Source organism: Marinomonas sp. MED121, from assembly GCF_000153025.1.
Classification (GTDB): Bacteria; Pseudomonadota; Gammaproteobacteria; order Pseudomonadales; family Marinomonadaceae; genus Marinomonas.
Genome location: NZ_CH672430.1, coordinates 765463 through 810833, shown reverse-complemented (window position 1 = coordinate 810833; position 45371 = coordinate 765463). Strand labels below are relative to the sequence as shown.

Below are 45371 nucleotides of genomic sequence, written 5' to 3'. Positions count from 1 at the left end.
AAAACAGATCTAGCTGAACTTGGCTTTCGTATGCCAGCAGAATGGGAAGAACATGATGCTTGTTGGATGATGTGGCCAAGCCGTAATGAAGTCTGGCTCAACATGGAAAAAACAAAACAGCACTATGCTGATGTGGCTAACGCAATCAGCCAATTTGAAAAGGTAAACCTGTTAGTTAACGCCAAAGATATAGGCCAAGCAAGTCAATTATTGGAGGACAAGGTTAACCTGATTGAAACCGAACTTAATGACTCTTGGGCACGGGATGCTTGTCCTAATTTCTTGATTAATGATCAGGGAGAGCTTGCTGGAAGCGTTTGGCGTTTTAATGCTTGGGGTGAAAAGTATCATCCTTATCAGCTAGATGATGAGGTGGGGGAAAAGGTTTTAAAAATCGCACAAGTTCAAAGTTTTGTATCAGACCTGGTAGCAGAAGGTGGTGCTGTGACAACGGATGGAGAAGGCACACTTATTACCACTGCATCATGTTTGCTTAATACAAACCGGAACCCTGGTTGGACTAAGCAAGATGTCGAAAATGAACTATGCCGTACCTTAGGTGCAAGCAAGGTTATCTGGTTACCAGGAAACTGTGATGAAAATGAAACGGATGGCCATGTGGACGGTATTGCCCAGTTTATCAAACCTGGAGTGGTGTTAATGGAAACCTCTTTTAATACTGAACACCCTTGGTATCAGATCATGAAAGATAATTTGGCAGCGCTTGAGGGGCAAACCGATGCGAAAGGTCGAAAAATAGAGATCTGTTTTATTGAAGATGGATTTGATGCGACACCTTTAAATGATAATTACTGTACCTCTTACATTAATAGCTACTTCGCGAACGGGGCTGTGATCATGCCTAAATATGGTATTGCGGCGGATGAAAGGGCGAAAAAAGTTTATCAGAGGCTTTTCCCTGAGCGTGAGATTGTTCAGTTAGATATTTCTCATATTGCCGTCGGCGGCGGTGGGATTCACTGCATTACTCAACAGCAGCCAAAAGCCAAATAATAAGTACGCCTTTAACAATAACAATAGTAGGTAACTAGCATGAAAATTAATCGATTCTTAATGAGCTCATTCATTCCTTTGGTGTGCCTCTCCACACCCAGTTATGGGCAAGATGAAGTCAATAAAAGTGTGAATTTTTATAATTGGAATGACTATATCACGGAAGAAGCATTAGAGAGTTTTACTCAAAAAACAGGTGTAAAAATACAATATGACCTATTTGACTCTGTCGATACGGTTGAAACCAAGCTGTTAACAGGTGCCAGTGGTTATGATGTGGTGATGTCAGATGCATCAAGGCGTTTAAAACGTCAGATTAAAGCGGGCGCTTTTCAGAAGTTAGATAAATCTAAGCTAACAAACTATCAAAATATTGATCCGCAAATACTGGGTTGGATTGAAAACTTCGACAATGGCAACCTGTATGCCTTGCCTTACATGTGGGGAACCACAGGGCTTGGTTATAATGTAAATGAGGTTAATCAGCGCTTACCTCATGCGGTAAAAGACGGTTGGGGATTATTGCTAAATCCAGATAATGTTTCTAAATTGGCTGATTGTGGTGTCATGCTTTTAGATGATGTTGAAGAGCTTTATGTGGCGACCTTACTCTACTTAGGTAAGGATATAAACGAAGCGAGTTCTGCTAATTTGAAGCTTGTTGAAAGTCACCTCAAAAAGATCAGGCCCTATATTCGATCCTTCAGTAATTCCATGTATATGACAAACTTGGCAAGTGGTGAGTCATGTTTAGCTGTTGGCTATAACGGCAGTATTTTTATGGTCCAAGATACAGCGGATCAAGCGGGTAATGGCATTAAGCTAAATTATGTCATTCCAAAAGAAGGTGCGACCTTATGGTTTGATGCCATGGGCATTCCCGTCGATGCACCTAATCCAGATAACGCACATTTATTGTTAGATCATTTAATGGAAGGTGAGATTATGGCCGGCATTAGTAACCTTGTGAGGTTTGCTAATGGCTACTCTGCCTCTGTGTCATATCTAGAATCTTCACTGGTCGAGAACCCTGGAATTTATCCTCCAGAGTCAATCAAAAACCGATTGGTTCCTTTGCCGAACTTTACTCCTTCATTTGAGAAAAAACTGCGTCGCATGTGGAATCGCATCAAAGCAGGCACGTAAAAAATTTAATCACACCCCTTTGTTCACACCCTGATCCTTTGTGCTCTTGATGAGCGCAAAGGGGTGTGTCTTAAAAACTAATTTATTAAGGAAAAAGCATGAGAAATATTAAAGTCGCTGCGACTCAAATGGTCTGTACATGGGATACCGCTAACAATATTCAGCGAGCTGAAGAGCAAGTCAGAAAGGCTCATCAACAAGGGGCTCAAATCATTTTATTGCAGGAATTATTTGAAACCCCTTATTTTTGCCAAGAAGTAGATGCTAAGCACTTTAAGCTCGCTAAACCACTTAATGGCAATAAATTTATTGAACACTTTCAAGGGTTAGCAAGAGAGCTTGAAGTGGCGCTACCCATCTCATTTTTTGAGATTGATGGTAATAACTATTTTAACTCTATTGTGGTGCTAGATGCGGATGGCGCCATTGTGAGCCATTATCGTAAAGTACATATTCCTGATGCTGTGGGTTATTACGAAAAATATTATTTTAGCCCAGGTGATACAGGCTTTCAGGTTGCAAAAACACGTTATGCCGATATCGGTGTGGCGATTTGTTGGGATCAATGGTTCCCTGAGTCCGCACGTTCTATGGTGTTAAAAGGGGCGGAAATGCTTTTTTATCCCACGGCGATAGGAAGCGAACCCAGTGATGCAAATCTAGATAGTCGAGAGCATTGGCAGCAAGTGATGCAAGGGCACGCCGCTGCAAACATGGTGCCCGTGATTGCTTCTAATCGAATCGGAGAAGAAACGACTTCTGATTCTAGTATGACCTTTTATGGGTCTTCCTTTATTGCTGACTATACAGGGAAAAAGATAGAGGAAGCGGATCAAACATCCGAAGCGGTTATCTGTGCTAGCTTTGATCTTGATGAAGCCCAAGAGTATCGACGTACTTGGGGGATATTTAGAGATAGACGTCCAAGCCAATATACCGCGATTAACCGTTTGTCGGCGGTGGGCGTTTAATTAACCCTAACGATTAGCTTACAAAATGGGCGCAGCTTTTCTAGCCTTTAGCTGCGCTATCAAAAATCGAATGCTGAGTATTTTTATCACTAAAATTTACTGGGATATACTTAATTGAATACTTAATTAGCTTTGATGTTCATCATAAGAAATACGAAGGAAGATACGATGAAACCAATTTTTTCTCCCGCTTTAGTAACTGGCTTGGCGATAAGTGCAAGCACTTTTGCGTTTGGGCAAGCGGATATGATTCTTACCAATGGCATTATTTATGGTCACGATAAGGCGGATGCAATTGTCGTGGCAAATGGTGAGATTCTCTATATAGGTAATCAAGCTGATGCTCTTGATTACCAGTCATCAGCAACTGAGCTTGTGGATTTGCAAGCAGCATTTGTGATGCCGGGCTTTATCGATAATCACAATCATGTGTTTGAAGCCGCGTCTGAAGCGGGTGGTAGTTGTGAGTTAAGCATGGATGGTAGCTTGAAAGAGCAAGTTCGTTACTTAAAAGCTTGTCGTCGAAATGCCAAGCCGAATGAATGGTTAACGGGTTATGGGTTTTCTATTGATGCCTTGTTATTAGAAAGAGGGCCTTATACGCCGTTAGAAGTGATAGATAAAATTTTCCCTGATCAGCCTGTCGTATTAATGGAGCAAACGTCTCATTCTATGTGGGTTAACTCAGTTGCATTAAAGCAAGCTGGCATTACTAAATACTCACCAGAGCCTCAAGGGGGGAAAATTCTAAAGGATGAAGAAACAGGGGAGCTGAATGGCATTCTGATGGATAACGCTGGTGATATTGTGATGGAAATGGCTTGGAATAGCTTAAGTAATCAGTTTGATCAAAGTTATGATGGCTTGATGGTCGGTCTTGAAGAGGCTGCAGCCCATGGTATTACTACGATTGGCGATGGTCGTTTATATTGGAAACGGGGTTGGTATGAAGTGTGGCAAGAAGCACAGAAAGAGGGAGATTTAACCGCTCGTGTGTCTTTAAGGCCTTGGATTTACCCTACTGACCCAATGGCGGAGCAGTTAACTTATCTATCGACTATTCAATCTCGACAAGAGAAGGATCTGTTATTGGTCGATCAGGTGAAGATGTACAGTGATGGTATTTTTATCAATGGTACAGCGAAAATGCTAACACCTTATTTCGACACTTATATTCCTGATGAGCCCCGTGGCATTAACTATATACCGCCTCAAAAAATGAAAGCTTGGTTGAGTGAGCTAGATAAAATTGGCTTTAGTGCGCATATTCATGCGATTGGTGATGGTGCCGTACAGGAGTCGATTAATGCAATTGAGGCCATGCGAGATCTTGGTTCTAGCAAACCTTATACCTTAACCCATGTGGAGCTGGTGGATAAAAAGGATGTACCTCGCTTTGAAGAGCTAGATATAACCGCTGATTTTCAGGTGGGTTCGGATTATGTGGCTTATCATGATCATCAATGGGCAGAAGCTTTCTTAGGGGCAAAGCGCACGAAAGCCTTGATGAATTTAAGGGCCATTTATGACACCAAAGCTAATGTCACCTTAAGTAGTGATTGGAACGTGCACGATATTAATCCCTTAGTTGGTATCGCGAACAGTGTCATCATGGGGAAAACTGGCCTACCTGATGTTGAAAGTGCCATTGATGCCTACACCATTAATGCGGCTTACAGCCTAGGTCTGCAAGAGGTGACTGGCTCTATTGAGGTGGGAAAATCCGCAGACTTTGCCATTTTAGAAAAAGATATAACCCAAATGCGGGTTAACAAGATAGCTGACACTGAAATTCTGATGACAATGCTACAAGGTAAGTTTGTCTTTGGTTCTGATAATTAATCGTTTAAGGCTGTACTCAGTTTTGCATAAATTGAGTGCAGCCTTTCGCTTAAGCGAAATCTTAAATGAAACTTGAAAGAAAGTTAAAAAGCTCAGGAGATTGATTATAAATGGAAAAACCTAAGTTCTATTTACCTAAATTCTATTTAGAAGTAGCGATTAAACAAGGTATTTTACTGGGGCTGGTCGCCCCTATTTTGTTTTTAAATACCTTTGAGAGTATGGCTGAAATGGATAAATCGAATCAGTCATCTATTTTGACTGTGATAGGTTTGTTAATGGCAGCAGGTATTATTGGTGTTTTTGAAGCAACCTACCAAAAGACTAAGTTAGCTCATACCATTCAGCGTTATTTTGTTCATATCACTAAGTTTCTTTTATTTGTCGGTGTCACCGAACTTATGGTGCTTGCCATAGCGGCAATCGGAACCACTTTTTCCTTCTGGGATGATCCTCTTATTTGGGCGCTTTTGCCTATCTATCTTGCTTTGTATGTTTACGACTGGTGGGACGCTTTGGCGAGTGACTGATAACATTGTTTGATTTATCAGGACAAAACTCATAGGTAGGGCTTGATCTTTTAATCGGAGGTTAAAGGCAAAAAAAAGAGACTGGACTTATGATAGCCAGTCTCTTTTCAGGGTTTTGGTAACTCTCTTTTTTCGAGCCTATGTCAATCAGCTCTAGTGCGGGGAGGCAGAGAATTAACCAAATTGGTTCATGGTGTTGTCTTTACCAGACGCTTTCAGCGCGGCATCACCAGAGAAGTACTCTTTGTGATCATCACCCATGTTTGAGCCAGCCATTGCTTGGTGTTTCACACAAGCGATACCTTGGCGGATTTCTTGACGCTGTACACCTTTCACATAACCTAGCATGCCTTGTTCACCGAAGTATTCTTTCGCAAGATTGTCAGTAGACAATGCAGCTGTGTGGTAAGTCGGCAAGGTGATTAGGTGGTGGAAGATACCCGCTTCACGCGCTGCATCAGCTTGGAAAGTACGGATACGTTCATCTGCTTCTGCTGCTAGATCAGTTGCATCGTATTCAACAGACATTAGGTTGGCACGATCGTAAGCAGATACGTCTTTACCTGCTTCTGTCCAAGCATCAAATGTTTGCTGACGGAAGTTTAGTGTCCAGTTGAAAGATGGCGAGTTGTTGTAAACAAGCTTCGCATTTGGCACAACTTCACGAATACGGTTAACCATGTTAGCAATCTGCTGTACGTGTGGTTTCTCGGTTTCGATCCAAAGTAGATCAGCACCATTTTGTAGAGAAGTAATACAGTCTAGTACTACGCGGTCTTCGCCAGAACCTTTTTTGAACTGGAACAAGTTACTAGGAAGACGCTTAGGACGAACTAGCTTGCCTTTTTGGTTAAGCAGTACATCACCATTTTTCATGTTGCTTGCATCAACTTCTTCCACATCTAGGAAGCTGTTGTATTGATCACCTAGGTCACCTTCAGCCGCTGTTACTGCGATCTGCTTAGTTAGGCCTGCACCCAAAGAGTCAGTACGTGCAACGATGACACCGTCTTCAATACCTAGTTCTAGGAAAGCGTAACGAACCGCACGAATTTTCGCTAAGAAGTCTTCATGTGGCACAGTTACTTTACCGTCTTGGTGACCACATTGTTTTTCGTCAGATACTTGGTTTTCGATCTGGATGCAGCAAGCACCCGCTTCGATCATTTGTTTTGCAAGTAAGTAAGTCGCTTCTTCGTTACCAAAACCTGCATCGATATCAGCAATGATAGGCACGATATGAGTTTGGTAGTTGTCGATTTCCGCTTGTACTTTATCTTCTGCAGCATTATCGCCAGCATCACGAGCGGCATCCAAGCTACGGAATAATTCACCTAGTTCACGAGCGTCTGCTTGACGAAGGAAGGTGTATAGCTCTTCGATCAAACCAGATACAGAGGTTTTCTCGTGCATAGATTGGTCAGGAAGTGGACCAAACTCAGAGCGAAGTGCAGCAACCATCCAGCCTGAAAGGTAAAGGTAGCGGCGATCAGTGCTATTAAAATGCTTTTTAATAGAGATCATTTTTTGTTGGCCGATAAAACCGTGCCAGCAACCTAGAGACTGAGTGTACTGTGAAGAGTCGCCATCATAACGCTCCATATCTGCACGCATAATTTTTGCAGTATAACGGGCAATGTCTAGGCCAGTTTTAAATTGGTTTTGAGCACGCATGCGAGCGGCAAACTCAGGGTTAATAGCATTCCATGGCGCACCTTGAGATGCGATTAGGCTAGCGGTAGTGTCGATATCGCTTTTATAGTTTGACATGTTTCTTCCTCACTGGTGACAGATGCACTACTTAGTTAGCACTGCTTTTTAAAATTTTGTTTTTGTGATGATGCTTAATAAGGACTTAAGGACTCAGTTTCTTTTTAAGCTTTTCATCTGGTCAGTAACATTTGCTTGTTTTGGCGCTTGCTTGACCATGTGAAACAGCATAGAGAATTTAACGTGAATTAGTCTAATCTATATTCTGCATTGTTATCATTTAGAATATGAATGTGCTTTTTGAATAAAATAGGAGCATATTTATATCCAGTTATATTCAATGTAAAACCTGCCAAATAGGCGTGATATGTAGCTTTAGTACATTTTTATGGGTTTTATCTAGGTTTGATCCTATTTTATGAAAATAAATTACAGTTTTGCCTAGTGAAAAAAGTGAATATAGTTAGTCAGTGATAATTGAAATATCCATTTTTTGTATGAATGATCTTATTATTTGTATGAATGTGAGGAATAAGTGTTAACGACTCGTAACATATGTTTCATAAAATGAAATTCTGATACAATCAACTCATGCTAAATGAGCAAACTAGTAAGACAAAAAGTTAAAGATTAGGAAGGGGTTTATGACTGCAAGAATTCAAGAAGGTGGCTTACAAATTGCCGAAAACCTTTGGCAACTAGTGAACGATAAAATCATACCTGGTACAGGTGTTGAAACGAAGCAATTTTGGGCTAGCTTCGAAGCCATTCTGACTGATCTGGCACCAAAAAACAAAGATCTGTTAGCGAAGCGTGAAAGCTTACAAGCACAAATTGATGCTTGGCATAAAGAACGTGCGGGTCAAACCCATGATGCAGTCGCCTATAAAGCCTTTTTACAAGACATTGGCTACCTGCTTCCTGAAGGGCCTGACTTCAAAATTACCACAGCTAATGTTGATGTTGAGATTGCTGAACAAGCAGGACCTCAATTAGTTGTACCTGTTAAAAATGCGCGTTTTGCCCTTAATGCTGCAAACGGTCGCTGGGGCAGCTTATATGATGCTCTTTATGGTACAGATGCGATTTCTGACGAAGGTGGTGCAGAAAAAGGTAAAGGTTATAACCCTGCTCGTGGTAACAAGGTCATTGCTTTTGCTCGTAATCACCTAAACAATGCAGCGCCTTTGCTAAATGGTTCTCATCTTGGTACTCAAGCTTATGTTGTTGAAAATGGCCAGCTAGTGGTTACTTTGGCTGATGGCACGACAACGGGCTTGGCTCAGCCAGAAAAATTTATTGGTTATCGTGGTGAAGCCAGTGCACCTAGCGCTATCTTGCTTAAGAACAATGCCCTGCATATCGAGATCTTGATTGATGCAAAGGGTGTTGTTGGTCAAACAGATTCTGCTGGCATTCAAGATCTAATCGTAGAAGCTGCAATCACAACCATTATGGACTGTGAAGACTCTGTTGCTGCAGTAGATGCAGAAGATAAAGTTGAAGTTTATTCAAACTGGTTAGGCCTAATGAAGGGGACTTTGGAAGAGTCATTTGAAAAAAATGGTAAAACCGTAACCCGTACCCTAAACCCTGATCGTGTTTACACCGGTGCTGATGGCGCTGAACTTGTACTGCATGGCCGTAGTATGTTGTTTGTTCGTAATGTTGGTCATCTAATGACTAACCCTGCGATCCTTGATAAAGACGGTAATGAAGTGCCAGAAGGTATCATGGATGCCATGGTGACTGTGCTTGCTGCTATGCATGATGTAAACAAAACTAATGCGCTAACCAATAGCCGTGCGGGTAGTGTGAACATTGTTAAACCAAAAATGCATGGTCCTGAAGAAGTGGCTTTCGCTGTTGAGCTATTTGGCCGTGTTGAAGAGGCACTTGGTCTTGCTCGCAATACGCTAAAAGTTGGCATCATGGACGAAGAGCGTCGTACTACTGTTAACTTAAAAGAATGTATTCGTGCCGCTTCTGAACGTGTTGTTTTCATCAACACAGGTTTCCTTGATCGTACTGGTGATGAAATCCATACTTCTATGCAAGCTGGTGCTTTTGTGCCTAAATCTGCCATGAAGCAACAAGCTTGGATTCAAGCTTACGAAGATTGGAACGTTGATGTAGGTATCGAATGCGGCCTTCCAGGTAAATCACAAATCGGTAAAGGTATGTGGGCTATGCCAGATGAAATGGCTGCCATGCTAGAGCAAAAAATTGGTCACCCTAAATCGGGTGCTAACACAGCTTGGGTTCCTTCGCCAAACGGTGCGACTTTGCACAGTACTCACTACCATCAAGTCAGTGTTTTTGAGCGTCAACAAGCACTTTCAAGCCGAGGCCGCGCTAGCCTAGATGATATTCTAAGCATCCCGCTTATGGCTGATGCGAGTGAACTGACTGCTGAGCAGATCCAATTTGAAATCGACAACAATGCTCAGGGTATCCTAGGGTATGTTGTGCGTTGGATTGATGCTGGTGTTGGTTGTTCTAAAGTGCCAGACATTCACAATGTTGGCTTAATGGAAGACAGAGCGACTTTGCGTATTTCATCTCAACACCTTGCTAACTGGTTAGCACATGGTGTTTGTAGTGAAGAGCAAGTGATGGAATCTATGAAGCGTATGGCGGCGATTGTTGATGGACAAAATGCTGGCGATAGCGAATATGTCAACATGGCACCTAATTTTGATGGCATTGCTTTCAAAGCCGCTTGTGATCTTGTTTTTAAAGGTGAAGTTCAGCCTTCTGGTTATACTGAACCATTATTACATTCTTATAGAATTGATAAGAAAGCGCTATAGAAAAAGTGATGAGTTAGTGCTAATTCCTTGTTATCGAGGAAGGAGGCACTAAAGCAAAATAAAGCCGATATATTTTCATATGTCGGCTTTTTTGTATCTGTTAGAAATAGGTATGTAAAACTAAAATTTACTCCAATTTGCCTGTAGCCATTTCATGGCTTCAATCTGAGTTTTTTGCTCTTTTGGCAGTTCTGCATGAATCACTTCTGCCACTTTGACCAGTGACTTTTTAAGCTTTAGGCGCTTGGCGCTGGCAAAGCGGGTGATTAGGTAGTGAACTTCTGCTGCTTCTTGCTTATTGAATGGGGTTTTATCTGGAGCGCCAGAGACTCTTACATCATCGCTTGGAATCACAGTCATTTGATAAGTTATATGCTTTGGTAGGTCTGTTACTTTAAAAGGTTTCAATGAGTCTCTCTGCTTTTACTTATGATGTTAGGTGTTTTGCTATAAAAGGCAGTTTACGTTATTTTGCTAGTCTTTGCTTAAGGCGAGTTTATTCCTGCTTTTTTGATATGAGGTGATGTATGCAGTATTCCGGTCAATGTCATTGTGGCAGTGTTAGGTTTTCTTTCGATGTGCCAAGTATTGATGAAGGGCTAACCTGTAATTGCTCTTTGTGCGTTAAAAAGGGCGCTATTATGAGTGCTTTTGTTGTGAGTGAATCTGAGTTGCAAAGAGACATTCAGCAAGGGGCCTTATCTACTTATACTTTTGGGTCGGAAGTGGCTAAACATCATTTTTGTAATCAGTGCGGTATTTATCCTTTTCATCAAACCTTGCGTAAGCCTGGCTTTTATCGCGTTAATCTAAATTGTGTTGATGGCTTAGATTTAAAGCAATTGAGTCTGTCTGAGTTCGATGGTGCTAATTTGCTATAAAGTCTTGTTAGTGGTTTTCTTCTCGTAAAGTGAAAACGCCAAAATTGCATAAAACTTGACCGATCGTATATATTTTAATTGTTTAAAGTCTCAGCAATAAGAGATTCGTCTCTGGGTGGTTTTGTGCGTAAGTGTTTTTTGGCGTTATCTTTGTTCTTCTCTTTTTTTAGCTCGTTTCTTGTTAGTTCTCCTTTGGTTGGCTCTTTATTAGCTGATGGCTCTCTATCCGCTGATGGCTCTTTATTCGCTGAAGGCTCCTCACTAGCTGATGGCGCTTCACTAGAAAGTAAGAAAGTTGTGACTCTTTGGAGTTATTATGACCATCCACCTTTTGTTACCAGCGCCGCCGATAAAAAGGGTTTGAGTTATGATTTTGTCGAAATGCTCAACTTATTTAGTGAAAATCAAACATTTCAATATCGGTTAGAAGTTGTGCCAAGAAAGCGCTTAGATTCCTATTTAGAACAAGGTAAAAAAGGAGCGGTTTTATGGGTTAGCCCTCTCTTTTTTGCAGACCCAGAACAAGAAAAGTATCGTTGGACTGGGGCGTTATTAAAGGATGAACAGTCTTTTATCTCTAATAGTAAAACTCCCTTTATATTTGATGGCCCTGAATCCTTGATGCAGCCTGGCTTTGTCCTTGGTGGGCTTAGAGGGCATATTTATCATGGCATTCAAGAGGAAATAGATGCCGGGAAAATCATTCGTAGTGATGTGAGTTATGTAAAACAAAACATTGGTATGTTACTCAAAAATAGAGTGGATTGTTTTTTGATTCCTTATACAACGATGAAATATTTTGAAAAGGAGATGAAGCTGAGCAACAAGATTTATTATTCCCCTAATCCACTTAATACCTATCGTCGCCATATTATGGTACGTCATAATTCTCAAGTATTTCATGCACTTGATAATGTCGTTAAACAACTTGAACAGGATGATTATTGGGCAGCTTTGTTGGATCAATATGGTTTAAGCTTATCGACAGTCAACACAGATTACTAAATCAATGCTTACTAAAGTCAATGCCTACGAGAATCAATGTTTGATAAATTGTTATTGCTGATTACTAACTAAGTGTTAATCCATAACGCAGGCTCAGTTTTTTAAGGCCAGACCGGCTAAACCGAATGGCTCTTGAATCTAGGTCTCGACTTGCCCATTGATGAGCTAAAGCGTCCTCTAAAATCCATTTACCCAGCATGCCTGCCAAGTGGCTTCTGCGCTCACTCCAATCTAGACAGGGTTTGCACATAGGGCGTTTTTTTGATTCACACTCAGCAAGGTTAAATCCAAAGGAGGCAAAAGCAAGCCTGCCTGACTCCGTTAAACTTAATTGTAAATTGTCCTCAAGAAGCCATCCTTTTTTTAATAAGGCCTGATAAAGCTGTACGGCTATCTCGCCTGCTAAATGGTCATAACAAATGCGAGAATGCTTTAAATCTTTATCGTTAGGGCCTGTTTTTATTTCATGCTCATTAGAGTGTGCCGACGTTAGCTGCGCATTTAAATTCAGCATGCCTTCAATGACTTCTGCTACCTGATAACTTTTTAGTTGAAAGTACTTGTGACGCCCTTGTTTTCTGACTTGTATGAGTTGTCCTTCTACCAGTTTGTTTAAATGAGTGCTGGCTGTTTGGGCGCTGATATCGGCATAAGTGGCTAGCTCAGTGGCGGTTAATGCCTTACCACCTAAAAGCGCATTAAGCATGAGTGCACGGCTTGAATCTCCCATCAAAGCGGCAACTTGTGCGATATTGAATTCCACTGTGTTCTCCCTTGAACCTAATAAGCCTGTGCCTTTTTTGTATTTTCGCATACATCTTATGTTTGTATGCAGACTGTTTGGCAATATAGGCTTTTCTTGAATGCATGCTTCGAGCCCCATCGAAGTATGCATTCATTGGTTTAAGTAGACTGCTCATCATCAAAATCTATTTGATTTAATTAAACCCCAAGGAGCAGGAAATGACAGTCAGCTGTTTTATCGAGTACAAAATCAATCCCTTTAAACTGGAAGAATTCACCCAGTATGCCAATAACTGGGGGCAAATTATTCCCCGTTGTGGCGGCGAGCTAGTGGGCTACTTTCTTCCCCATGAAGGTACTAATTATCAAGCGTTTGGCATCATTAGTTTTGATAGCTTGGCAAGTTATGAAGTCTATCGAATCAGGCTTAAGCAGGATACTCAGGCAATAGGGAACTTTGAATTTGCTAAAGAAGAGCAATTTATCTTGCAAGAGACGCGTCGCTTTTTAACCCCAGTTGAATCGACTTACTGGTGTAAGGCTAAAACTCATGATGAGGGGATAGCATGATAGCGGTTATGTTTGAAGTGGAGCTTAAGTTGGATCAAGTAGATACCTACTTTGAATTAGCCCATTCATTAAAGGCAAGCCTGGTTAAGATGCCGGGTTTTATTTCTATTGAGCGCTTTCAAAGCTTATCTGAACGTGAAGAGGGGAAACCCGCTAAGGTACTTTCTTTATCCTTCTGGCAGGACGAAGCAGCGGTCGCAAATTGGCGTCAGCAAACAGAGCATAATCAAGCTCAAAACTTAGGTCGTGAGCAAGTCTTTAATGATTACCGTATTCGAGTGGCGCAGGTTGTCAGGGATTATGGGTTGCATAGAAGAGATGATGCGCCTAAATAATGTTAGATTGAAAATATTGAAAAGGCCTTTTATTGTAAAAGGCCATTATTTAAGGACATTCTTATTCGCAGCTTCCCTAATCAAGACGTTGTAAATGAGCACAAATACTGGGCTTAGGGTTCTTACCACAATAAATGTCAAAGCTTTGCTCTAAGCCTTTATCATTGGATTTAGCTAGTTTTACACAGGCTTGATCTTCTAAAAATAAAGGGCCTTTAAAGACAGTATCTAAGGCAATTTGAGTGGCATTCTGGCTGATCTCATTAACCCCTTCGCTTGCTAACGCTTGAGCTAACACGCCAAAGCCATGGGCGATATCTCGCTTTAAGCCAAATAATTTTGCTAGGGTTTTAGAAATATGGATAGGGTTGTAATCACCAGAAATTTTGGCGTATACCTTGCCCCTATCTTTAGGTATCAACCAGCTTGTTGCTAGCTGTGGATCCTCTAGGGTCTCTAATTCAAAGCTTGCCTCGCTATCTTGCTTAAGGTTTTTGTGAGCAAATTTGCCTTTTTTAAAGTAGGTGCTAATTTCTGACCAGACAATTTGACTATTAACCATAAGGTGAGTGCTAAAGTCGAATTCAAGCCCTTTTTCTGTAACACGCCATTCGCCTAATTCACTTCTTATTGTTATTAACTCGCTGCTTTTAATAGGACGAATTTGTCGTATTTTATTCTTTAAATGAACGGCGCCTAATAAGCCAATTGGAAAGCTTGAATGGGTTAACATCTGCATATGCATGCTGCCTGCAAGCACATGGGGGTAAAGAAGGGGGAGGTGGTTTTGCTTTTCTAAACCTAATGTTTCGCAATAATTATCAAGTGCGTTTAAATCGACGCGTATGCCTTGCCAATTGGCTTGAATGTTAGGTAGGCCAATGTTTGCTTTAAAGCCTTTTCTTGGTAGGCATATCGCTTTGATTAAAGGGCCGAGTAAGCTGGGCGGTTTGACGAAGTTAAGCGTAACAGAAGTGATATGAAAGTCCTTTATTAAGTAGGCTAATTTGCTGCCTAGGGTAATCCTTTTAAGGCATAAACTTAAGATAAATAATGGTATAACACTTATACACTTATTTTATTAAGATAAAGAGGCTTTTGAGCCAGGTGTCACAAGGATGAGCCAGGTAAAAGGGGATAAACCTGAAAGATAAAAAGGGTAAAGAAAGTTACTTATTTGGGTTTATTTGAAACCAGAGGCGTTCATCATGAATCGGCGTATCATTAGAGAGTAAAGGGTTGCTGAGCTTAAATAGTCTTCTATTTTTTAAATTTGCTTGTTGCTTCATTTCTACAATTTGAGGGTGTTGATTGAAAAAACGATCAAACTCTCCTGAAGAGATAATTCGCTCGAAGCCCTCTTTAAAACGTGCGGCTAAGTGGGTATTACTCTTATGGACAAAGATATAGCCTGGGGCTGGGTAATAAAGCATGAGGTTCTTTTCCACTGCTAATCCCATATCAGGCCTAGCCTTTAACTCACTCCATGGCTCGTGAATGCCTCTAGGAAAGTAATCTACCCGTCCAAACTCTAGCATTTTATACAGGCTGTTATGGTGGCTTGTGTCCTCAACATGAAAGCCATTAGATTTTAGAATGTTTAAATCCGGCCAATGAGTACCTTGTATTGCCTTGAGCTTTTTTAGTTGCTGGATGGTTTTGATTTTTGAAAATTTGGCTTGTTCTGACGCTTTAATGAGGAAAACTCGGTATCCATACAAGCCTTTAAATACCGGGTAAGGGATTGCCATCATGGCTTCTTCTCTTGCCTTAGATGTCATGGAAATAAAGATATTGATATTGCCTGAGTTTATTTCTTTGATATCTCTTTTTTGAGAGTTAACCGCTTTGGTTAGATGGATTTCATAAGGCCCATATTTATCTTGGGTTGTTTTTAATAATAGGTCTACCAGTTGGTATTTATAGCTCTCTCTAGGGTCTCCTGAATAGGTAATAGGGCGCATAGTGATAATGTCCATTGCCAACAAGACTGGAGAGAGCAAGGTGCTTAAAATCAATAACAGCGTAATTTTCATCTGACACTCGTTATAATGAAGATGAGGTTTTCCCTAATGCAAATCTAATCATTTTCCTGAACGACTCTATATTATTTAGTTAACAAAAAAAAAAGCCAGTTAAAAAACCTTAACTGGCATCAAGTGTTTTACCAACACTTGTTAATTTCTATGTTCAAATAGAATTTTCATAGGGGGACTGGCATTACTCAGCAGCTTCTTCTGCCTCACCTTCACCCTCTCCTTCTTCAGCGCTTTCTTCTGCTGCTTCAGGCTCTGGCTCAGGAGGGTTAAGCTTGGCATCCAGTGCTGGCAAAATGTTGCTGTCTAAGAAAATTTCGATATCTTTCATGATAATTTCTTTAACCGCTGCTAGTTCAACTTTGTCTTCACCATCAAGTGTGCCGTAAGACAAAATAGAAACTAATTCTTCAATGATACTGGATAGGTTGTCACCCACAGTATCTTTTAATTTAGGTAAAATTATTCCAAGCTGAATTTTAAAAGCGATATCATCTGACATACTGAAATTTCCTATTAACTTGTTGATGTTACTATTAATTTGTATTTTCATTTTGACAAGGTTTTTATTGCATAAACCCTGTTGAGTGATATCAGTTAAGCATGTGATTTCGGCCTTTTCAAACAAACTTCTGAGAAAAAATCAAATCTCCACACAAACTATCCATTTGTGCCTAAAAAGCGGTTTTAATCACTATTTTTGTGCATTTTTTCTTAAAAATATGGAGCGAGTGTGTAGTTTTTCCTGCGGCTTTTATTGGGTATTCAAAGTGATACTCAAGGTCAAAAAACCAGATCTTAGTCAATAAAACATCGATTCCTTTCCTTAGAATAAGATTAATTCTTTTTATCTTTATTGATTTTGTTAATCTTGTACGAACGGTCAAGAATGTCTAGTATGACGAGCTTGGCTTTTTTATTATGGAAGGAAAAACCTATGTCTGAATTAAAGCAAGCCGCATTGACTTCACTGACGTTAATGGATTTAACCAGTTTAAATGACTCGGATAACAGTCAAACCATCATAGATTTATGTCATCAGGCGGATACCCCTGTTGGCCATACCGCAGCCATTTGTATTTACCCCCAATTTATCATTCTTGCTAAAAAAACCTTGGCAGAGTTGGGGTTAACACACATCAAGGTAGCAACCGTGACTAACTTTCCTATGGGAGTTGCAGACACCGCCTTAGCCGTTAAGCAAACCGAGCAGGCGATTAAATTAGGCGCGGATGAAGTGGACGTTGTATTTCCCTATCGCGCCTTAATGCAGGGTGATGAGTCTATTGGTTTTGAGCTGGTAAAAGCTTGTAAAGCGGCTTGTGGTGATCAAGTGACACTTAAGGTCATCATTGAATCGGGGGAATTAAAAGAACCTGAGCTTATTCGTAAAGCCAGTGAAATCTCGATTGATGCAGGGGCTGATTTTATTAAAACCAGCACAGGTAAAGTAGAGATTAATGCCACCTTAGAGGCTGCAAAGATCATGCTTAATGTTATCAAAGAAAAGAATCAAAAAGTGGGCTTTAAAGCCGCGGGTGGTGTTAAAACAGCGCAAGAAGCCGACGCTTATTTGAGCTTAGCCCAAGGCATTTTAGGTCAGGATTGGATACATGCCACACGCTTTCGTTTTGGCGCTTCAAGCTTGCTAGGAAACCTATTAAGTCAATTAGATGTTGAGCACGAATTAGCTGAAGGCGCCTATTAAATAATAAAAAATAAGGAGAATATATGAGCAATATCGAAACCAATAAACGAGTACATTTTTTACCACAAGAAGTCATTCGAAAAAAAAGAGACGGATTAGTTTTAACGCAAGCTGAAGTCGCTTATTTTGTTGATGCGATTGCGAATGAATCCATCAGTGAAGGACAGGTTGCCGCTTTTGCCATGGCAACCTATTTTCAAGGAATGACGATTGAAGAGCGGATAGCTTTGACCTGTGCTATGCGTGATTCAGGTGATGTACTAAATTGGCAAGATCTTGCTCTAGATGGTCCTATTTTAGATAAACACAGTACCGGCGGTGTAGGGGATTTAGTGTCTCTTGTACTTGGACCTATTGTTGCTGCCTGTGGCGGTTATGTACCTATGATTTCGGGTCGGGGGCTAGGGCATACGGGCGGCACTTTAGATAAGCTAGATGCGATTCCAGGTTATCAAACTCAGGTGTCAAACCAAAGGTTTAGAGAGTGTGTAAAGGAAGTGGGTATTGCCATTATTGGTCAGTCTGCCAACTTAGCGCCAGCAGATAAAAGGCTTTATGCCACACGAGATATTACCGCAACGGTTGAATCTCTCGATCTGGTGACGGCTTCCATCTTATCTAAAAAATTAGCCTGTGGTTTAGATGCGCTTGTTATGGATGTGAAAGCCGGTAGCGGTGCTGTCATGAAGGATCTTGATGCTTCTATTGAGTTAGCAAAAAGTATCAGCGCCGTTGCCAATGGTGCAGGGGTGAAAACCAGTTGTTTAATTACGGATATGTCGCAAGTGCTGGCGACAAGTGCAGGTAATGCCCTTGAAATAGCAGAAACGATTGCCTTTTTAACTGGCGAAAAAAGGGCAGATCGTTTAGCTGAGGTAATCTATGCCCTAGCCGATGAAATGTTGCTTATTTCAGGTCTAGCAGCGTCTGAAGAAGAGGCGGCTAAAAAGCGTATGGCTGCTTTAGATTCCGGTGCTGCTGCACAAAAATTTGCGCAGATGGTTACTTTTCTTGGTGGGCCAAATGACCTGTTAGATAATCCAGATAAATACCTACCTAAAGCGCCTATCATAAAACCTATCTTTGCCCCAGATAGCGGTTATTTATCCAGTATGGATACCAGAGCAATGGGTATGGCTGTGGTTGATTTAGGTGGTGGTAGAAAGCGGGCAAGTGATGAGCTGGATTATAGTGTTGGCTTGAGCCAATTTGCTCAACTTGGCGACAGTCTGGATGCGAGTAAGCCAATTTGTTTTGTGCATGCTAATAACGAAGATGACTTTAACCGAGCAAGAAGTCGAATTAGTAGCAGCATCACCTTGTCAAATAGCAAGCCAAATATTGGGCCTATGCTGCATAAATTCTGACTTTGAATAAATAATATTCACTTTAATCAAATTTAGCTTTTTGTTTAATTTAATCTGCTTTATCTTACTTCCCTATATACAAGTCACTGTTTTATATGAGCTTTTATTAATGTTGATGAAGCTTGAAATTTGCTTATAGGGAAGTAAATATGGCAAAAAATATCATTTTCTTAAATATGTCCGATGATTTAGGTGTAGACGGCCACAAGGCTGTTACTGCACTTAAGTTAAAGCACCCTAATTCTAAATATCTTCGTAAGTCTCGTGTGACAGAAATCGATATAGTGAGTTTTTATCGCGCTTTTATTAATGGGCCTCAGGATGCTGCTTTTAATCGACAGCGCAATGATTTAAAGAATAAATGTAAAGGGGCGACAGAAGTTATGTTGTCCATACATGGGCCCATGACAAGTACGGATTATGGCCTGATTCGAGCAACTAATCCTGTCAATCCTGATGAAAGAGTCACAGTTAGGCAATTAGCAGAGTTATTGTTAATGCTGTTTATTCCTAAGGTAAATTATAACTTTACTTTAGTAATGTGCTTTGGGGCTCGTAGCTCTCAATATCGGTTAGATCATCAAAATTTGGATCTGATAGATTGGACTGATAGTTTTGCCTATAAGCTATTTGATAGTATCAGTCCCCGACGCCAAGTTAGGTTAACAGCGAGAACCGGTGAGCTGAGTTTTAATACTGTCACTGGAAAATCTGAGGTTCAAACGGAATTAGCAATACAAGGGACACTAGATAACCAAAGGATAGGACAGGAAGCCGCCGTTATTAATTCTCTTGCTTGGTGGGGGCAAAATCTTGGGAGGATGATGAGAATAGCAGGCCCTAAACAGAATTTTATTATTAGTTTAGAAACTGCAAAAAATAATCCATCACCCGCCACTGTATTAACTCAATTACGAGCTCTCAACACCAACCCAGGTTTATCTATACTTGATCCCGATAGGCAAGCACTTGTTGAATATCTAGGGCATACCATTCGTCTTACTGAGGCATCTAGTCGGCAAAGTGATCCCGTTCAGGGGAAATATGGCAAGCTTGTTTATTCCAATGTGCCACCTTTAGGCAACATTGTTATCGCCAAATATCCAAACCCTATGATGGTTCATCCAAAGTACAATGGGCATGTCTCGGTAATTCCGAATGACTTCCTACAAAAACTCGCTAAGTAAGAGGGCGAGAGAAGGCCAATAGGATTTTTTTATTGGCCCTATTTAGACTATCAATTTCTTATTTTCAATAATATTTATTAATCTATTCCTTGTCGAAACACAACGCCAATTAAGGCGATCGAAACAGATACCACAAGCGACTTTTAAAGCTAGCTTGTTATGAAATCAACAAAAACTGAATAGCAACGATAATTATTTTTGGAGCAAGAAATGACAACATCTTTGATCAATACACAAATTAAACCTTTCAATGCATCCGCTTTTAAAGCAGGTGATTTCATCGAAGTATCTGATAAAGACCTAGAAGGTAAGTGGTCAGTATTCTTCTTCTACCCAGCTGACTTCACTTTTGTTTGCCCTACAGAGCTAGGCGACATTGCTGATAACTATGCTGAGTTTGAAAAGCGTGGTGTTGAGGTTTACTCAGTATCGACTGATACTCACTTTACTCACAAAGCTTGGCACGATTCTTCCGATACGATTGGTAAGATCCAATACACCATGATTGGCGATCCAACAGGGGCTATCACTCGTAACTTCCAAGTAATGCGTGAAGAGCAAGGTCTCGCTGACCGTGGTACTTTCTTGGTAGATCCAAATGGCATCATCCAATCAATGGAAATTACTGCAGAAGGCATTGGCCGTGATGCACAAGACCTACTTCGTAAAGTAAAAGCCGCTCAATACGTGGCAGCTCACCCAGGTGAAGTTTGCCCTGCGAAATGGAAAGAAGGTGAAGAAACACTAGCGCCATCTTTGGATCTAGTGGGTAAAATCTAAGACTAGTATCTAGTAAATTAAAGCCCGCCTAGGAAACTAGGCGGGCTTTTTTGTCTCTTTGGGCACCAAGTCGCTCTAAATCTTCCCAAATAGCATTTCCCTATTGATGGTATTTAATCTATCAATTTCACTGTTTTGATTGTTTTTATTAATCTAACTGCATGACTTAAGTGCATCTCTTTATTGAGCGAACTTAGTAGAGAGTCACTTTGAAACAAACACATTATGTGAAAGAAGATAAGAGGAAATAAGCATGTTGGATCAATCAATTAAAACTCAGTTATCAGCTTACTTAACAAAAATTATTCGCCCTGTGAGCATTCGTGTCAATCTAGATAACTCTGATAAATCGACAGAACTGGTTGAGCTAGCAAGAGAAATCGCAGGTATGTCTGACCAGATTAGTTTGCTTGAAACACAACTAGACACAGAACGCGCGCCTTTAATGTCAATTCAACCTGCCAATGAAGAAGCGGCAAGAGTCGCCTTTGCTGGTATTCCAATGGGACATGAGTTCACCTCTTTAGTATTGGCCTTGTTACAAGCAGGCGGACACCCAGCAAAAGAAGAGCAAGCGATTCTAGATCAGATCCTCTTGTTAGACGGTGAGATTAAACTGGAAACCTATATTTCTCTCTCTTGCCAGAACTGTCCTGAAGTGGTGCAAGCCCTTAACTTGATGTCTGTGCTAAATCCGAATATTAGCCACACCATGATAGATGGTGCCTTGTTCCCGAAAGAGGTGGAAGAGCGCAACATTTTAGCGGTACCTGCTGTCTTTGCTAACGGTGAGTTATTCGGTCAAGGGCGTATGACCTTGGCAGAAATCGTGAACAAATTAGATACAGGAGCAGAGAAGAAACAAGCAGAGGCACTATCGAAAAAAGAGGCTTATGAAGTACTTGTTGTGGGTGGTGGTCCAGCGGGTTCTGCCGCAGCCATTTATGCGGCTCGTAAAGGGATTCGTACCGGCGTTGTGGCAGAGCGTTTTGGCGGACAAGTCAGTGATACCATGGCGATAGAGAACTTTATTTCGGTGAAAGCAACCGATGGCCCTAAGCTTGTCGCAAACCTTGAACAGCACGTTTTAGATTACGATGTAGACCTGGTGAAAACCCAAAGAGCAGCCAATATTGTCAGTGCTCAAGAGAGTGATTCTGGTTTAGTTGAAGTGACGCTAGAAAGTGGCGCTGTGCTAAAAAGCCGATCCGTTATCTTAGCGACAGGGGCGCGCTGGCGTGAAATGAACGTGCCAGGGGAAGCCGAATACAAGGGGAAAGGCGTGGCTTACTGCCCACACTGTGATGGGCCATTATTCAAAGGCAAAAAAGTAGCTGTCATTGGGGGTGGTAACTCTGGGATAGAAGCTGCAATTGACCTTGCAGGCATTGTAGAACACGTGACTGTGTTGGAATTCTCTGATGTGTTGCGTGCCGATGAAGTCTTGTTGCAAAAAGCACGTTCTTTAAGCAATGTGACCATCATTAAAAATGCAGCGACCACTGAGGTGCTAGGTGACGGCTCAAGAGTCAATGGCCTAACTTACACAGATAGATTAACAGGCGACTCTCACAAGGTAGCGCTTGCGGGTATCTTTGTTCAGATAGGGTTGTTGCCGAATACTGATTTCTTAAAAGGCCGTGTTGATTTATCTGATCGAGGTGAGATCGAAATAGATGCGAGAGGCCAGACGTCTATGCCAGGTGTCTTTGCCGCTGGGGATGTGACAACCACACCTTATAAGCAAATCATTATCGCTATGGGCGCAGGCGCAACTGCTGCATTGAGTGCCTTCGATCACTTAATTCGAACGTCGGTCCCTGTGGCTGAGAATGAAGAGGCCGTGGCTTAAAAGGCGTTAGAAAGCCTTAGAAAGAGAAGCGCACTCAATGTTATTGCATTGACGTGCGCTTTTTTTCGGCCTTTTTAAAGGCAGATGAAATACTTTGTACGAGTTCACTGGCGAGGTTGGTTGAATGGATTATCTCTGTCGAGATTACCTTCTGAGTCAGGGATAAAGTCTCTAGGGATTGCAGGCGGTTTTCATTCACTAGGGAAACAGGCAGAAGGGCGATGCCTAATCCTGCTTCAGCCGCTGCCACTAGGTTTTCTAATACTGGGCTCTCAAAACTGGTTTTAAAAACTCGTTTGCTTTCTTTCATGCTTTGCTTGGCAATGTCTTTAATCATGCAGTCTTGTTCGAAACTTGCTAAAGGTATCTCTTCATCAGCCTTTAGATCAAAGCCGTGGGGTGCTGCCCAAATCAAGGGCTCAATCCAAAGGGAGCTGGCGCTTGTTTTGGCGCCTTCTCCTGTCACTATCGCAATATCAATTTCTTCACTGTTTACTCGTTTACGCAAATTGCGACTTGAATCACAGATGACCTTGGCATCTAACAAGGGTAGTTCGCTTTTTAGCAGGGGCATGAAATGACGAATAAAGTCTTGGGCATAATCACTTGGGATGCCAAAGGTGAGGTGGCTTTTTTCTTCTTTTACGGTAAGCGCCTTTACCGCTTGATAATTAAGACTAAGCAGTTGCTCGCTGTAACTTAATAGTTTTATGCCTGCTTGGGTGAGCTTTAAATCTTGGTTGCTACGAATTAATAACTGTTTGCCAGTGACTTCTTCCAAACGTTTAAGCTGCATACTCACAGCACCTTGGGAGCGAGAAACCGTTTCGGCTGCTAACTTTAACTGGCCAGTTTTGACTATGGCGACAAAGGTTCTAAGTAGGTCTAAATCTAAAATAGGGGACATAGGTTTCTCTAGTCTTATCAAAATAAACCTAGTTCAATATTTCTGAACTAGTTAATTAAAAATATTAGTTTGTCTTAATTATTCTGCCTTTATATTCTCTATTAATAAAGCAATTAAATTTTGAGGTCATGTATGTCTGATTTAGCAAAAGGGTTTATGGAAGGGGTCGTTTTGACAGGCCACGGCGGGCTAGAAAAATTGGAATATCGAGACAAGCTCCCTTTGCCTGTGCCTGCTGAAAATGAAGTCTTAGTTAAAGTGCATGCCGCAGGAATTAACAATACAGACATCAATACTCGCATTGGTTGGTATTCAAAAACGGTGACAGGCGATACGAATCAGGTAGCGGAAGACGGCTTAAAGGATAACGCGGATGATGGCAGTTGGTCTGGGGAGCCCTTGGCGTTTCCGCTGATTCAAGGGGCAGATTGTTGTGGTGAAATCATAGCAGTGGGCGCTGGGGTTGATAAAAATCGTATTGGGGAGCGCATTCTTATTAGGCCTATGCAGCAAAACTTAAACCAAAAAGGTGAGCTTAAAAGCATTACCATGGGCTCAGAATGCAATGGGGGGTTTGCTCAATACACTAAAGCCCTAGCACATGAATGCTACCCAGTTGATTCAAACCTTAGCAGTATTGAGTTGGCGTCTTTTCCCTGTGCTTATTCAACAGCTGAAAACATGATAGATAGGGTGCAAGTAAATGAAACAGATACCGTCTTGATAACAGGAGCGTCTGGCGGTGTTGGCTCTGCCGCAATTCAATTAGCAAAACGTCGTGGTGCTAAGGTGATTGCTGTTTGTGCTAAATCTAAAGCAGAAAGCGTGTTAGCGGTTGGGGCAGATAAAGTGCTAGCAAGAGAAGAAAGCATCTTATTACACCAAGCCCGTGAATCTGTTGATGTGGTGATAGACCTGGTGGCTGGTGATAGCTGGTCTGAATTGATTGATGTGCTTAAAGTGCGCGGTCGTTATGCGGTAGCGGGTGCTATTGCTGGGCCGATCGTCGAGATGGATGTGCGCACACTCTATTTAAAAGATTTAACCTATTATGGCTGTACCTTTCAGCCTGCCTCAGTGTTTGAAAACTTAGTACGTTATATCAACGATGGGGAGATCAAACCTCTGGTTTCTAAGGTGTATGAATTGGCGCAAATTAAAGAGGCGCAAACCGATTTTTTAAATAAAACTTACACGGGCAAATTAGTCTTGTCTGTTTCTAAATGAATTTAACCATTTGCTAATGGCTCTCGTCTTAAAGCGTTCGTCATTGAAAAAGCCCCAATTATCACTTTATTTATCGGGTGATAATTGGGTCAATATAAAGGGGGGGATTAAAAAGAAAGTATGGCGTTAGGGTAATGCTATTTAACCCTACCAAACGTACCCGATTGAAATGGCACTACTTATGCCATTAGCATCAAAGTTTTTGTTATGTAATTTATATTCAGCGTCAGAGTAACGGATATCCGCGCCGATACTGACCCTATCCATTAGTTTGTAGTTGGCTCCAACACCGAACCAAGCACCGATTGATCTATCGATATCATTTTTCTTTTTACCGTCAATTTCTTCATCGAGTGAACCAAAGGCGATGGCCAAACCCCCTCCCAAATAGGGACTGATGTTAAATGGTGTTATGTCCCAATTCTTTCTCAACCCTAGATGATATTCACTGGTACTGACTTCATAATTATCCTCAGATAAGTCTTCGGAGAAAGAGACAAAGGCATCAATTGCGATATTAACAGGCCAGCTATCTTCTTTAAAATTAGCAATAATACCGAGTGAATTTAGACTCTCATCGCCGCTCCAATCTGGGCTTGATATCTCCTTAGTGCCAAGTGATAAGTTGATATTTCCACTGTATCCAGAGGCAGAAACTAAGCTTGAGTTTAATGAAAGTAAAATAGTCAGTAATGTGAGTTTCTTCATGCTATATCCTTTGCTTAATGAAATTTGAGCAAAGCTTAACAAGCAAAAATTTAGTTTACAGTCGTGTTTTGTCGTGTTTTGTCGAGCTCTATACTTATGTGAATAACAATGGCTTATACTCCTTTTTGATTAATAAATGAGACCAAAAGGAGAGGGGGCATTTGAAATCATTTTTCTTTATTAAATTGTTTGCCATCGTCATATTTACCGCTTCATTCATCCCTATTTTTGGTGGTGCTTTTATTAACAAGGGACTGACAGGCATCTATCAAGAAGAAATAGATCATTACCAAGGTGGCACTACAATCGCATTATTGGTGCAAGCGATGAGATTTAAAAATACTCAGCAAAGAGCTGTGTTTTTAAAAGAACAGCAAGCCTTGATGCCTTTTAATCTAAAACTTGAATCGATAGATAACTTAGATTTACCCAATCATAAAATGCTGCAACTGTACCAAAATCAGCTTGTTTACAATGGAGATAATCAATTCTTATACATGATTTTGGCTGGCCATGAAGAGGTATTGGTTTTAGAGAATGTAAACATTAGAAGTGACCATATTTATTCTGATGTTGAACGAGAAGGTATGGGACTAATGGCGCTGTTGCAGCGTCAATTGGAGCGTACAAAGCGTAGTGAGTGGAAAGCAATGATTGCTCAAAAGGCTAGCTTGTTTAGCTTTGATATAGCACTAAAACCACTGGGTAGCTTTCCTCTTAATCAAGCTCAGCAGCATAAATTAGATAAAGGTAAGCTTGTTGCCATTAGCCAAGATAGTATTGTCAGATATGGGTCAGGGCTTAATTATTTATTGCAGTTAACCCCTGATAGTAAACAGGTTCTCATTGCTGGCCCTATCGCTCCTGAAATATCTTCTTTGATCAATCAATATTACCTTTTGAATACCGCTTATCTCGCTATGATGCTTCTTTGTTTGCTGAGTTTTTGGATCTGGCCTACTTGGCGCTCTTCCAGAGAGTTGTTGGTGTTTATTCATCAGCATGCGCAAGAGGGTAAGGCGAAGAAACTGACAGTCCGTTTTGGTAGCCACCTTAATGGTCTGCATAATACCTTCAATCAAATGTCTGACAACATCACCAGACAATTTTTTCTTAATAAAATGGTGATTCAATATTTAAGTCAGCGTCTTGAAGCGCCTTTAATCCAAATGGAAAAAGGGTTAGACAAGGCGGAAGCAAGTCGCGATACCAGAATGACCTCCCATGAGGTACATCAACAAGAAGAGGCAATTAATGACATTCGACAGTTAAGTAGCGACATCTTGTTGTTTAGCCTAGTGCAGGGGGTGAATAGGTTAGTGAATAAAAGCCGTTTTAATCTAGAGGACTGGCTTTTTTTACAGCAAGAAAAACTATGTGAGGCCGCACCAAAACTGAATCTCATCAGGGTTAACCAGAGGCGTGAAGTATCTTTAGATAGTAAGTTAATGGTGCAAGGCTTGTCTCACATGTTAGCTGTCATCAGTAATAACAAACTGGATGCTTTGAACCTGTTTGTGGCCCAAGATCAGGCGCTTACAAGGCTCATTTTAGAGTGTATATCGGACGATGACGGTTTGTTGGAAGAGCTCGAATTACTCTGTGAAATGAATCAGCAACCTATGTCCAAGTCTGCCACCATGATTACGTCAGAGCTATATTTACCGCTTTTTTGCTGCGCCAGAATTTTTAAGTTACATGCTGGTTGCCTAAGATTAAATAAATGTCAGACGGGCGTCCTCACGCTAGAAATTTGCTTTAGCAACGCGACTCAAGTTTCAAAGGAGATTAGGGTGTGAGCAAATGGTTTTTTGTACAGCTTATTCTACTGACGATATTCGCCACTATTTTGGGTAATACCGGGTTTCGTCCTAAGTTTATGGATAACTGGACGCCTTTTATGCAAAAAATAGAGCACCACAGGGGGGGCGGGGTCATTCGCATGTTGGCTGATGAAATGAATGCGATTGATCAAAGCGAGCAAGCTCAATTACTTGAAACGCTACAGCAGGATTTTGGTTATGTTATTGCACTTAAATCCAAGCAGCAAATTAACTTATCAGTACAAGAGCGCATAAAAATAGAATTAGGTGAGATCGTTTTCGATCGTTCAAGCTTGCAATTAATGACCCTGTTAAAAGATGGTCAGACATTAATTGTGATTGAAAATATGGAGCAATCTGCAGCGCATATTATAAATCCTATCAGTATGAATATAACGAGCTGTATTAATCTTGTTAAGCTTTTGTTAGCTGAACTAGATGAGAGTCAGTGGCAATCGCTTGTTGATATCATTGCCTCAATGGATGCTGTTCCTTTTGCAATAACCGCTAATCACCAATTACCTTTAAATGCTGAACAAAAAGCAACCCTTGTTGAAATGGGGGATTTGTATATAGAAACAAAAGAGTCCTTATCTCAATTGATACCAGGAGAAATAATTTACAGCCGTATAAGTAATAGTGATAAAAGTATTGTGATTGGCCCTATTACCCCTGCTATCAATGACATGGTTAATAAAATCCAACTCGCCTTCTATCTGCTGTTTACCTTAAGTTTGTTGCTGCCGCTGATTATTTGGATTATGCCGACTTGGATGTCAGCAAGAGCGCTACGAAGAAGCAGTAAACACTTTGCATTTGAAAGTATGAGTGAGCGGGTTAAATACATCTTTGCCAGTAATTTAAATGGTGTTGCGAAAACGTTTAACAAAATGGCAGACAGGTTAGAGTATCTGCTGAATCGAAATAGCTTACTCGCGGGCGCTATTTCTCATGATTTACGAACGCCTATTGCAGCGATGGAGTTTTCATTAGAAATGCTCATAAGTCATGATGACGAGACGCGTCGAAAGCGTTACCTGATTCAAATGAGAACACATTTAGCTGTATTAATTAAAATGCATAAAGAACTGCAAATCTATACGGAATTTGAACGACGCGAAATTGAATTACAGATGCAGACAGAGAGATTAGACCTCTGGTTAGATCAGCATCTAAAAAGGTACTGGGAAGATAAATCACTCTCTGTGAGTATCATAGAAAACGCTCAAGAAAGTGTTTGTAAATTAGACTCCACATACCTAGGAAGAGCCTTAGATAACCTGATCAATAATGGTCTTTATTATGCTAAATCCTTATTGCATATATCACTGAGAGTGGAAGCTGGGCAGTGTATTATTTGTGTGGAGAATGATGGTGAGCCCATTATGGAGGGAAGCAGAGAGGATATCTTTGAACCCTTTGTACGTCTTAATCAAGGTCAGACAAAAGAGCAAGATAGCTCTGGCTTAGGGCTTGCGATAGTGAGGCAAATAATGAGTTGGCATAAAGGGGCTGTGAACGTTGAAACGAGTGAATTAGGTGGCGCGAAATTTATACTTTCCTTACCAAGACTAGAGAATAAAAGGAGTGAAATTAGGTGAGTAAAGCGAAGATATTACTAGTAGAAGATAATGAGATGTTATCCGCATCCATTGCCGAATACCTTGAAATGGAAGGTTATATTGTTACGGTGGAAGCGAATGGAATCATAGCTCAGCAGCGAATTTTGAATGAGCAACCGGATTTAGTCATTCTAGATTTGATGTTACCAGGAAGGGATGGCGTGAGTATCTGTCGCCAAGTTAGAGATCAGTTTGATGGCTTTATATTAATGTTTACTGCCAAAGAAGATGAGATTGATCAAATTATTGGCTTAGAAATAGGTGCGGACGATTATTTGGTTAAACCCGTTAAACCGCGTTTGTTATTGGCAAAAATTAATTCGTTTTTACGTAGAAAAGACCTTGTTATAGAACAAGATGATGAGATGGTTCGACATGGACAGCTTTGCATTGATAAGCAAAGAAGACAAGTTACTTATAAGGGGCTAACAATTGATATTACTGCTGCTGAGTACGAAGCTTTGCTGTTGTTAGCCCAGCATTCCGGTGAAATACTATCCCGTGAATTTATGGCTCAGCATCTTAAAGGTCTCGAATACGATGGCTTAGAGCGTAGTACCGATAATAGAATTAGTCAGTTGCGCAAAAAGCTAAATGACAATGCCCGTTCTCCTGAAAAAATTAAAACTATTCGTTCAAAGGGCTATCTGTTTGTTGCCAGTGCTTGGGGTTAAAGTAAGGTTCTCATGTTCATTAATTACCTCAATCTGCTAGGTATCATTAAGGCATAAATGAGCTAATAAGAAAGCCATGTTGATAAGGTTATTAACATGGCTTTTAATCTTTAAACAAATTCATGTGCCGCGATATTCAATACTATTTTACCTGTCGCCTTACCCGCTTCACTGCGCTCTTGGGCGGCTTTTGCCTCTTCTAAAGGGTAAACGGAATCTAGCTGAATGCTGATTTTTTCTGCTTCAATCAATTCAGCAATCTTGGCTAAATCGTTACCATCTGGTTGTACCCACATACGAATAAAGTGAACCTTATTAGGAATGTGAGTGTTAGGTGCTAGCTCATCTAGGGTAGAGACCAGCTTTCCTCCTTCTTTTATCACTGTTAATGACTTGGTTAAATTCTCTTGTCCGCCAATGGCTGAGAGCACCACATCAACTTCTTTTACTGATTCAGTAAAGTCCTGGGTTTTATAATCAATAAATTCATCGGCTCCCAAGCTTTTAACATAGGCTTCTTTTGCGCCTGAAGCGCTAGCAATCACATGGGCGCCTAAATAGTGAGCAATTTGTACTGCGAAACCACCCACACCACCCGATGCATTTTGAATAAAAACTCTTTTGTCCTTGGCATTGCTTGGTGTTAGCCCAGCATCACGGGTTAATGCTTGCCAAGCGGTAATCGCCGCCAGAGGAACTGCCGCTGCTTGGATCATATCCAGGTTTTTCGGCTTTAATGCAACAAGGGGGGCATCTACTGCGACGTATTGTGCATAGGTACCTTGTTTGCCAATGTCGCTGAAGGCAAACACCTGATCATTGAGCTTTAAATCGCTGACATTATCACCCATTTCTACTACTTCACCCGCTACATCCCAACCTAATACAAGAGGGAGCTGGTGAGTGTCTGTGCCTTCTAGCATGCCATTACGAATGTGGAAATCGACCGGATTAACACCAGCGGCAGCCACTTTTATTAATACTTGATTTGACTCTATGTGAGGTGTTTCAAGTTCACCTAGTATCAGCTTTTCTGCATTGCCATATTGTTCGATAAACACGGCTTTCATTTGAGCTTTATTATTGCTTTTCACTGGCTTGCTTCTTGTCTTATCCATCGCCTTAATTCCTATTTATTAGCCTTCTAGGCTGTGTTCGAGTTAGAACCAGTATTGAGAATTTAATACATATCTTCAAATTAATGATTGGTATATAAAGCATTGATAAATATGATGTGTTTGAATAAGATTTATCTAATTTAATGGATTAATGATTTTGATAGATAAAAGGAGTGCGAATAATGGCAAAGACGGATCTTAATCTGGTGGTGATATTTGATGCCATCATGAAGGAGAAATCCATTACCTCAGCGGCAGATAGTCTAGCCATGACTCAGCCATCGGTTTCAAATGCGGTATCTCGAATGCGCCACGCATGGAAGGACCCCCTTTTTGTCAAAGAGGGCAGAGGAATTAGGCCGACACCTTATGCAACTAAGCTCTGGAAAAGGGTGGCAGAGCCCTTAGCTCAAATTAACCACGCAATTGCCCCTGAGTATTTTGATCCTTTAACCTCTAAGGCCAGTTTTCGCATCGGTATCACAGATGGTTCAGCTTCCATTGTTTGGCCTGAACTGAGGCATATTATCGAGCAAGAAGCGCCAAATATTAATATTTATGCCGTGCCCTACAAGGTGGATGGGGAGCTTCTATTAAATAATGCCGATGTGGATCTTGTGTTTGATTATTATGATGGTAACAGTGATGAGATTTTCTATAAGAGCATGTACGAAAATCAATTTGTCACTGTTATGCGAGCGGATCATGAATTAGCTAATGAAGAACTGACGCTTGAACGCTATATAAAATCGGAGCATTTATTGGTGTCTTTATCGGGTGATGTGTGTGGTATCGTGGATGACAAATTAGCCGAGTTAAATGCTAAAAGACGAACTGCAATGACAGTTAATAGTTTTGCCAGTGCGATTAATCTTATTAAACAAACACGTCTTATCATTACCATGCCGTATCCTATTATTGCTGAGCATCTCGCTGCGGGTGATTTAGTCTTAAAACCAGTGCCTTTAGAACTCCCAAGTATTAAAATCAGTTTAGCTTGGCACAGTCGTAATAATCATTCACAAGCTCTGAAATGGTTGATTAAGGTATTGGACCGTATTATTGATTCTAAGCGTCACTTATTTGACTTTAATTTACCTCATGGATGATCTTTCTTTTTACTCAAAATACCCCATAAACTATTTGCAATATCTGGGCTATTGGGGCCTACTACGCCGTGATAAAACTAGGCCATTAATGCTGTGTTTAGTTTTATAGGGATCTTTACTTTAAAATGGAAATATAGGTAATTCAAAATGAAAAAAACATTGGCTGTTGCAGCACTTAGTACTCTTCTTTTAGCAGGTTGTTCGACTCAGAAATTTAACTTGAATCCAGGTGCTGATTTAACCTCTGATGCGGCGCTTACTACATCTCAAACTTTCTTTGTAAGTGGTATTGGTCAAGAGACTGAAGTAAATGCTGCTGAAGTGTGTGGTAGCGCTGATAAAGTAGCGCAAGTACTGACTAAGCAAACTTTCATTAATGGTTTGTTGGGCGCTGTGACATTTGGTATTTACACACCTCGTACTGTTGAAGTGCGTTGTGTAGGCTAAGCCTAAAACAGATTTGAAAAAGGGCGTGCTGTTATTTTAACAGCACGCCCTTTTTATTAGCTAAATTTAACGTTTTTTAATAAGTCTAACGTCTTGGCTAAATCTCATGCTTTTCTATAAATCTAACGGAATTTCAACCGAGACTTTTTGTTGTTTCATTGAGAAGAGGGTATTGGCGTTATGAACCCCTTTGTGATTCAAAATATTCTGGGTTAAAAATTCCTGATAGGCCTCCATATCCTTGGCTAACATTTTTAATAAATAATCACAGCCACCTGACACGGCGTGACACTCTAAAATCTCAGGGCAGCGATTCACCATGGCCAAAAAATCGGCCACAGTATCGGGGTGATGATTATCTAAAGTGACCTCAGCAAAGGCACAAATCTTAAGGCCAATCTTGTCTGAATTAATGATGGCGGCATAGCCTTTGATGTAGCCGTCTTCTTCCAAACGTTTCACTCTTCGCCAACAAGGCGCATTGGATAAGGACACCTTCTCCGCTAGGTCTCGATTGGACAGGCGGCCATCTTCTTGCAGTGCACCTAAAATTTCTGAATCGACTCTATCTAATGACATAGCAATTTATTCTCTATTTATTGTTGTTTTGAGATACGTATGTTTCTTATTGTGGCAAAAATGCCCAATAAAAAGCAATCAAGTTTCTCAATACATAGATTAGAATTTATACAGGTAAGGCACTTTATGAAATCTTAGGTTTCGATAGATGCTTTCGAATAATAATAAAATTACCTCTTTGATTAACTTGATGTTGCTTATCACGCCGTGATTTCAGCCGCTTCTAAGTAGCAAGGTTATGACATGAAGGGACACAGAGGACAAAATGATGCAATCCTTTGCAGCAAACCTTTCGACATCTGATGTTGAAAAGAAGAGTGATGTTCAGCTTAAAGAAGTCGAGTCAAAAGCTTGGGTTAAACCTCGCTATGATTGGTATCAAGTAGTTCATACTTTACTGACTTCTCGCTACATGGATGATGTGGAAGAGCAGGATCTAGTCCCTGCAAAACTCGTATTTAATCAATTTTCAGCTCGCGGACATGATTTCGCACAAATTCTTTTAGGTTCTCTTTTAACTCACCCCCATGATGGCGCAACTGGCTATTATCGTTCCCGCCCATTCGTTTTATCTTTGGGTTTATCTATGGATGATGCACTTGCTTCTGGTATGGCGAAATCGGGCGGTTACAGTGATGGCCGTGATATCGGTGTCGTGTGTAACTATGCTAACCAAGAGCGCAATGGTGCCATGTTATTTCCTATGTGTGGTGGCGTTGGCTCTCAGTATTCCCCTATCTCGGGTTGGGCTCAATCTATTGTTTACTATAGAGATCAACTTAAAGATGACGCTTATAAAGGGGCTATTGGTTTATCCATGGGTGGTGATTCTTCCATGTCCACCAGTGGTTTTTGGGCAGCATTAAACATTTCAACGACGAATAATTTACCTCACCTTTTTTACATTGAGGATAATGGCTATGGCATCTCGGTTCCGCAAACCGTACAAACACCTGGGGGGGATCAGGTTGCAAACCTCGCCGCTTATAAAAACTTAAAAATTATTGATGGTGATGGTACTGACCCTTATACCGCGCCAGCGCTTATCGAAGAAGCGGTCGAGTATGTGAGAAGCGGCAAAGGAACCTGTCTTCTAAGGCTGAAAGTGCCACGTCTTTGTGGCCACACTTTTCAAGATACTCAAACCTATAAACCTGCAGATTTACTTGTTCAAGAAAAAACGCAAGATCCATTGCCTAAACTGCGCGAATTTTTACAAGACAAAGGCATTATGGATGAGCAGCAATGGCGAGCACTTGAAGCGCAAACCCACAAAGAAGTATTAGCAGCTGTGGCAAGAGTAAAGCTGAGGCCTGAGCCTAAAATAGAAAATATCACCCGCTATGTGTATGCCGAAAAAGATGAACAAGGCCAAGCTGAGTTACAGCTAAGAGGCGGCTTACATGCGGATCATCATGTGTTTCCTCAAGTCAGTGAGCAAGCTAAGCCAGAAGGTGCCCGTTTAAACATGTTGGCTTCGATTCGTAAGGTGCTCGCCCATGAATTAGAAACTAACCCTAAGGTTTTGGTGTTTGGTGAAGATGTTGGCCCAAAAGGAGGGGTACATGCAGCCACCTTAGGGCTTAATCAAGCTTATGGAGATTTAAGAGTCTTTGATACGAGTCTTTCAGAAGAGGGCATTATTGGCCGTGCTGTGGGGATGGCGTTAGCGGGCTTGATGCCTGTGCCTGAAATTCAATTTAGAAAATATGCCGAGCCTGCCAGCGAGCAAATTACCGATACTGGTATTATGCGCTGGCGTACCAATAATCAATTTGCAGCCCCTATGGTAATCCGTATTCCTGGGGGATTTGCTGGTCGTGGTGACCCTTGGCATTCGATGTCGGATGAAGTGGAATGGGCACACAAAACCGGTTGGCAAGTGGTGATGCCTTCTAATGCAGAAGATGCTGCTGGCCTTTTACGTTATGCCTTAAGGGATAATAATCCGACTATCTTTTTTGAGCACAGAACTTTGCTTGATAATCGTTGGGCCCGTAGACCTTATCCGGGTGATGACTATGTGATTCCCTTTGGTAAAGCAAAAACGCTTACTCAAGGAGACAAGCTAACTGTTGTCTGTTGGGGCGCTATGGTAGAGCGTTGTGAGCAAGCTGCGATTGAGCTAGACCTTAGCATCGAAGTCATCGATTTACGCACGATTCAACCTTGGGATAAAGAGGCTGTGCTTGCATCCGTGAAGAAAACCAGCCGTTGTTTGATCGTCCATGAAGATAACATGACCGCAGGATTTGGGGCTGAAATAGCTGCCATACTCGCCAAAGAAGCCTTCTTCGATTTAGATGCGCCAATTGAACGTTTAGCCATGCCAAATACCCCTGTGCCGCACAATATTAATTTATTGAATGCTGTCGTACCGACCACTGAACGTATTGAACTTGCTATGCAAGATTTGATTGAGATTTAAGGGGATGAGCATGCAAGCACTGATAGATATTGTCTTACCAGCAGATCAGTTAGAAGGTACCTCGGCGGTATTAAGTAAATGGCTGATAAATGTCGGTGAAGAAGTTAAGCAAGGCGACCCGATTATTGAATTAGAAACCGATAAGGTGGCTATGGAGATATGTGCTAATCAAGATGGTGTGTTAGCTGAAATAATGATGCACGAAGGGGATGATGTCCCTGTAGAAGGGGTTTTAGGTCGCCTTTCAGAATCTGGTGCCGTCATTCAAGAGAGTGACCTTGCTCAGACAGTGGCACCCGAACAAGAAGAAGTATCTTACGCAGATGAAGAGACCTATCAACGCTCTGCGAGTAAGTTAGTTGGGCCGGCTGTTAGGCGTTTATTAAGACAACACAGCCTTGATTTGTCTCAGATACAAGGAACAGGACGATATGGTCGAGTGACCTTGTGTGATGTCAAAGCACATCTTGCGACATTGGGAGAAATTGCCCCTCAAAGTGTTAGTCAAAAGCGTGTGACAAAATCCCCTTTAACCCGCCATGATCATGATGCCAGACCCTTAGTGGGTGAAATGAAGCCCCATACCAGTATGCGTAAGAGCATTGCGAAGCACATGACGGAAAGCTTGTTACATACCTCTCCCCATGTGACTAGCGTGTTTGAAATGGATATGACCAATATTATTGAGCATAGAAAGTGGCATAAAAAAGAGTTTGCAGAGCTTGGGGTGAACCTAACCTATACGGCTTACTTTTTGTCTGCTTGTGTTAAAGCATTACAAGCGGTACCAGAAGTGAATGCACGCTTTCATGAAGAAGGTTTAGAGCTATTTAAAGATATAAATATTGGTGTCGGCACAGCGCTAGCAAACGATGGCTTAGTTGTGCCTGTGGTACAACAAGTTCAGGAAATGAATCTGTTTGAGATTGCCTATGGGCTTAATCAACAAACAGAAAAAGCCCGTACTGGAAAGCTTCAGCCCAGTGATATGAAAAATGGCACCTTTACCATTTCTAATCACGGTGTCAGTGGTAGTTTACTGGCGGCTCCTATCATCATCAATCAGCCGCAAGTGGCGATTTTAGGTATAGGAAAGTTAGATAAGCGAGTGGTAGTAAAAGAGGTGGATGGGGTGGATACCATGGTAATCAAGCCAATGTGTTACGTCTCTCTTTCTATGGATCACAGGGCTTTAGATGCCCATCAAACGAACCGTTTTCTACAAGTGTTTGTAGATGCTATTCAAGACTGGGGTTAAGTTATTCTAGAATAGTCCATCAGAAAAAAGCCGGGCTTCATGAAGTGAAGCCCGGCTTTTTTACATCTAGTTGAAATGGTTAGAAGTACTTGTTTAGAAGTATTTAATCCCCTAAGGCAATCCCTTCACGCCTTGGATCTGCGCCACCTTGGAAACCATTCTCATCAATAATGATGCCCTGTAAGCCCGAGTTCAAATCACGCACATTCACTTTAAAACCCATTTTATGCAGTTGGGCACCTAGGTTTTCTGCACTGGTGCCTTTTTCAATATCATAGGTACCAAAGCGGTTAAGCATGTTCGGTAAGCTAATGGCAGATTGAATATCCATGTCCCACTCAAGGTGAGCAATTAAGGTTTTAGCTACATAGCCAATAATACGAGAGCCACCTGGAGAACCTAATACTAAATAAGGCTTACCCTCTTTAAGCACGATAGTGGGCGACATAGATGAGCGAGGGCGCTTGCCCGGTTCTAAACGGTTAGCAATTGGAAAGCCATCCTTATGAGCTTTAAATGAGAAGTCGGTCAACTCATTATTTAATAAGAAGCCGTTACTCATGACACGTGAGCCAAAACCATTCTCAATCGTGGTGGTCACTGAGACGGCATTACCCTCAGCATCGACAATGGATATATGGCTGGTGGATGGTAGTTCGATAGCAATATCATCCGCTTGCGCGATTGGGTTATTCCAATTTGGGTTACCCGGCTTTACCTCTTTAAGCGCGGCTCCAGGGGTGATTAATGCTGCTCTTTCTTTTAGATAAGAGGCATCTAAAAGGCCTTGTGGCATAGGGACGAAGTCAGTGTCTGCCATATAGCGGCCACGGTCAGCAAAGGCTAAACGTGATGCATCACCAATAATTTGCCAAGCAGTTGCAGATTCAGGGCCCATGGAAGCAAGATCAAATTCGCCCGTGATCCCCATGATTTGACCGACTGTTAAAGCACCTGAGCTTGGTGGCCCCATGCCACAAATATCATATTGCTTGTAAGCAAGGCAGGTAGTCGCTCTTTCTTTAATCTGATAACTGGCAAAGTCGATTTCGTTTAAAACCCCAGGATTATCTTCAATACCGCGTACTTTTTTGACGATATCTTTGGCGATATGGCCTGTATAAAATGCATTCGCGCCATCGTTAGCAAGGGTGTCTAAGGTTTGTGCATAGGCTGAGTTTTTCAGTAAGGTGCCTTCTTTTAATGGCTCGCCTTTAGCATCAAAAAAGTAAGCTTTAGTCGCTGGGTATCTTGCTAACCTTTCTTTGCCTCCGTCAATAGAGCTTGCCAGGCGTGCTGAAACTTCAAAGCCATCTTTAGCCGTTTTAAGCGCGGGCTGAAGTAATCGACTCCAAGATAAACGACCATACTTTTCATGTAAGTCACCCATGAGTTTCACTGTACCTGGTGTACCTACAGAACGGCCTCCGACAACGGCATCATAGAATTTAAGGGGTTCGCCATTCTCATTTTGAAAAAGTTCTGGTGTCGCTTCTTGTGGTGCAGTTTCACGGCCATCAAAGGTGGTAAGTTTTTTTAGCTTTGCATCATAATAAACAACAAAAGCACCGCCACCTAAACCAGAAGACTGAGGCTCCACAAGGCCTAGCATCATTTGTACTGCAATGAGCGCATCGATGGCTGAGCCACCTTCACTTAAAACTTTATAACCCGCTTGCGTTGCAATGGGGTTGGCTGCTGCCACCATGAAGTGATTCGACTTGACCAGTTCCTTGTTTAGCCAAGCGTTGGAAAGTTCGGGAGCGATCGTGTCTGCAACCTGTCCGGCTCCCAAAGCCATGCCACTTAAACTTATTCCTAAAATACCTGCAGCAATATGACTGCTGAGCTTTGTATTATTTAACATCATCCATCTTATCCTTGTTAATTGTGCTTCTTCATTATTGTCGTTAAACATATAAGCAGACATGAGAAACAAAGTTAAGCGAATTTATTGGATGAATTCAGTATTGGACAAGTGAAGGGGGTTGTTACTTTTTGATGGAAAGAGAAGGTGATTGAATGAGATGAAGGGCAGGAAGATAAGCGTAAAAATTAATGCTTATCTTCCTTGAAGTGGTTATTTAATTGCTGATTTTTGATAGTAAATTGAGGTTAGTGACAAGGTTTCTAACACCATGGGCATGATCTTCATCAAATACATTGTCCTTTAACCATTCATCGACTGTCGCAATGTTTACTTTGACTACCTGTGGTCTCACATTCCAGGTGACTTGGTAAGGTGAGGCTTTTTCATTGTAACCAGGACCTGTGGTAGAGCCTATATATGAAATAGGTTTACCCGTATTGGCTGGAATGTTAGGTGCCTGTGGTCGATCGTTTTGACTTTTTACTGCGGTTAAATATAAAAAGCTTTGTGCAGTTTTATCATTTACAAGGGCATAAACTTGGGTTTCCACCCTAAGCTGAGGGTTGCCATTTTCTTTTGTTAAGCAAGAACCGAGTGTTGGACCAGGTGTCACCTTGGCACTGGAATACACATAATGTACTTCGATCGTATCACCTGGATAAAGCGCACCGTGTTCGCTTTCGCCTACTTTATGGTCATAAGGTTTAAGTTCATCTTTAGTAAAGCTACCTGTGTACTTATAACCAGAATGATAGCCGTGGCCATCGCCATTACCTGCAAACTGAGTAAACTCACCGCCTTTATGTTCGGCGTTTTTATGAAAGTGGATATTACATAGATTCATTTGCTTGGAGTCGGGTGACATACCAAAGACAATCTCGTTATTACCCGTTAGAGAATTAAGGTCACGGGGAGATTGTGGACCGTAGCCTTTGTCTGATGTATTAGCCTCAAGCATGGCTCTTTGTTCCGCTATTACGCTATCAGAAACTGCGTCAGATGAAGCGCTGCTGGCATTCGCAGCAAGAGGAATGAGTGAGGTGGCAACAAGGCTTAATAAAAAAGTATTTTTCATTTTAATTTCCGTTTATATCCATGTTTGAGAAACGTTATTAATCTTAAAATCTGATTTCAACTAAGCAGGCAGAATCAAAAAACGATTAATAAATGATTAGGTTCTTTATGCCCCATCTAAATCTAGAGGCTTTTTAGACTTAGGCACATGTTTTTGCTTTTTCTAAGATAAATATTAATCAAAAGTCTCTGCTGATTAATATTAATATGCAGATAAATTCATGTTTGCAATGAAATAAAATGAGAAGTACTAGAAAATTAGCTACAAACACTCATTTGATGGCGATTTTTGTTTTAACCGGTTTGACCTGAAAAGCCTTCACACTTTCATCAAGGCTTTTCATGCCGTCTTATTAAGAAGTCCTGTACAATGCGCTCCATTCGCGAAGAATCGCTAAGTTATTATTTGAGTACAGGTTTATCATGAGTAAGTTATTTGTAATTGGAATGGGGCCCGGGGATTTGGATCTCGTTGCACCTAAAGCCCTTGCCGCATTAAAAGCCAGCACAGACATGGTGGCCTATGGTTATTATCTGGATTTGTTAGGGGATATCTGCCACAACAAAACCCATCATGATTTACCCTTAGGGGAAGAAATTGCCAGAGCGCGATTAGCTTTGGATCTGGCTGCATCGGGTAAAACAACGGCGCTAATTTCGAGTGGTGATATTGGTATTTATGCCATGGCGACCTTAGTGTTTGAATTGTTAGATCAGCAGTTACAAGGTAAAGAGTCTCACCCTGAATGGTTGGATGTCGAGATTGAAGTAGTGTCAGGTATTTCTGCTATGCAAGCGGGGGCTAGCAAAGTCGGCGCTATGCTAGGTCATGATTTTTGTACCATTTCTTTGTCTGATTTATTAACCCCATGGGAAAGCATTGATAAACGTATTCATGCCGCTGGTGCGGGGGATTTTGTTGTCTCTTTTTATAACCCGGTATCAAAAAAGCGTGATTGGCAGTTAAACCATGCCCGTGATGTTTTGTTGAAGTATCGTCCAGCGACGACCCCCGTCATGATAGGTCGACAGCTTACCCGCCCTGATGAAGAGATTACCTTTACCACCTTGGCAGAGTTAGATGCTAAAGATGTGGACATGTTTACCATGGTAAGTGTAGGTAACAGTGAATCTCGTCATATTCAAAATGGTGAGAAAAATTGGATTTATACGCCTAGGGGCTACTCTAAAAAACTCTAATATAGAGACATTAAGGCAGAGAATATGAAAGTCTACTTTATTGGTGCAGGTCCTGGTGACCCTGATTTAATGACAATTAAGGGCATGAAAACCTTGAGTGCTTGCCCTGTTGTACTTTATGCAGGCTCTCTTATCCCAAGAGAAGTCATTGCCAGCGTCGAAGACAGTGCTGATGCCATTTATAACACGGCAGAAATGAACTTAGATGAAACTACCGCTGTGATTGAGAAAGCCTTTTTAGAAGGCAAAGATGTGGCTCGCTTGCAGTGTGGTGATCCGTCTTTATATGGTGCTATTGGCGAGCAGATTCGCCGTATTGAGCAACTAGGCATTGATTATGAAGTCATTCCTGGTGTCAGCGCTGTGGCGGCTTCTGCTGCATTGCTCCGTAAAGAGTTGACCTTATCGGGTGTGTCTCAGACCATCATAATGACACGCTATGAAGGTAAAACGCCTTTCCCTGAAAGAGAGCGTTTACCGGCGCTTGCTAAAAGCGGCGCGACCTTAGCCATTCATTTAGGTGTCACTAAAATACATAAGATAGTGGAAGAGTTAATGCCTCACTATGGGGCCGATTGCCCTGTGGCCGTTTGTTATCGCTCAAGTTGGCCTGATCAAGACTATGTGACTGGTACTTTGGCTGACATAGTGCAAAAAGTACGTGAGAAAAAATTCACCCTAACCAGCCTTATTTTGGTTGGACATGTGCTGGATACTGACGACTTTAACGACTCTTATTTATACGATAGAAACCAACCTAATTTATTCCGTAAAAAGCAGCGCGCCCCAAAGGCAGATAAGACGCTTAACGAGAACAAGGACTAGACAATGCAACTTAATAAAATCCCAACAACTATCGTTACTGGCTTTTTAGGCAGTGGTAAAACTACCTTACTTTCTAATGTATTAAAACAAGCCCAAGGCAAGCGTATTGCCGTGATTGTGAATGAGTTTGGTGAGCTTGATATTGACTCTGATTTACTACGTTCTTGCCCATTAGATTGTGACGATGAAGAAACGAGTTCAACACAAAACGGTGAAGATGGTTTTTATGAACTAGCCAATGGCTGTATTTGTTGCACAGTGGAAGAAGAGTTTTTACCTGTGATGAAACAACTGGTAGAACGTCGTGATGACATAGATCACATCTTGATTGAAACCAGTGGTTTGGCGTTACCTAAGCCATTAGTTCAAGCCTTTAACTGGCCAGGTATTCAAGAGTATTGCACGGTTGATGCTGTGATTACGGTTGTCGATGGTCCGGCGGTTGCAGCGGGACGATTCGCTCACGATGAAGCGTTAGTGCAAAAGCAACGTTTAGCCGATGAGAGCTTGGATCATGATCCAAGTTTGCAAGAGCTATTAGATGATCAGTTAAGTGCAGCAGATTTAGTGGTCGTCAGTAAAAATGATTTACTCGCCGAAGCTGAGCGTGAGCAAGTTAAAAAAGTGGTTGCCCATAAAGTGCCTGACACAGTGAAAACCGCTTATATCGACAATGGTGTTGCGTCACTAGACGTGTTACTAGGTATGGATGCGGCGTCTGAAACGCGAATTGATCATGTGCATAATCATCATGATCATCATCATGCCCATGGTGAGCATCATGATCATGCCCATGACCATTTTGACTCGTTCGTGATTAGCATTGGTGAGGTGGACTCTGATCGCTTAGAACAGGCTCTAAATGGCTTAATTGCGTCTCATAATATCTATCGTGCCAAAGGCTTTGCAGCGGTAGCGGGTAAACCCATGCGTCAGGTTTTCCAAGCGGTAGGTAAACGTCTTGATAAATACTTTGACCGTTTGTGGAATGCAGAAGAAGCACGCCAAACTCAATTAGTCTTTATCGGTAAAGGCATTTCTAAAGACGCTGTTGAAGCTGAATTAAATAAAGCCTTGGCTTAGCTTTGGTTTTGATTAGATTAGATTAGATTTAAGCCTGATTGAATAAACAAAATAGGAAATAATAAGTGCATCTTTTAGCAGCGAAACCGGGTGGCTTTGTCGATGATGAAGGAATAATCGACCTTGATCAAAGCCCTGCTGACATTGTGTGTTTAGCTGCTGCTGACTCCTTGCTGTCTGCTTTGGCTCAAGGCGTAACAGCCCTTGATAAAACGCTGGATGATAGGCAAAGGCCCAGTATTCGCCTTGCTAATTGGATGCAATTGTTAAAACCTGCGGCTTATGATCTTTATGAAGATAAAGTGCTTGAAAAGGCCAAGTTAGTCGTTGTGTCCTTTTTAGGGGGCAAGCATTACTGGACCTACGGTTATGAAAGGCTAGTGGCTTGGTCGAAGGCAAAACCTGGCCGTACTCTGATTATGGTGCCGGGGGATGATGTACCCGATCCAGAGCTTGCTGCGGCGTCTAATTTAGGGGATCTTGAAAGCCATAAGGTTTGGCGTTTTTTACGTGAAAGTGGCACAGAAAATCTAACTTCCTTTTGGCATTTTTTGTTTGATCAGGTGCTTGGGCTTAGCCAATACACTTGGCAAGAGCCTAAAGCACTGGCTTCATGCTTAGTTTACTTAAAGGGAGGCGCCGCTAGTCTCGTTCAATGGCGCTCTCATTATGTAGACCAGTTGCAACAAGAAGCTGGCTCTAAGCCTGTTTGTTTGCTGGTGTTTTATCGCAATCATTTGCAAAGCGCTAATACGCAAATGTTCGACCAGTTAATTTGCATTTTAGAGGCGCATGGCCTCGTACCCTTAGCGGTTGCGGTGACGTCTCTTAAAGATGCAGAATCTTTGCAAATGCTTAATGGTTTGATCGAGAGTACGGATGCTAAGTTGGTGCTTAATACTACTGGTTTTGCTAGTAATCGTGCCCCTAGCCCTGATCTTGCACCATCTCCGACTGATTTCCAGTCGAGCTTCGAGCGGCCTTTACCAGTGCTACAGTTGGTTCTCTCTAGTAGTACAGAGGAAGATTGGCAGGAGCAAAACCAAGGTCTGCGTAATCGTGATCTTGCTATGCAAGTGGTCTTGCCTGAAATGGATGGTCGTATCATTAGCCGAGCGGTGAGTTTTAAGCAGCAAAGTTATTATGATCAGGCTTGCGAGATTGATTTGATTCGTTATGCCATTCACCAAGAGAGAGCGTATTTTGTTGCCGCATTAGCAAAAAAGTTTGCCAATCTTGCGGTGAAACCAAACAGTGAAAAACGTATCGCTTTAATTTTGGCAAACTATCCAACCAAGGATGGACGCATTGGTAACGGCGTTGGGCTGGATACACCTGCCTCGACAGTGACTATTTTAAATGCGTTAGCTGAGTCAGGTTATCCCATTCATGAGATACCAGAAGATGGTAATGCGCTGATAGAGAGTTTGCTTGGCAGCGTGACAAATAATCCTAACACCTTACACCATTTAGGTTGCTGGCAAAGTCTTTCGGTAGAAGAATATAACAAGTATTTTTTTGCGCTACCTAAAGTATCTCAAGACGCCGTTTTATCTCGCTGGGGAGAGCCAGAAGCAGACCATAAGTGTCGAGTTCAAAACGGCCAAGCTCGTATCATGTTAGCAGGGGTTCGTTTAGGCCAAACCTTTGTTGGTATCCAACCTGCTCGTGGCTTCAACTTAGACCTAGCGGCGAATTATCATGATCCAGATTTGATACCGCCACATAGTTATTTAGCCTATTACTTTTGGCTAAGACATGTTTACAAAGTTGATGCCATTATTCATGTGGGTAAACATGGCAATTTAGAATGGTTGCCGGGTAAGGGGTCTGCTTTATCTGATGAGTGTTGGCCTGATATTGCCATGGGCCCTATGCCTCATTTCTATCCATTTATTGTCAATGATCCAGGTGAAGGGTCGCAAGCAAAACGTCGTACTCAAGCCGTTATCATTGACCATTTAATGCCGCCGATGACCCGTGCTGAAAGCTATGGTGAACTGGCTGAACTTGAAAACTTGGTCGACGAATTTTATCAAGCCATGGGAATGGATGAACGACGTGAAAACTGGCTGAAAGAGCAAATATTAAAGCTGGTAAAAGAAACACATGTATTGGATGAGTTAGCGGCTAATAATGGGGAAGATGAAGTGGTACTTGCAGAGCTTGATACCTATTTATGTGAAATCAAAGAGTCCCAAATTCGTCATGGTTTGCATCGACTAGGGCAATTACCCGATAGCGAAAAGCTTGCAGATACCTTGGTTGCTTTATTAAGGCTGCCTAGGGGGACAAGTATCGAGTCACAAGGCATCATTCACAGTTTGGCTCACGATTTCAGTTTTATAGAAGCTTCTGGTGCTATTGAGTCTGCTAAAGAGGATCTTGCATTTGACCCTAGCCAAGCAAGTGCAGCGCCTTGGCTGGGTGATAAACCTGCCATATTAGAGGGCTTAGTCGAAAACCATTGGCGTACCCACGCTGATACCAAGGAGCGTCTAGAAATATTTGCGCAAAAGCTGATTCTTGAGCACTTACTGGATGAAACGTTAGATAAAAAGTTAAATGATCAGTCGGATGATAGGCCGACTGATAACGCCAGTGGTTACAACTATGACCTTGCTAATTTGCCCAGAACTCAGGTGCTATTAAGTCATGCGAAACAGACATTATTAGTCGCGCTTAAAGAGAGCGAAAGAGAAGAAATAAATGCCATCATCAAAGGCTTAGCGGGTGAGTTTGTACCACCAGGGCCAAGTGGCGCGCCAACACGAGGGCGTTTAGATACCTTACCGACAGGTCGTAACTTCTTCTCCGTTGATAACCGTGCTATCCCTTCAAAAGCGGCTTGGGCCTTGGGAGAAAAGTCCGCTGAGGCGCTCATTCTAAGACACCTTCAAGAACATGGTGATTACCCTAAAGAGTTGG

The 45371-nt window shown here is 41.6% G+C and carries 39 protein-coding genes; 27 read left to right on the top strand and 12 right to left on the bottom strand.

Going from position 1 to position 45371, the window contains the following annotated elements; genetic code table 11:
* The 5 genes from MED121_RS11580 to MED121_RS11560 form a co-directional block, all read left to right on the top strand.
* On the top strand, positions 1 to 1014 hold a 1014-nt coding region (locus tag MED121_RS11580; protein WP_009833879.1), incomplete at its 5' end, for an agmatine deiminase family protein.
* A 39-nt stretch (positions 1015 to 1053) separates the two neighbouring features.
* Positions 1054 to 2160 (top strand): extracellular solute-binding protein, encoded by a 1107-nt coding sequence (locus MED121_RS11575; protein WP_009833878.1) that lies wholly within the window; start codon positions 1054 to 1056, stop codon positions 2158 to 2160.
* A 98-nt stretch (positions 2161 to 2258) separates the two neighbouring features.
* Entirely contained in the window at positions 2259 to 3131 is an 873-nt protein-coding gene (gene aguB, locus MED121_RS11570) for an N-carbamoylputrescine amidase (RefSeq protein ID WP_009833877.1), read from the top strand.
* Positions 3132 to 3299: 168 nt separating this feature from the next.
* A complete protein-coding gene (locus MED121_RS11565) occupies positions 3300 to 4973 on the top strand; it encodes an amidohydrolase (protein ID WP_009833876.1) in 1674 nt (557 codons plus the stop codon).
* A 110-nt stretch (positions 4974 to 5083) separates the two neighbouring features.
* Positions 5084 to 5503 (top strand): hypothetical protein, encoded by a 420-nt coding sequence (locus tag MED121_RS11560; protein ID WP_009833875.1) that lies wholly within the window; start codon positions 5084 to 5086, stop codon positions 5501 to 5503.
* Between the two features lie 174 nt (positions 5504 to 5677).
* On the opposite strand, the gene MED121_RS11555 is transcribed toward MED121_RS11560, so the two are convergent.
* Positions 5678 to 7273, bottom strand: coding sequence for an isocitrate lyase (locus tag MED121_RS11555; protein WP_009833874.1), 1596 nt, complete (start codon positions 7271 to 7273; stop codon positions 5678 to 5680).
* A gap of 584 nt (positions 7274 to 7857) precedes the next feature.
* Between MED121_RS11555 and MED121_RS11550 the strand changes: the two genes are divergently transcribed.
* Entirely contained in the window at positions 7858 to 10026 is a 2169-nt protein-coding gene (locus MED121_RS11550; RefSeq protein WP_009833873.1) for a malate synthase G, read from the top strand.
* A 120-nt stretch (positions 10027 to 10146) separates the two neighbouring features.
* Here the strand turns inward: MED121_RS11550 and MED121_RS11545 are convergent, their stop codons facing one another.
* Complete coding sequence (locus tag MED121_RS11545; protein ID WP_036180010.1) at positions 10147 to 10434, bottom strand: hypothetical protein; 288 nt, start codon at positions 10432 to 10434, stop codon at positions 10147 to 10149.
* A gap of 119 nt (positions 10435 to 10553) precedes the next feature.
* Between MED121_RS11545 and MED121_RS11540 the strand changes: the two genes are divergently transcribed.
* Entirely contained in the window at positions 10554 to 10907 is a 354-nt protein-coding gene (locus MED121_RS11540) for a GFA family protein (RefSeq protein WP_036180007.1), read from the top strand.
* 123 nt (positions 10908 to 11030) lie between these two features.
* On the top strand, positions 11031 to 11912 hold the full coding sequence (locus tag MED121_RS11535) for a transporter substrate-binding domain-containing protein (protein ID WP_131470988.1): 882 nt from the start codon (positions 11031 to 11033) through the stop codon (positions 11910 to 11912).
* Positions 11913 to 11976: 64 nt separating this feature from the next.
* Here the strand turns inward: MED121_RS11535 and MED121_RS11530 are convergent, their stop codons facing one another.
* A complete protein-coding gene (locus MED121_RS11530; protein ID WP_036180315.1) occupies positions 11977 to 12675 on the bottom strand; it encodes a winged helix-turn-helix domain-containing protein in 699 nt (232 codons plus the stop codon).
* 200 nt (positions 12676 to 12875) lie between these two features.
* Between MED121_RS11530 and MED121_RS11525 the strand changes: the two genes are divergently transcribed.
* Together MED121_RS11525 and MED121_RS11520 are read left to right on the top strand one after the other, a co-directional pair.
* Entirely contained in the window at positions 12876 to 13226 is a 351-nt protein-coding gene (locus MED121_RS11525; protein ID WP_009833868.1) for an NIPSNAP family protein, read from the top strand.
* Complete coding sequence (locus MED121_RS11520; RefSeq protein WP_009833867.1) at positions 13223 to 13561, top strand: antibiotic biosynthesis monooxygenase; 339 nt, start codon at positions 13223 to 13225, stop codon at positions 13559 to 13561. The genes MED121_RS11525 and MED121_RS11520 overlap by 4 nt, the downstream gene beginning before the upstream one ends.
* Positions 13562 to 13637: 76 nt before the next feature.
* Here MED121_RS11520 and MED121_RS11515 read toward each other — a convergent pair whose 3' ends face one another.
* From MED121_RS11515 to MED121_RS11505, 3 genes are all read right to left on the bottom strand, one after another.
* Positions 13638 to 14300 carry a MaoC/PaaZ C-terminal domain-containing protein gene (locus tag MED121_RS11515; protein WP_036180001.1) on the bottom strand — a complete coding sequence of 221 codons (663 nt, stop codon included), beginning with the start codon at positions 14298 to 14300 and terminating at the stop codon, positions 13638 to 13640.
* 430 nt (positions 14301 to 14730) lie between these two features.
* A complete protein-coding gene (locus MED121_RS11510; protein WP_009833865.1) occupies positions 14731 to 15597 on the bottom strand; it encodes a transporter substrate-binding domain-containing protein in 867 nt (288 codons plus the stop codon).
* A 184-nt stretch (positions 15598 to 15781) separates the two neighbouring features.
* Positions 15782 to 16099, bottom strand: a complete 318-nt coding sequence (locus tag MED121_RS11505; RefSeq protein WP_036179998.1) for a hypothetical protein — start codon at positions 16097 to 16099, stop codon at positions 15782 to 15784.
* Between the two features lie 435 nt (positions 16100 to 16534).
* Here MED121_RS11505 and deoC point away from each other — a divergent pair, with 435 nt between their 5' ends.
* From deoC to ahpF, 5 genes are all read left to right on the top strand, one after another.
* Complete coding sequence (deoC, locus tag MED121_RS11500; protein ID WP_036179994.1) at positions 16535 to 17305, top strand: deoxyribose-phosphate aldolase; 771 nt, start codon at positions 16535 to 16537, stop codon at positions 17303 to 17305.
* 23 nt (positions 17306 to 17328) lie between these two features.
* Entirely contained in the window at positions 17329 to 18672 is a 1344-nt protein-coding gene (deoA, locus tag MED121_RS11495) for a thymidine phosphorylase (RefSeq protein ID WP_009833862.1), read from the top strand.
* 149 nt (positions 18673 to 18821) lie between these two features.
* Complete coding sequence (locus tag MED121_RS11490; protein WP_009833861.1) at positions 18822 to 19859, top strand: hypothetical protein; 1038 nt, start codon at positions 18822 to 18824, stop codon at positions 19857 to 19859.
* Positions 19860 to 20081: 222 nt separating this feature from the next.
* Positions 20082 to 20639 (top strand): alkyl hydroperoxide reductase subunit C, encoded by a 558-nt coding sequence (gene ahpC, locus MED121_RS11485; protein WP_343251975.1) that lies wholly within the window; start codon positions 20082 to 20084, stop codon positions 20637 to 20639.
* A gap of 253 nt (positions 20640 to 20892) precedes the next feature.
* Entirely contained in the window at positions 20893 to 22491 is a 1599-nt protein-coding gene (gene ahpF, locus MED121_RS11480) for an alkyl hydroperoxide reductase subunit F (RefSeq protein ID WP_009833859.1), read from the top strand.
* A 40-nt stretch (positions 22492 to 22531) separates the two neighbouring features.
* Here ahpF and MED121_RS11475 read toward each other — a convergent pair whose 3' ends face one another.
* Complete coding sequence (locus tag MED121_RS11475; protein WP_009833858.1) at positions 22532 to 23398, bottom strand: LysR family transcriptional regulator; 867 nt, start codon at positions 23396 to 23398, stop codon at positions 22532 to 22534.
* A gap of 132 nt (positions 23399 to 23530) precedes the next feature.
* On the opposite strand from MED121_RS11475, the gene MED121_RS11470 reads away from it, so the two are divergent.
* On the top strand, positions 23531 to 24625 hold the full coding sequence (locus MED121_RS11470) for an alcohol dehydrogenase family protein (protein ID WP_009833857.1): 1095 nt from the start codon (positions 23531 to 23533) through the stop codon (positions 24623 to 24625).
* Between the two features lie 147 nt (positions 24626 to 24772).
* Here the strand turns inward: MED121_RS11470 and MED121_RS11465 are convergent, their stop codons facing one another.
* A complete protein-coding gene (locus MED121_RS11465; protein WP_009833856.1) occupies positions 24773 to 25333 on the bottom strand; it encodes an outer membrane beta-barrel protein in 561 nt (186 codons plus the stop codon).
* Between the two features lie 161 nt (positions 25334 to 25494).
* On the opposite strand from MED121_RS11465, the gene MED121_RS11460 reads away from it, so the two are divergent.
* Genes MED121_RS11460 through MED121_RS11450 form a run of 3 tightly spaced genes read left to right on the top strand, consistent with a single transcriptional unit; the run spans position 25495 to position 29452 of the window.
* On the top strand, positions 25495 to 27132 hold the full coding sequence (locus MED121_RS11460; protein ID WP_009833854.1) for a two component sensor kinase: 1638 nt from the start codon (positions 25495 to 25497) through the stop codon (positions 27130 to 27132).
* Entirely contained in the window at positions 27129 to 28757 is a 1629-nt protein-coding gene (locus tag MED121_RS23715; RefSeq protein WP_050764567.1) for an ATP-binding protein, read from the top strand. The genes MED121_RS11460 and MED121_RS23715 overlap by 4 nt, the downstream gene beginning before the upstream one ends.
* On the top strand, positions 28754 to 29452 hold the full coding sequence (locus MED121_RS11450; protein ID WP_009833852.1) for a response regulator: 699 nt from the start codon (positions 28754 to 28756) through the stop codon (positions 29450 to 29452). The genes MED121_RS23715 and MED121_RS11450 overlap by 4 nt, the downstream gene beginning before the upstream one ends.
* Before the next feature lie 110 nt (positions 29453 to 29562).
* Here MED121_RS11450 and MED121_RS11445 read toward each other — a convergent pair whose 3' ends face one another.
* On the bottom strand, positions 29563 to 30570 hold the full coding sequence (locus MED121_RS11445; protein ID WP_009833851.1) for an NADP-dependent oxidoreductase: 1008 nt from the start codon (positions 30568 to 30570) through the stop codon (positions 29563 to 29565).
* A 182-nt stretch (positions 30571 to 30752) separates the two neighbouring features.
* On the opposite strand from MED121_RS11445, the gene MED121_RS11440 reads away from it, so the two are divergent.
* Both MED121_RS11440 and MED121_RS11435 read left to right on the top strand, forming a co-directional pair.
* Entirely contained in the window at positions 30753 to 31679 is a 927-nt protein-coding gene (locus MED121_RS11440) for a LysR family transcriptional regulator (protein WP_009833850.1), read from the top strand.
* A gap of 147 nt (positions 31680 to 31826) precedes the next feature.
* Positions 31827 to 32126, top strand: coding sequence for a Bor family protein (locus tag MED121_RS11435; protein ID WP_009833849.1), 300 nt, complete (start codon positions 31827 to 31829; stop codon positions 32124 to 32126).
* A gap of 114 nt (positions 32127 to 32240) precedes the next feature.
* Here MED121_RS11435 and MED121_RS11430 read toward each other — a convergent pair whose 3' ends face one another.
* Positions 32241 to 32705 carry an Lrp/AsnC family transcriptional regulator gene (locus MED121_RS11430; RefSeq protein WP_009833848.1) on the bottom strand — a complete coding sequence of 155 codons (465 nt, stop codon included), beginning with the start codon at positions 32703 to 32705 and terminating at the stop codon, positions 32241 to 32243.
* 265 nt (positions 32706 to 32970) lie between these two features.
* On the opposite strand from MED121_RS11430, the gene MED121_RS11425 reads away from it, so the two are divergent.
* Positions 32971 to 35133: a transketolase C-terminal domain-containing protein gene (locus MED121_RS11425; RefSeq protein ID WP_009833847.1), complete on the top strand. Its 2163-nt coding sequence runs from the start codon at positions 32971 to 32973 to the stop codon at positions 35131 to 35133.
* A 10-nt stretch (positions 35134 to 35143) separates the two neighbouring features.
* A complete protein-coding gene (locus MED121_RS11420; RefSeq protein WP_036179984.1) occupies positions 35144 to 36391 on the top strand; it encodes a 2-oxo acid dehydrogenase subunit E2 in 1248 nt (415 codons plus the stop codon).
* A gap of 103 nt (positions 36392 to 36494) precedes the next feature.
* Here the strand turns inward: MED121_RS11420 and ggt are convergent, their stop codons facing one another.
* Both ggt and MED121_RS11410 read right to left on the bottom strand, forming a co-directional pair.
* Positions 36495 to 38261 (bottom strand): gamma-glutamyltransferase, encoded by a 1767-nt coding sequence (ggt, locus tag MED121_RS11415; RefSeq protein ID WP_050764566.1) that lies wholly within the window; start codon positions 38259 to 38261, stop codon positions 36495 to 36497.
* A gap of 214 nt (positions 38262 to 38475) precedes the next feature.
* Entirely contained in the window at positions 38476 to 39336 is an 861-nt protein-coding gene (locus MED121_RS11410) for a delta-class carbonic anhydrase (RefSeq protein ID WP_009833844.1), read from the bottom strand.
* A gap of 422 nt (positions 39337 to 39758) precedes the next feature.
* Here MED121_RS11410 and cobJ point away from each other — a divergent pair, with 422 nt between their 5' ends.
* From cobJ to cobN, 4 genes are all read left to right on the top strand, one after another.
* Positions 39759 to 40535 (top strand): precorrin-3B C(17)-methyltransferase, encoded by a 777-nt coding sequence (cobJ, locus tag MED121_RS11405; RefSeq protein ID WP_009833842.1) that lies wholly within the window; start codon positions 39759 to 39761, stop codon positions 40533 to 40535.
* A gap of 24 nt (positions 40536 to 40559) precedes the next feature.
* The gene (gene cobM, locus MED121_RS11400; protein WP_009833841.1) at positions 40560 to 41360 is read left to right on the top strand and encodes a precorrin-4 C(11)-methyltransferase; all 801 of its coding nucleotides are present in this window, start codon (positions 40560 to 40562) and stop codon (positions 41358 to 41360) included.
* 3 nt (positions 41361 to 41363) lie between these two features.
* Positions 41364 to 42443 carry a cobalamin biosynthesis protein CobW gene (gene cobW, locus MED121_RS11395; protein ID WP_009833840.1) on the top strand — a complete coding sequence of 360 codons (1080 nt, stop codon included), beginning with the start codon at positions 41364 to 41366 and terminating at the stop codon, positions 42441 to 42443.
* Positions 42444 to 42508: 65 nt separating this feature from the next.
* Positions 42509 to 45371 (top strand): cobaltochelatase subunit CobN (gene cobN / locus MED121_RS11390; protein WP_009833839.1); only part of this gene is annotated, 2863 nt, incomplete at its 3' end.

What these genes read in the sequence shown, in the direction of transcription:
- MED121_RS11575 (WP_009833878.1), top strand. Translation starts at nt 1,054, where the DNA reads ATGAAAATTAATCGATTCTTAATGAGCTCATTCATTCCTTTGGTGTGC.
- aguB (WP_009833877.1), top strand. Translation starts at nt 2,259, where the DNA reads ATGAGAAATATTAAAGTCGCTGCGACTCAAATGGTCTGTACATGGGAT.
- MED121_RS11565 (WP_009833876.1), top strand. Translation starts at nt 3,300, where the DNA reads ATGAAACCAATTTTTTCTCCCGCTTTAGTAACTGGCTTGGCGATAAGT.
- MED121_RS11560 (WP_009833875.1), top strand. Translation starts at nt 5,084, where the DNA reads ATGGAAAAACCTAAGTTCTATTTACCTAAATTCTATTTAGAAGTAGCG.
- MED121_RS11555 (WP_009833874.1), bottom strand. Translation starts at nt 7,273, where the DNA reads ATGTCAAACTATAAAAGCGATATCGACACTACCGCTAGCCTAATCGCA.
- MED121_RS11550 (WP_009833873.1), top strand. Translation starts at nt 7,858, where the DNA reads ATGACTGCAAGAATTCAAGAAGGTGGCTTACAAATTGCCGAAAACCTT.
- MED121_RS11540 (WP_036180007.1), top strand. Translation starts at nt 10,554, where the DNA reads ATGCAGTATTCCGGTCAATGTCATTGTGGCAGTGTTAGGTTTTCTTTC.
- MED121_RS11525 (WP_009833868.1), top strand. Translation starts at nt 12,876, where the DNA reads ATGACAGTCAGCTGTTTTATCGAGTACAAAATCAATCCCTTTAAACTG.
- MED121_RS11520 (WP_009833867.1), top strand. Translation starts at nt 13,223, where the DNA reads ATGATAGCGGTTATGTTTGAAGTGGAGCTTAAGTTGGATCAAGTAGAT.
- MED121_RS11515 (WP_036180001.1), bottom strand. Translation starts at nt 14,300, where the DNA reads ATGCAGATGTTAACCCATTCAAGCTTTCCAATTGGCTTATTAGGCGCC.
- MED121_RS11510 (WP_009833865.1), bottom strand. Translation starts at nt 15,597, where the DNA reads ATGAAAATTACGCTGTTATTGATTTTAAGCACCTTGCTCTCTCCAGTC.
- MED121_RS11505 (WP_036179998.1), bottom strand. Translation starts at nt 16,099, where the DNA reads ATGTCAGATGATATCGCTTTTAAAATTCAGCTTGGAATAATTTTACCT.
- deoC (WP_036179994.1), top strand. Translation starts at nt 16,535, where the DNA reads ATGTCTGAATTAAAGCAAGCCGCATTGACTTCACTGACGTTAATGGAT.
- deoA (WP_009833862.1), top strand. Translation starts at nt 17,329, where the DNA reads ATGAGCAATATCGAAACCAATAAACGAGTACATTTTTTACCACAAGAA.
- MED121_RS11490 (WP_009833861.1), top strand. Translation starts at nt 18,822, where the DNA reads ATGGCAAAAAATATCATTTTCTTAAATATGTCCGATGATTTAGGTGTA.
- ahpF (WP_009833859.1), top strand. Translation starts at nt 20,893, where the DNA reads ATGTTGGATCAATCAATTAAAACTCAGTTATCAGCTTACTTAACAAAA.
- MED121_RS11475 (WP_009833858.1), bottom strand. Translation starts at nt 23,398, where the DNA reads ATGTCCCCTATTTTAGATTTAGACCTACTTAGAACCTTTGTCGCCATA.
- MED121_RS11470 (WP_009833857.1), top strand. Translation starts at nt 23,531, where the DNA reads ATGTCTGATTTAGCAAAAGGGTTTATGGAAGGGGTCGTTTTGACAGGC.
- MED121_RS11465 (WP_009833856.1), bottom strand. Translation starts at nt 25,333, where the DNA reads ATGAAGAAACTCACATTACTGACTATTTTACTTTCATTAAACTCAAGC.
- MED121_RS11445 (WP_009833851.1), bottom strand. Translation starts at nt 30,570, where the DNA reads ATGGATAAGACAAGAAGCAAGCCAGTGAAAAGCAATAATAAAGCTCAA.
- MED121_RS11440 (WP_009833850.1), top strand. Translation starts at nt 30,753, where the DNA reads ATGGCAAAGACGGATCTTAATCTGGTGGTGATATTTGATGCCATCATG.
- MED121_RS11435 (WP_009833849.1), top strand. Translation starts at nt 31,827, where the DNA reads ATGAAAAAAACATTGGCTGTTGCAGCACTTAGTACTCTTCTTTTAGCA.
- MED121_RS11430 (WP_009833848.1), bottom strand. Translation starts at nt 32,705, where the DNA reads ATGTCATTAGATAGAGTCGATTCAGAAATTTTAGGTGCACTGCAAGAA.
- MED121_RS11425 (WP_009833847.1), top strand. Translation starts at nt 32,971, where the DNA reads ATGATGCAATCCTTTGCAGCAAACCTTTCGACATCTGATGTTGAAAAG.
- MED121_RS11420 (WP_036179984.1), top strand. Translation starts at nt 35,144, where the DNA reads ATGCAAGCACTGATAGATATTGTCTTACCAGCAGATCAGTTAGAAGGT.
- ggt (WP_050764566.1), bottom strand. Translation starts at nt 38,261, where the DNA reads ATGATGTTAAATAATACAAAGCTCAGCAGTCATATTGCTGCAGGTATT.
- MED121_RS11410 (WP_009833844.1), bottom strand. Translation starts at nt 39,336, where the DNA reads ATGAAAAATACTTTTTTATTAAGCCTTGTTGCCACCTCACTCATTCCT.
- cobJ (WP_009833842.1), top strand. Translation starts at nt 39,759, where the DNA reads ATGAGTAAGTTATTTGTAATTGGAATGGGGCCCGGGGATTTGGATCTC.
- cobM (WP_009833841.1), top strand. Translation starts at nt 40,560, where the DNA reads ATGAAAGTCTACTTTATTGGTGCAGGTCCTGGTGACCCTGATTTAATG.
- cobW (WP_009833840.1), top strand. Translation starts at nt 41,364, where the DNA reads ATGCAACTTAATAAAATCCCAACAACTATCGTTACTGGCTTTTTAGGC.